Here is a 56,075-nt window from a genome sequence, read left to right as displayed (position 1 = left end):
GTTTCTAAAGGTTTCCTAAACGTTTAGATCGGCAGGGATTCGTGTTTAATGTCTGCCGCGTCCGAATTTCTAAATAAGTTGTTGATGATTATTAAAAACAGAACTTAAAAAGAAAGGCGCCGAAGGGCGCCTTTCTTTTGATTAATAATGAAAATTCATTCTATCCGTCATCGACTTCGGAAGTGGTGGAACTTTCGAGCGAGGGATGAAGAAGGTCGTAAGGTTAAAGAAATCTCCGAAGATCTTGTGTTTCGCTGTCGCATCGGCAAGATACTTGTGACCACTTGATCCGCCAGTGCCGATCTTCTGACCTAACATACGCATCGCCATCAAAGCATGGCGATAGCGCCACGTTGTCATAGTCTCATCGATATCCAAAAGGGCACGGATGATACGGAACGGAGTTTGAAGGGCCGGCTGATCGCGATAAATCTGAATTAACAAAGCCGCGTGCATACCTTTGTAGCTCAGGCGGAATTGGCCCTCTTTGCGCAGTTGTTCAAAGGCTTGTTCGTCAAAAAGAGCATCGAAACTTTTTAGAGTGGCCTGTAAACCTTCGATGTTTTTCTTTTTATCTTCATCGCTTAGGCGCGGATTGTTTTTCACAATGTCCATGTCTTCTTGGAACATGGTTGCCACGGCTTTTTTATATGAATCCCAGAAGTTAAAATCTTCACCTTGAAGGAAGGGCGTGCGCTCTAGCCACTTTTCGACAGAGTCGTAAAGAGACGGTTGCGAGATCACCTTTTGCATTTCGCCCTGCTGACTTCCGCTTAAGGACTTATAAAAAGGCGCTTGGTTGTAAGAAAGGCGATCGTCCATGCGCAAGCCCAATTTCGTTTCTAACAAACGCCACTGGAAGCTTTGAAAGCCGGAAGCCGGGTAAAGCATGTCGCGGAAATCTAAGAAATCAAGTGGGGTCATGGTTTCTAAAATATCGACGTGCCCGATGATCATTTTCAAAATCGCCACGGATCTTTCTAAGCGCGCACTCATCAAACCCATGTCGGTTTCAGCGACTTTGGGTTTTTTGAAAATTTCTAGAACCGAATCCAATTCAAAAAGAACTTGTTTAAACCACAACTCGTAAGCCTGGTGCGTGATGATGAAAAGCATCTCGTCGTGGGCCGGCTTTCCGTACTCTTCGCTTTTACGATGCTGAGAGTTCAGTAAAGGATCTAGGCCCAAGTAGCTGTGATAATGCACCGGAGGGTATTTCATTTTGCAAGCTCCTTTAAAAGTTCGGCAAAGCCATCAATGTCTTCTTTTTGTGTGTCCCAAGAGGTCATCCAACGGCATTCAAAAGTGTTTTCATCCCACACGTAAAAGAAATATTTTTCGCGCAGGGTTTTCACCCAGTGACTTGGGATCGTTGCAAAGACCGCATTACTTTGCGGAACCTCGCGCACGTTCACACCAGGAATATTACGAACAGCCTCGTGCAGATACAAGGCCATAGTGTAAGAATGATCGGCGATCTCTTTCCAAAGACCGTTCTCTAAATATGCTTGAAACTGACAGGCGATAAAACGAGTCTTGGAAGGAAGCTGCGTGCTCTGTTTGCGGATGTATTTAAAATCCTGCGCCAGGTCCTTGTTGAGGAACACAACAGCTTCACCCATCATCAGGCCATTTTTCGTGCCTCCGAATGACACGACATCGACGCCTAGATCTGTCGTGAATTCCCTGAAGGATTTTTTCAAATAAGCCGCGGCATTGGCGATGCGAGCTCCATCGATATGCACATAAAGTTTTTTACTTTTCGCCCAAGTGATCAGCGATTTAAGTTCTTCCAGGCTGTAGGTTGTACCTAGTTCGGTCGGTTGCGTGATACTAAGAACCTGTGCTTGAGAGTAGTGCTGATCTCCTCGCCGAATGAAAGCTTTTTCTAAGTCTTCGACTTTCATCTTTCCGTTTGTGGTCGGAATAGGAACGAGTTTACATCCCGCTAAGAGCTCCGGGGCGCCACACTCATCGACGTTGATGTGAGAGACGTCTCCACAAAGTACGGAATGGTAGGGACGAGTCAGGGCTCGCAAAGCCGTTACATTCGCCGCTGTGCCGTTAAAAACGAAAAAGACCTGAGCGTCTTTCCCGAAGTGCTGACGAAAGTTTTCATTCGCTTGTTCGGTCCACTCGTCCGTCCCATAAGAGGGCGCGTGTTCAATATTGGCTTTAGCAAGTGAATTTAGAATCTGCGGGTGAATGCCAGCATGATTGTCGCTGCCGAAACCGCGTTTCATGATTTAGGCCTTTTTTAAAGTGGCGAAGATGAAATTATGAATAAGAAGTGCTGCCAGTTTGCTGGTGCGGTTGTCTTGATCCAAAGGAGGAGAAACCTCGTAAATACCAATACCGCAAACATCGAATTCGCGAATCAGATAAAGAAAGCTTTCTAAAAATTCTTTTGTGAACAAACCCGTCGTCCAAGACTGACTGCAACCGGGAGCCTCATTCGAAGTAAAAGCATCGATATCAATGCTTAAGAAAACTTTTTTCTGTTCTTTGCCCTTCATGAAGTTTTTTAGAACCGGCATAAGGCCTTCGGCATTGATTTGATCCAATGTGAAGACGGAAGCTCCTTTGCTTTTTGCCCATTGGATATGGGCCTGGCTGTTACACTGATTCTGAATGCCGACTTCCGCGAAGTCTACGTGACCGGAAAACTCCGAAAGCACGCGGTGAAAAGGAGTGCCTGAATTAAAGCCCTTGTCAGTAGGACGGACATCCATGTGCGCATCGAAGTTGATCAATACGGCATTGTCCTTGTGAAGGTCTAAAAAGCCCGCGCCATCGCAGTAACCATAGTCATGACCTCCGCCAATGGAGATCCAAGGTTTCTTGGCTTGCGCCAAAGCCCGCGTTGTCTGGCGGGCTTTTTCGTGGCGATCTTCAAGCGGTTTTTCTTTATCAACCAGGTCACCCAAATCCAGGATTTTTGGCAAGCGGGTGCTTGCTAGGTGCGGAGTCATTTTATAAAGAAAAGTGCGAACTTGAGTGGGCGCATTTTGAGCGCCGGGACGACCGCCATTCAAAGCAATGCCTTCGTCATCAGGATAGCCAAGAAGAGCGAAATCAAAATCTAAAGAGGTCAGCTGTTGCAGATCGCCCTTAGGGAAAAGCTGGACGCATTCACCCAGACGCGGATCCTCTTTATCATTTTTGGTGAAAAGAAGATGTTTGTCGATGGGATGGAACCAGCTCATTATTTCAGATTGCCCCACTTAGAAAGGCGAAGAACTTTGATGATCTCTCCGTTTTCAGAATCGTAGATTCTCATCGTCGCGTTGTTCTTGTTGAACAAGATCGTCGCGAACACAGTGCTCGTACTGTCGGAAAGGAAAAGAACCCATTCTTTACCATCAGACGGCGTCACACTGTAACGGTAAGTGATCGGATCAATCTGCGTGAAGTCTTTCCCATTTTGGAAATCGTTCATGTTGATGGGATAGAAGCTCAAAGAATTATAATCACGAACGGTGATGATGCCCTCTTGGCTGTACCAGTAGCCTAGAAGTTTTTTAAGACCGACGTAATCAACACTTTCGATGATCGCCATGCAAGACTTAGAGTCGATAAGACCTGAAGCCGTAACGGTGTCACCGTTAGAAAGTTTGCGAACGCTTAAAGCGGCGTCTTCAGATTTTGTCTCGATAGTATAGAGCTTGCAGTTATCGTCTGAGTAAGCAGACAAATAAACGCCCTTCGAGTCTCTATAAACTGTTCCTTCAATAGGTTGAACAGCAAGAGCCATCGGAGTGGCAGCAAGGCTGAGGACGAAAAGCAAAAATCTCATGCCCCACCTTGTTTCATGGCTCGAAAATCAGGTCAATAGTATTCCTACTCCAGTGTTTGACCAAACGAGTCAACTGCTTATTCAAAGGGCACTTTTAAGGGATTTTAGGGGCCTGTAGCTTGCCCCTATGAGTTTGCGCACATAAGATATTCTTAATGTCCAAAGAAACGGCTTCCGAGAACCTCTATTTTCCGATGAATGGTGAAGTGCCTAGTGCTGAAGTTTTAATCATTCGCGATGTGGATGTGGTGGGTGTCGGCGCCGTTCGTCGCCATCAGTTGGAAGAGCTGCAGAAAACAAAAAAGTTTGTTTTGCAAACTTACGAAGAGCACATCCCACGATCCGTTCACTCGATTTATCAAGCTGAACTTTTAAGAACTCTGCAATGGCTTCGCCCGGTAAAGACCGAAGAGGGGCAAGGCTTTGATTTTCTCAAAGAGCAAGAATCCGTGTTTTCGCGAATATTCCCCCTGACGCAGCAGCGTTTGGGATTAGCCGCAAAGCGTGTGCGCGACACCTATCTGGAAGAGATGGAATGGAGCAGCTGGCTTTTGCAAGATCACTGGCGTTATTTCGTCGGATTCTTAAAACAAAAATTCCCTGATAACAAAGAGCTGGGCGAGCTTTCGCACTGGGAGTGGGTGAAGGCGTGGATCGAAATTCAGCCCTTTGATTTAGGAACGACGGAAGCGGGCCTTGTCTTTGTGAACCCCAGCTTGCAGATCGTTTCTTTGTCTCAGGCGAATTCAGTTCTAAATCGAGACAAAGGTGTTTATGCCTTTGTCTTTAGCGATAAAAACCACACCGTGACAGAAAAGGCACTGGATCTTTATGAAGCACGGCTTATCGACTTATTACAAGAAGATAGAAAGTTCACAAAAGAGCAACTGATCCAGATGGCTTTAATCGACGAAGCTGTTCCGATGATTGGGGCGGAAGAATGGGAAAAAAAGTTTTCTCATTTAGTCGGTAGCGATATCATAAAAATATAAAAGTATTATTAGCAAAGGAGTGCCAGATGAAGTTTCATTTATTCTCTTTCGTTGTACTTTTCGCGACAGCCCTCGGTTCATTGGCTGAAGCACGCTCGTCCAGCGGAGTTTTATTAACCGCGAACGCCTTCATGTATAATTCGACGGTCGAAGACGATTCAACCTCCAGTGATAGTAAAACAGCCATCTATGATATCAAGCTGGGTTACTTGCAAGGGAACGGTTTTTATTTAGGTGGCATCTATACGAAGCGGGATCAGTCTGGAAGCTCGGATGCAGATGGCAGTGCGATGGGTGCTTCCATAGGATACTTCGGCGCGAGCGGTTTCTTTCTAAAAGGTCACTATCTCGTGTCAGCTGAAAACGGCAACCTCAAAGAGGGTTCTGGATTTCAAGGTGACTTTGGTTATATATCCGAGGTTTCAAGCTCTGTGATCGTAGGTGTGGAATTGACCTATCGTTCGATTGAATACAAAGAAACTAATGGGGCTGACTCTAAAACAAAAGTCTCTGAGTTGTTTCCGATGCTGACTGTGGGTTTTGTGTTCTAAAATCCCGGATGGGTATTTCTTGTCAGAATAAAGCTTACTGCCTCCGGCAGTAAGCTTATTGTCTAAACTCCGCGCAGAATATCATTCAACATCTGTAAATGCTGAAGCGGGTGCTTGCCGACGTGATCAATCATTAGTTTTTTAGCCGCTTCCGTTTTTGGAACACCTTCGAAGGTGATCAGACGGTCCATGGCATTCGCCGATGAGACGATGACTGAGAGAGGATCCATCTCTTTTTCGCGCATGCCTTTGGGGCCTGCGCCGTTAATTGTTTCTTCGTGTTGCGCAATGATATTAATCACAGTTTGATCGAAGTGTTTTTTATCGTGAACCTTTTGGGCGCCGTCGCGGGGATGTTGATTCCACATTTTTTTGTCTTCGGGGCTCATTTTATCTAAGGGCTGGTTTAAATTTAATGGCGAGTTGTGATGACCATAATCATGAAGAAGAGCACCTAAAGTTAGAAGCTGTGTCTTCTTTGGATCGTTGATTCCCAGTTTTTGCGCCAATGCGATCGAAAGAGTGGAGACAGTGACACCGTGATGGGCGATGTTTTTATCCGTGTTTTCCATGTTCATGATCGTTTGTGTCGCTTGCGCATTGCTCATGATGAAGTTCACGTACTTGCCGGCGGCGTCTTTACAGTAGTTGTAGGATTCGACGTTGTCTGGGTTTTCAAACACCTCTTCGGTATTGCTTTGTTGAGAACCTTGAATGATTTCCGCGCGCGTCTGAATATCTTTGTTGGATGAGTTGTCGTAAGCCATCTCGATATTCTTTTGTAGGTAGCTACGGTAGGTGTTTTCTTCGTCCGTCAAAATGTACATTTTGCGCAGCTTTTTGTCCTTAAGACGTTGCAGGCGCTCACCTTCGAAACTATCACCGCGACGAAGGTAGAGGATCATCTTGTCGTTGATTTTAACGTAAGCGTTGAAGTCGATCTTTTGATCTCCGCGCAGGGTGCTTACGCGAATAGAAACATAATCCATTGCCTCTGTATCCTTCGATTGTTATCGTGAGTTGATGTCGATTGATAAAGAAATTGTAGAAGATTTTGTGGGCGAGTCAAAGACCTTGATTGAAGAGTTGATAGACCTTCTCGAAAGTATAGAAGGCGACTTCTCTCAAGTGACAAAACTGGCCGATTACGGAAACAATGTGGACCGCATCATGGGTGGAGCAAAAAGCTTAGCGATGATGGTGCCCGCAGATCATCCATTGCACATGATTTCTGACTATGCCGCGCTTTGCAAAGCTGTCGGATACAAAGCGTCTCAAATAACCGACAACGAACAGTTCTTCGACATTTGTGTCGCTCTTTTGTTGGATGCCACAGAGACATTGGAATCTTTGATCGATAATATCTTTGAAGAAGGTAAAACTCTTCGTGAAAAGATTCCGCAAGCCTTCATTGAAAGACTGCGCTGGGTTTCAAATCAGTTTAGCGAAGAATACTCTATGAGTGTGGGAACAGGAACCAAAGATAAAAAACTCAAACAATCTGAGATTGATGATCTCCTGAAAAAACTGGGGTTGTAATGGTGAAATGGGCGCTCGCTGTTCTTGTGTGGGGTTTATACCTTCCGCTCCAAGCGCAGGCGAGGGACATCACCGTCGGCTTTCCTGAAAATCAAGAACCTTACGTGATCTTTGAAGAGGGCCAGGGGCGCGGTATTGCCTTTGAAACCATGGACCGCGCATTCAAGAAGTGCCAGTGGAATGCGAAGTACCGTGCGATGCCCTCGGCACGTACCATCGAGCGCCTTAAAAGCGGCGCGATTGATGCCGGAGGTTTGATTCCGGCAGCGGCCCTTCCCGGATTTTTTGAAAGCGAGCGCTTCTTTCAGCCTGAAAACTGCCTTGTGACTTTGGCCGAAAATAATATTCATATTGGGAAATTGGAGCATCTGAAAGGACGAAGAGTGGTGTCCTTTAAAAACGCGCAATACATTTTGGATAAGCCCCAGTTGGATGAAATCAAGAGACTCTCGGACTATCAAGAAATGCAAGGCGTGGAAAAGCGATTGAAGCTCTTAGTGAATAAAAGAGTTGATGTGATGCTGACGGAAAGACAGATTCTTCTTTATCACAGTTTGCGTTTGGGCTTTGGCGACGCCAAAAAATACACATTTTCCTGTATCTTGAATTCAACAAAAATGGGGATTGTTTTTGCAAAAAAAGAAGATCGGGATGAATTTAATCAGTGTTTAAAGTAGCCAGCGTCCAGGCAGCCAGCTCTCCCAATTTTTCGTGTGTTAAAAGTTCGCTCACTTCATTTTTCAGATGGACCATTTTTCGGTTGGCCACTACGAGCAAGGCATTGCGTTTCAAACCGAACGAACCCGCTCGTGCTAAGGGCGTGCCTAAAAAATCCTTTGTCAGTTTTTTTCCCGAAGACGTCAGAATGTAGCGCAAGTCTTCGCTCAACTCATCCGCTTCTTGTGAGCTAAGCTGAAGGCTTTTTTCAATAGTTAATTGGCCTTTAAAAACTTTCTGATTCCAAGGACAGACGGTTTGGCACAAATCGCATCCGAAGAACCAGTCACCGATTTTTTTTCGCAAATCCACGTCGGGAATTTGCCGAGATTCTATAGTTAAATAAGAGATGCATTTTCGCGCATCCATTTTTTTCGGTTCGAGAAGTGCGTTGGTGGGACAGATATCAATGCAACGACGGCAGGTGCCGCAAAAATCAGGCAGGGGTTCAAATGTGGTATTTAAATCCAGCGACGTGTAGATTTCTCCGATGAAAAACAGGCTGCCTTTTTTGGGATGGATAAGGCAGGTGTTCTTTCCAACCCATCCTAAGCCGGCGCGTTTGGCGAGATCTCGTTCTAAAACAGGGCTGCTGTCAGTGAATGGCAGAAACTCTTCTTCTGGTAAAATTTCTTGCAACTTTTTACAGAGCTCGGCCATGCGAGCTTTGAACCAAAAGTGATAATCCATTCCTTGAGCATAAAGACTGACTCGGGCCTGTTTTAACGGAAAATCAGCTTTCTTTTCCGGGTGGGGGTAATAGGGGATAGCAAAGACCAGAGCGCTGCGGGCCCGAGGCCATTTGATTTGCGGCTCTTCTTTAATGGGGGCATGATCTTCGAGGTACTTCATGTCACCATGAAGGCCTTCGTTGAGCCACTCTTTATAATAATCAAAACTTAAAGGTTTGCTTAAAGACGTGAAGCCGAAATGGGAAAATCCCAATTCCTGCAAAGTTTCATCAATAAGAGAGGTCATCTCCTGTGGCGTCACGAACAAACTCTTTCTTTCAAGGCCTTCTTTAACTTACACTGTTTCCATGTCGCAAGTTCAGCATCTTTTGGAAACTCATCCTCATTGGCCCGCGGTGAATGCAATTTACCACAAATTGCAGGCGGCTGGCTACAAAGCCTTTTTGGCCGGAGGTTGTGTTCGGGATGCTCTTTTGGGTATTACCGCTAATGATTTGGATGTGGCAACAAATGCGACTCCCGATCAAATCGAAGCTCTGTTTGAAAAGACTGTCAACGTGGGAAAAGTCTTCGGGGTGATGAGAGTGATTATCGGCGACGCCGATATTGAGGTGGCGACGTTTAGAACCGATGGCGACTATAAAGATGGCCGTCGCCCTGACCATGTCGAATTTTCTTCACCTGAAGAAGATGCCAAACGCCGTGATTTTACAGTGAACGCCCTTTTCTATGATCTGGTGGCAAAAAAAGTTCTGGATTATGTCGACGGAGAGAAGGATCTGAAAATCAAGCTGATACGTACCGTCGGTGATGCCGAACGACGCTTTAAGGAAGATCATCTTCGCCTTCTTCGAGCGGCGCGTTTTGTGGCGCAATTGGATTTTTCTTTAGACTCGGCAACTCAGACCGCGATAGGTGCCATGGCAAGTCTTGTGAACACCGTCAGTGGTGAAAGACTGCGCGACGAGATGGGAAAGTTATTAAAGGCAAAAGCCGCCAGCAAGGGTTTAAGGGTTATGCAAGAGACCGGTCTATTAAAAGAACTCTTTGCCTTTCGCCTTTCAGACAACTCGTGGCAGCCCCGCGGTCCTACTAAAGAAACTTGGCACTTTCTTTCTTTGTTTATGCGCAAAGCCTCGCGCGAAGAATTGGAAAAGGCCGTGGCTCTTTTGCGTCTTTCAGTAAAAGAACAAAGAGCTATCTTAAAATCTTGGGAATTATGGCAAAACCCTTCCGCTTTTTTGCAAAAGCGAAGAGGTGAACAGTTGCAGGCATTGACGGATCCGGGAGTCTTGTTTGCACTGCAAGTTTTATTGTCGGAAGGAACGCAGTCCGCTTCTATTCAAAACATTCTCGATGATTGGGAATCCTGGGGGGCAGAGCTCCCGAAACCTTACCTTAATGGCGAAGACTTAAAGGGAAAGCTTTCGGGAAAAAGCATCGGTGTCTGTTTAGCCGAAGCTTTTAATGAACAACTTGAACGTCGCCTGGATTCGCGTGAAAAGGCTCTGGCGTGGTTGCAGGATTATTTGCAAAAGGAACAACATGGATAACGTTTATGTGCCAAGTACTTTCCGTCGTTTGATTGCTCAAGGCATAGACCAAGCCGTTCGCTTGATTTTTTATATTCCATTTCTAAAATCTTTTTTTCTTTTGATCTTTACGGACGACCCCGTGCCGGTTTCTTTTTACACTTTAGGGTTGATGTTTTTAATTCCGGCTATTTACGAGTTCATTTTCTTGGTAATGATGCAAGCAACGCCCGGGAAATGGTTTATGGGTTTAAAGGTGGTGCCGTTCTCTCATCCGAACGAAGCCTTGGATTGGCGTCAGTGTGTATTGCGCCCTTTGACAGAACGACTGACATTCTTCTTTTCGTGGGCTGTTTATGCTCTGGCTTTTTTCAGATACGATCGCACTCATTTGGCGGATTGGGTGGCAGAAACACGGGTTGTTCAGTTTAAGCCCCGTTCCAGCCGTGCGAATGTGCGTTGGGTGACGGGAAGTCTTTTAATTTTCCTTTACGTCTATGAGGGGTTGGTGTCTTCGGCGGCCGTCTTACGAGTGATGGATTGGCAGAATAAGCAAGTTGATCTGCGCGATATCGTGGCGACGGATTATATGGAAGATATGTCGGAGTATATGCCGGAGCCGGAAGAGTCTTTACGCTTTAAATTTTTTGAAGACCTGGGTGGTCATCAATAAATCCAGTTCACCATTGCCACTTAAAGCATTTTCTTTAAGCAGGGTCATGGCTTGAACAGGAGCTGTCGCTTGGCGGCCGTCTTGAAGAGCCGTCATTTCATGAAAACGATAGGCTAAGGCCATTAATTTACCGAACTCAGAAATGTCTTCTGCTTTCAGTTTTTTTGGAAAACCGGTACCGAGGTTGTTTTCACGGTGCTGTCCAATGGCGTCGGCGATCTCTTGAGGCAAGGGGACTTTTTTAGCCTTCACCATGTTGACCGAGCGCTCAGGATAAAAGTGGTACGCTTGGAGTTCTTCGGCAGAAAAGTCTTTCACCGACTTATCTCCCACCGTCGGGGGCATCTGTGAAAGCCCGATGTTGTGCAAGAGTCCTGCAATTGCGGCACTTTCGCGCTTCTCGGCACTCCAGCCTAGAAGCTGGGCGAAATATGCCGCGTAAGCTGAAAGACAGATGCAGTCATGATAAAGCGTGCGCGTGTTACCTGTAAAACGGAAGATCTCATCGAAGATAGCAGGAGCATCCATGTCTTTGGTAAGTTCAAAATCCGCGATGATGTTGCGGCATCTTTCCAAGATCATCTTACCTTCAGAGTAATCTGTGGCAGCTCCATTAAGAAATTGCGCCATGATTTCGTAAATGGCTTTTTTCGAGCGATGAAATTTTTCAGTCATCGAGACTGGCAACGGAATGTTGCGCAAGCTCATCACCGTGCGAGCGTACTCAAAGAAGGCTTTCATCTGCGTCTTCTTAATGTACATCTGTTGTTTTAAGGCTTTGAACTTATCCAGATGTTTTTCGTCAACCACGTCTCCCGCTTTTCGCATACACACGGAGCGATGATTGGCGGGGAGGTGAACATAGACATCAAAGTTGATGGTGACCTGCGCTTCCATATCGCGCAAATCCACGGGCATTAACGAGGTAATAGGAATATTATCGCCTTCCATTTCAATCGGTGCCAGCTGCAGAATAACGTCGGAAATAAACTCTCGGTCAAAATTGATGTGCATGATTTCATCCGCGCCATTTTTTTTCACGACGTTAAAATCAAGAGGAGCGGCTGAAGAGTGCAGAACAATCACATGACTGTCGGGATAATTCATTTTTGTGGACTGCACCCATTCATTGGTTTTTGCAGTGCCATCTTGACCATCGATAAGCGCTAAGACCGGAGTGAAAGTGTCAGAGGTGGTTTCTAAAGCTTCATCAACACTGCGAAAGTGTTTGAGCTGGTAGGGATAATACCCTTTCAGGACTACTTTGACTGTTTCCCAGAAGGAGTCCCGGGGACTCCCGATGAGAACATCAACAGTAGAACCTGAATTGGGTTTCATTATTGAACCGTTATCTCCACATAGAAAGTAGAGCCGTTGGTAAGATTAAAAGGAATAACCAGGGTAGCGCCTTTATCAGCGTGGCTGATTTTAAAGTCACCTGAGATCACTGTTGGAATTGCCATTTCGAAATTGTAACCCAATTGGTTCAATGTCGTTTTAGCAGATCCATAGATCATGTTCGTCATTTCGCCGACAGCATCAGACACTTCGCCATTAATCGTCGTGTACTTTTCGCCCAGCATGTTTTCCAAAATATGGAAGATACTGTCTTTGCCGTAAGAGATCAGAAGAGTTCCTTTAAGAGGAGGAGCCACCATGCCGACCATCCCTGCGATTTCACCTTTCAAAACGAACTGAGGTTCGATGAAGGGCTTGCCTGGAGATGCATCTGTTTGCGCCATGGTTTTTAAAGTTTTAATAACCCCGTCGACGAACGCATTGATAAGACGTTTGTCGAAAAGGGGATTGAGTGTTTCCACTTTTGGTGCAGCTGACATTTATAACTCCAGCTCTTAAGAAGCTTTAGCTTGTGAAGAAGGATTGTGTTTCGCCCAAACGCGCTCCATTTTTCCTTTAAGCGTCGCCGAATTGAAAGGTTTCACAACGTAATCAGATACGCCGGCTTTCGCAGCTTCAAGGATGTGCTTTTGTTCAGACTCTGCTGTTACAAGCATGAAAGGAGTAGACTTAAAGCGAGGATCGGCTTTGCAAGCCTTCAAAAGGTCGATACCTTGCATTCCTGGCATATTCCAGTCCGAGATGATAAAGCCGTAAGGCTGTCCTGCATCATTTGCAGCCTGGATCATTGGTAAGGCTGTTTTACCGTCGTCGGCTTCCTCGACGTTTGTGTAACCTAGCTCGTTTAGCACTTTTTTAATGATTTTTCGCATAGTTGCGAAGTCATCGACGACCAAAAACTTCGTATTTGTGGGAAACATAATATCTCCTGAAAAGGTGAAACCCTGTAAAATCACCATACATATCGGTCTAGTTTTTTAAAACTAGAGTCCAAACCTATTGCGAATTCTAAAAATTGTTGTCAGACTTTATTACAGGTGGTCGTGCTACTTTTTGGACATGAGTCCTGGGTGGCGTACAAGGTTTAGACGGATTTAAAAACAATTTAGCGGGAGGGAGCAAGGATGCTCAGAGATGTCCTCATTCAAAAAGGTCTTTCAAACAGAGAGGCAGAAGTTGCTGAACTTGTTTCAAAGGGCTTGTCCAACAAGGAAGTTGCGAATCAGCTTTTTGTTACTGAAAAAACAGTAAAATTTCACCTCACAAACATTTATAAAAAAATGAATGTTAAGTCTCGTGCACAGTTGATCGTATGGTGCTTACCTCACCTTGGTTTTGTTGAGAGCGAAGTTCGCGCTGAAAACAACAACCAAAGTGCAGCTGCAGCGACTGCATTCAATAACAACGCGACTCAAACGATCCCAGCAGGATCTGCGACAGTTGCGGGTGGTACTACAACTCTTCCAGGTGGCGGATTGAACCGTGGTGGTAATTCTGACATCGGTATGGGTGGAATCTAATCTTAATTGATTAGGATTTCTAAGAGCGCAGGCGGCGGTGACTTTGGTCTAAGCTATCCTGCGCTTTGTTTTTTTCTGAAGGGAACTCAACTTTGAAAAACGCCAAGCCTGTTTCCGCTTCTCAAGTCATCATGACTCAATTGGTTTTACCCTCTCATACGAATTCTTTAGGGACTATCTTTGGTGGAACGATCATGTCCTGGATCGATATCGCCGCCGCAATTGCAGCGCAAAGACATTCTAATAAAGAAGTTGTAACTGCGAGTATTGATCGTTTGGATTTCGTAGCTCCAGTCTATAAAGGCTGGGTGGTGAATCTGAAGGCGAGTGTGAATTACACTTCAAGAACTTCTATGGAAGTCGGCGTTCGTGTCGATGCGGAAAATCCTAAAACGGGCGAAACATTTCATACCGCTTCGGCTTATTGTACATTCGTGGCCCTGGGTTCTAACGGGAAGCCTACTGAAATTCCAGCTTTAACTGTAGAGACAGACGACGATCGTCGCCGTTTCGAAGCTGCGAAAACCCGTCGTGAACATCGTCTTAAACAGAAGCAAGGCTGATATTTAAATTATTTGCAAAGAACATCGATCCAGCGCAAGGCCTCTTGCGCTGTTTTTGTTCGTGGCGCTTCTTCGGGGCGTCCCATGCTGTCGCCGGTGATGATAAATTGTTTTTTTGATTCGCAGTCTTTGGGTGTCAGGGACTTTTTGTCTTTCAATTCAAAAACAGGCTCTAGAGTGCTTTCAAGTAAAGACACTTCTTTTTCTTCGCCCTTGGCTTCTTCGGGATTTTCTTTTTCGTATTCTTGCAAAGACGCTTTCAAGGATTTTTCCAAAGACTTTAGATGACTCTGTTTTTCCTGAAGTGTTTTTGCTGACTGTGCTTTTTGCAGTAGGGTTTCGGATTCGGTGTAAAAATCCTGAACAGTCTTGTTTTTAGCAAAAGCCGGAGTGTACAGAAAGCAGACAAGAAGGATTATTCGATACATGTATTTCCTTTCTTGTCGTCAGCGGAATATGGTTCTTCTTTTAAGTGTCCCAAAAGTTCTAACATCTTCTGTTCAGTCTGATTGACGTAGCCGCTGTTTTTAAGAATCTTAGTTCTTATATCCTGCGGGTTGGACTTGTTAGAAAGGCGGAAGTTTTTAATCATGGCTAATGATTGCGCTGGGCCGCCAGGGCCGTAAGCTACTAAGGTAAAATAGTTTACAAGGTCGCTGTTCTTAGCCATGTTAGGCGCGCGCTTCTCAATCGCTGGACGGATCACGTCGTCGCGCATATAGACATAATAACCTAAGGCATAGATTAAATTTCGACCGATACCTTCGCCAGGGCTAACCCACTTACAGTAATTTTTTGGAGAGCCGGGAAGGGGTGGAGCCTTTTCATCTTCATTTTTTAAAATCTCAGCAAACGGAGCACAAGCTGGGTTGGCGCTGTCTAAAACACCTTCAAGGACATGCTTAGCATTACCTTCATGGAAGGTTTTACCTTCCTTCCAGCCCGCGATTTCTTTCACGGGATTCGATGTCAGTTGTCCGATTCCGACGCCGCCGTTGTAGGCCAAGAAAAAGTTAAAGGCCGTTTCATTATTGATTTTTTTAAGAATGAAACGACTGTCGATAGGATCTCTTCCTGTCGACAGGCAGTTGATTGCTTTGTTAAGTGCGAACTGAATGAAGTTGACGACATTCTGGTTGAGGCAGGGAGCTGATGATCCTGCATTATCAAAGGCTTTTTTTGTTCCACCGGTGCAAGTGTAACCGGTGTTACCAACTTCGCGTTGAAGGGAGGCCTCAATGCAAGAGCGTTTGATTTTCTTTGTCTGTGTAACCTCTGCGACCACCTGTTGAAGATGATCGGTTAAGGCCTGAACTTGATTGGGTTTCGCAGTCGCGCAGCGGGCACAGTACCCGGGAGTTCGAGGCATGCCATTCGTGCTCAGTTGATAATCCAAAGTTAAAGGATCTCTCGAGCTTTCAAAGGATTTATTAATAGACTGGCTTTGAACGCCTTTAATGCCACCTTTATCATTAATGCAGGCGTGCTGAGCTCTTGCGGCGTCGGTCATTAAAATCGTAAAAAGAAATGCAAATAAGAATAGCCTCACCTTGGCCTTATCGGTGAGTGCTTCTGAACATTAAGGAAAAAGTGGGCATAGTTAAAGACCTAGGTCGGGCTTTAGGAAAGATTCTGCTCCAGAGTGTCCCAGGAGCAGACGTTCATTATTTTACGATATAGTCTTTCCAACGATTCAGCAGTGACGGAGTCAGTTGGGTGTAGCACACGGTTCCTTCAGTTGCTGTCTCTTTGCGAGTGATTTGCGCTTCTCGTCCCAAATCAAAGATTTTGTATTCTTCAGAACGTGGGAAGTAAAGCTGCACATCGGTTTGCATCTCGCTCACTGTTTGCGCCATCAGTTTTTTAAGCTGTTCAATACCTTGACCAGTTAAAGCGCTGACAAAAACACGTGGATAGTGTTTCACTCTAAATTGTCTTTCTAAAGGCGCGACATCACATTTGTTGTACACGTGGATGATTTTTTTATCCTGCCAGTTGAATTCTTTAATCAAGGCTTCAACAACTTCCACCTGGCGTTCCATATTAGGTGAAGAAAGATCAATAACATGCAAAAGGACATCGGCATCGGAAGATTCTTCCAGTGTTGCTTTAAAGGCCTCAATCAACTGTGTGGGAAGTTTGCGAATAAATCCCACCGTATCCGTGACAACGCCGGGAGGTCCGTCGGGTAAGAAGATTTTGCGTGTCGTCGGATCCAAAGTCGCAAACACTTGGTTCTTTGCCATGACTTGGGCCCCGGTGAGCCGATTGAGCAAAGAGCTTTTTCCAGAGTTCGTGTAGCCAATCAGGGCAAAGGAGGGGATCTCATGACGACGTCGGGATTGCCTGTGTTGCGCGCGGTTTTTGCGAACACCTTCAAGTTTTTTCTTAATAATCGCAACACGCTCACGGATGCGACGGCGGTCGTTTTCAAGGGCGGTTTCACCCGGACCACGAGTTCCGATACCACCACCTTGACGTGATAAAGATTCTAACCAAGCACCGACCATGCGGGGCATCTGATCCAGCAACTGTGCAAGTTCCACTTGAAGTTTTCCTTCAAAGGTCTGCGCACGTTGCGCGAAAATATCCAGAATCAATTGATTGCGGTCGATCACGCGGGCTTTCACCACTTGGGCTAAGTTACGTTGTTGAACGCCAGACAGCTGATGGTCCATCACGACGATGTTCGCGCGACTGTCGCGGACCATTTCGGCCACTTCCTCAACCTTTCCTGTGCCGATCAAGGTCGCAGGATTCCACTGAGGCAAAACTTGAATAATAGAACCCACGACTTCGCCGCCAGCGGCAGAGACGAGTTCTTCAAGTTCCAATAGATTTTCTTTAATTTCGGTGAGTGGCTCGGTCTTTAATCCGACGCCGATGACGATGACTCTATCCTGGGCAGATACATGGGCTTGATTAGTCAATTAAAACAATCCTCCCTGAAGTATGTCACTCCGATTCTTGGAGCTCCTAGACTTAAGAGTAGCACAACTGACAATGCCGACAAAGTTAAATTTTGCTGAAAAAATAGGATAAAGATCCGCCTAACAAAATCAAAACAGAGCTGGGAGTTTTTGTTTTTATCAGCGCTAAAAATGCGATAAGAGCAAGCCCACTCAGAAGTCCACTCGTAAAGACATCTCGACCTAAGACTATAAGAGTGTAGGTGAGAAGTCCCAGCGATCCGACAACCACGCCATTCAAAATCATCCGTACGGTGAAAGAAGACTCGAGTTTCGAGTAAAAAGGAATCGTCAGGGCTACGAATACAAAGGCGGGCAGGAAGATTCCGACCGTAGCAACGAGCGAACCCGCGAAGCCATCGGTTAAATATCCTAAGAAAGTCGCCGTCGTGAAAACGGGACCTGGAGTGAATTGTCCGACAAGAATTCCATCCAAGAGTTGGGTCTCTGTAATCCAGCTTCTTTTTTCAATCAACTCTGTCTTTAAAAAGCTCAGTAAGACGTATCCACTTCCAAACAGAAGGGATCCGATTTTTAAAAACACCCAAAATAAACTTCCTAGTTCTCGCGTGTGAAATGAAGGACTGCGAGAAATAAAAAGTGAAATCAAGCCACAGTTTAAAAGGATGACGATTTCAGAAACGTCTTTCGACTTCATGTACAGCGCTGCCAAAAAGATGAAGGTCAGAAGAATATTTTGTTTCTTTTTCCAGAAAGAGGAGGCAAAAAAATCCGGAGCCTTTTCAACTTCAAAACTGCTTTTTAAAAAACGCCACAGGGCCAGGGCGATAACAGAAATAACGACGGACTTCGCACCTAGAAGAAAGCTTTGAAGGTCAGGAAGACTTGCGTATCTTTGATAAAGAACCGCGACGCCTAAAACTAGAAAGTAGGCGGGCAGAATGAAGCAAAGACCGGCTAAAAAGAAACCTTTCCATCCTGCGCGTGTATAGCCAATATGCATGGCCATCTCGGTCGAATTCGGACCTGGAATAAGTTGAGTCAGTCCCAGAAGATGCAGAAATTTTTCGCGTGTCAGCCACTGACGGCGATGAACAAACTCTTCCTCCATCATGGCGATATGAGCAGCCGGGCCACCAAAAGAGGTGGCTCCCAGCCTGAGGAAGAGCCAAATAAGATTACTTACCACGTGACTTCAAAACTTCTTTGATAAACTGAGCTTCCAGTGCCGTGAACACCACGGAGTTCACGATGCCATCCACTGTCGTTGTTCTTTGAAGAACGTTTGCTGAACGTCTAACTCCCGTGAGGAAAGGTCCGATCACTTCGACTTTACCTACTTGTTGGATTAACTTGTAGGCGATGTTCGAAGCTTCCAGGTTCGGGAATACAAGAACATTGGCTCCACCTTTAAGATCTGAGAATGGGAAAAGTCTTTCCATGATCTCTGGATTTACGGCCGTGTCGGCTTGCATATCGCCATCCACCATGATGCCAGGGCGAAGCTTCTTAACGATCTCTGCGGCTTGTTTCATCTTGTTCGGTGTTCCGCTAGAGCCACTGAAATTTGAGTAGCTGAGCATCGCCACGCGCGGCTCAATACCGAAGTATTCAACAATCTTCGCCGCTTGAATAGCGATCTGAGCACATTGTTCTGCAGACGGATTAAAGTTCACTGTTGTATCAGCAAGAACCAAGAACTTGTCTTCAAGAAGAATAAAGTTCAAGCCCGCAGGAACGCCATTTTGATAAACGCCGATAGTTTGCAAAATTGGACGAACAGCATCAGCATAGTTGATGGATGCGCCACTCACCATACCGTCAGCATCACCCATGTGAACCATCATCGCCGCGAAGTAGTTTGGTTCAGCCATGAGGCGTTCTGCTTCACGCAAGTTGATGCCTTTACGCTGTCTTAAAGAATAAAGCTTTTCAACATAAGCGTAGTATTTCGGATAATTCGAAGGGTGAATCACCGGCACGTTCTTTAATGCCGGAATATCCAAGGCATTGATTTTTTCTTTTACGCGCTCGGGATAACCAAGAAGTATAGGCTGACAGATTTTTTCTTCAACCAAAACCGCCAAGGCCTTAAGGACTTTAGAACTTGTTCCTTCGGGAAATACGATTTTTGGAAGTTCACCGCCAGCGGCTGCGGAGTTTTGGTGAACGCGATTGATCGCAGAACGGATGAAGACTTTCGAAGGACCTTGCAAAGCTTCTAGAGAGTTGCGGTAAGCATCCCAATCTTCAATGTTTCTTGTGGCAACGCCAGTGTCCATCGCGGCTTTTGCTACTTGCGGAGCAACCCACAATAACACGCGCGTGTCGAAAGGTTTTGGAATTAAGTATTCACGGCCAAATTTAAAGCTCTTACCACCGTAGGTCGCAGAGACATTGTCTGGAACGTCTTCACGCGCCAACTTCGCCAAGGCTTGAACCGCCGCGAGTTTCATCTCTTCATTGATTTGTGTCGAACGTGTGTCCAGGGCACCACGGAAAATAGACGGGAAGCCAAGAACGTTGTTCACTTGGTTTGGATAGTCAGAGCGGCCTGTGGCAATGATGGCATCCGGACGAGCTGCACGGGCTTTGTCAGGAGTGATTTCGGGCTCAGGGTTTGCCATGGCAAAGATGATAGGATCTTTGGCCATATCTTTCAGCATTTCCGGCGTTAAAGCGCCCGCAACCGAAAGGCCGACGAAAACGTCCGCGCCTCTTAAGGCTTCACTGAGTGTGCGCGCTTCAGTTTCAGAAGCAAAGAACTCTTTGTATTTGTTCATGCCGTTTGTACGGCCTTTATAGATGACACCTTGAGAGTCACACATGATGATGTTTTCACGGCGAGCACCCAGCGCTATAAAGATCTTCGCACACGAATTTGCAGAAGCCCCTGCGCCGTTCACGACGATGCGGATGTCTTGCATTTTACGACCCGTGATTTCACAGGCATTCAGAAGAGCCGCACCGGAGACAATCGCCGTTCCATGTTGGTCGTCGTGGAAAACAGGGATTTTCATTTCTTTTTTCAAGCGCTCTTCAATCTCGAAACACTCTGGCGCTTTGATATCTTCCAAGTTGATACCGCCGAAGGTAGGCTCAAGCACGCGAATCGCATTACAGAATTCGTTCACATCTTTCGTCGCCACTTCGATATCGAAAACATCAATACCCGCAAACTGTTTAAAAAGAATCCCTTTACCTTCCATCACAGGTTTTCCTGCAAGAGGTCCGATATCTCCCAAGCCCAGAACGGCCGTACCATTTGAGATGACCGCGACAAGGTTTCCTTTGGCTGTGTAGTCGTAAACTTTAGCAGGGTCTTTAGCGATGACTTTACAAGGAGCCGCCACGCCTGGTGAGTACGCCAGCGACAGATCTTTTTCTGTCATGCAGGGTTTCGAAGAAATAACTTCGATTTTTCCTGGTTTGCCCATTTGGTGATAATGAAGGGCCTCTTGATCTAAGTTGCTGATGCCGGCTTTTGTTTCTGTTTTTGTATCCAAGGATACTCCCTTTCCTGCCAATGCTTAGCTGTTAAGCAGAACTTTCTTTTGGAGAATTTATCAACCCATTTCAAGGGGTTAGGAAAGTCCTGCGACAAGTGCCATTACTCTACAGAGAGGGGCAGAAAGGGTCAACGTATCGAGCCTTTGGCGCATGGGGCAAACCCCATGAATCTCCTATATTTCGTAGAAGGGGATTTCAATGATCGATCGGAAGCCGTGTCCCGCGGTGATGGCCGTGAGAAGTGTTCGTAAACTCGAGACGGTACGACCCTTAGCTCCAATGAGGTGCCCAATGCATTCTTTAGGGCAATCGATGTGATAGATCGTCGTTCTTTCTGCCTGGGTGTAATTGACACGGATGCTTCCAGGTTGGGGAACCAAAGCCTGCACGAGGCTTTCCAGAAGAGCGCGAACTTCTTCGCGGGTCAGGGGAGAACTGCGTCTGAGTACGACGGTATTTGAATTCACGATGCCTATCCTTGTGAGCGTTGAGGCCTCATTTTAGCAACGAGAATTCCGGGGAGTCTTTCGTAGATTGCAGATCTGTAGCGGATTTCGAGTACATTTGTCCCTGAAATTTCTTTGTGGTTCTAGAACTTGGGTACGTTAAACGTACCCGCTTATTGACAAGTGCTTGTACGCACGGTTGATTGCCCGCATGACTAATGATGTGAAGCAAAAGCAAGATTTCGTTGAATTTCTGCGGTTCACTTTTGACGCCAAGAAGAAGGTGAATCCTCGATATTCCCTTCGCTCTTTTGCTTTGTTTATTGATGTCGACAACTCGCGTTTATCTAAGATCTTGCGCAATGAACGCCCGGTGCATCCCGAGTTGGTAGAGCGTATCGGCAAAAAACTGCGACTGAGCGCCGAAGAAATTGATCGCTATAAAGTAGTAGAGGCAAATAAATATCGTCGTAAAGCTCTTCCGGTAACGCCGAAGAAAATTGTTCCTTACAAGCAGATCTCCGAAGATTCTTTCAAAATAATTTCAGACATCACTCATTACCAAGTTCTTGAGTTGATGAAGCTGAAGTCCTTTGAGCCGGATCTTAAATGGGTCGCAAAGACCGTGGGGATTAGTGAAAAACAAGCGGCCGAGTGTCGCGATCGACTGATGCGTGTGGGGCTTTTAGAGATCGACGAAAAGGGTCGCTGGTTCGACACTTCCGAGGGTTTCAGTACCGACATTTTAAGCGAAACTCGCGCGTCGGAAGCTCATCGAAAAATGCAATCCGAAATTTTAATTCGGGCGCATAGCGCCTTAGAAAAGTTCACTCTTGAAGAGAGAGATCAGTCATCGATGATGATGGCAACCAGTGCAAAAAAACTTCTTGAAGCCAAAAAAATGATCAAACAATTCCGTCGTAAACTGGGGCAATTTCTGGATGACTGCGACGAGAAAGATCAGATTTACCAACTGAGCATTTCACTTTACCCGCTCATTAACAAAACTTAGGGAGCTACTGATGAAAACTTTAGGTTTCTTTTTCATATTGATGTTTTCTTTCGTGGCCACGGCGGGGACTCTTGAAAATCGAGAAAGCAATGGCGGAAAGGGGATTGTCGTTGGTGAAAAAGCCTATCTTCTGGATCTGTTGGAGCGCTCGCCTTATGATGCCTCCCTACCTTCAAAAACAACTTTCGTATTAGGACTGAAAAAAGAAGCCGTCTTCCGTCTGTTTCCGGCGTCTTTTCCTCGCGAAAAGATTTATCGAAAACTCATCGACCTGAATCAGTTTTCTCCAGAAGTGATGATGCATTTATATAATACCGCTCGTCGCCTGCAGTGGGAATTGGTCGAGGGCCCCTTGGTGTTAACCACAGATGATAATTTCGTTGATGGTCATTGGAAGGGCTATCCGCTCGTGCAATTTGCCGAACGTCGGGTGAACGCGATTCGTATCGATCGCAAGATGTGGCATCGTCTGGATGACGTCAATAAAGTCGCCCTCGTCCTGCATGAGATCGTTTACTCTGCCATTGACCCGATTTCGACAGGTTTTCAAAGTGATCTGACTCGTTTTTTTGTATCTTCGATTTTTTCAAAAGAAGACTTCAGGGCCATGAACTACGAACACACACGTCTATTTTGGCAGAGTGTGTTTTTCTTAAAGCCCGTAATCCGCGATTAGCTGATTTGTTTTGTATAAAGCCTCGCGATTCCGATGAGGCTTCTTTAAAAAGGGTCTAGGTGACCCTTCCTCATTTCTAGAGTTCTGCTTCTATTTTTTAGGTTCTTCTTCAAGCTGGACAAGGCTTTCGCGTTCTTCAAGCTAAGGGGCGCGGTGCGTCAGGTCCAGATCTGCCTCATTTTGTTGCTATTTATATTTGGTGGAACAACCGAAAAGACATATGATTTTAATGGCTTATACCAATTAAGGAGAATTGCATGAAATCACCACGTGATGTGGTTCTTGTTGAAGGTGTTCGTACACCGTTCGCAAAAGCAGGGACAAAACTTAAGAAAGTTCATCCGGCAGAACTTGGAAAAACTGCCTTAAAACAACTCATCGCAAAAACTAATCTTGATGTGAACAGTGTTGACGAAGTGATTATCGGCAACACCGGAAATCCTCCTGATGCCGTAAACATTTCTCGCGTTGTTGCTTTGAATTCAGGCATTCCTTTAAAGACCTCCGCGTACACAGTGCATAGAAACTGTGCTTCCGCTTTAGAGTCTATCTCTAACGGTTACGAAAAAATTAAATCCGGAACGATGGATGTTGTTCTTGCCGGTGGTACGGAAAGCATGTCGCAAATGCCGACGCTTCTTCCTAAAAAATTCCAAGATATCTACGACGGTCTTTTTGCGGCAAAAGGTCCGAAGCAAGCTTTGCCTTTGTTGTGGAAGCTTTTCAAAGCAGACATGAATCAGATCAAAGCTTTGTTGCAAGGAAATATGCGTGACGAACACTTCCCGCAAATCTCTGTGATGTTGGGTCTAACAGATCCTTTCGTCGGCATCAACATGGGACAAACGGCCGAGATCTTAGCAAAAGAGTGGGGCTTATCTCGCGATATGCAAGATCAATTTGCTCTTCGCTCGCACTTAAGAGCGGCACAAGCGATGAAAGAGGGACGTATGAAGGAAGAGATCACTCCGGTGTATCTGTCTCCTGAATACAAAGAAGTTGTCTCTGACGACATCGGTCCTCGTGAATCTCAAACGATCGAAGCTTTGGCGAAATTGAAACCTTTCTTTGATAAAGCGACAGGTTCTATTACGGCGGGGAACTCATGCCCGATCACAGATGGCGCCGCGATGGTGTTGATGATGTCTCGTGAAAAAGCGGACTCTTTGGGTTACAAGCCACTGGCAACAATCCGTTCCTACGGCTTTGCCGGTCTGGAACCTGAGCGCATGGGATTAGGCCCTGCGTACTCTTCACCGTTGGCGTTGAAGCGCGCGGGTCTTTCAATGAAAGACATGGGACTTGTTGAGTTGAACGAAGCGTTTGCAGCCCAAGTCATGGCCTGCCAAAAAGCTATGGATTCTGACAAATTTGCCCAAGAAAAATTAGGCTTAACTTCCAAAGTCGGTGAAATCCGTGATGACATCTTGAATGTGAACGGCGGCGCGATTGCTTTCGGTCACCCCGTAGGAGCGACAGGAACTCGTATCGTTCTCACTTTGGCAAAAGAGATGAAACGCAGAAACGTTCAGTTTGGCTTGGCGACACTTTGTATTGGTGGAGGCCAAGGCGGATCGATGGTTCTTGAGAACGAGGGGTAGGTCGATCTCGGTGCTTTGCCGCGAGCTCTGTGCTGGCCTCTGTTCTCATTGGCTCGGACAGTCCTCGCGGACGTGCCCCTTTGGGGCTACTGCTGCGGAACTCGCCACTGAGTACAGAGGCCAGCACAGAGCTCGCGGCAAAGAACGTGTTCGTTTCTTCGTTTCAAGGGCTGGCATCGGTTTTTGTGGTTTTCTGGCCTTCGGCGGTTGGTTCTGGTGGATGCGATGGCCTGGGTTTTTGGGGCGTTTTAGTTTTGATTTTTTAAATTTTCTTTTTTTGTTTTTGCAACTTAGGAGTTTTCAGAATGTCTATTCAAGAGAGTATTAAGATCGTTCCTCAGGGTGAGATTGCGGTTGTTGTTTTTGATTTGGTTGGGGAGAAGGTTAATAAGTTTTCTACTCCGGTTATGATGAGACTTAAGGAAGTTCTTGAAGAGCTTAAGAAGTCTTCTTACAAAGCGGTCATCTTTAAGTCAGCGAAGCCTAAAATTTTTATTGCGGGTGCTGATATTGAAGAAATCAAAAGCATGACGACGAAAGATCAGTTTGAGGCGGCGGTGAAGGGTGGTCAGGACATCATGAATATGGTGGAAGATCTTCCAATGCCGACGATGGCGGCTATCCATGGTGCTTGCATGGGTGGAGGTTGTGAATTCATTCTTTCTTGTGATTATCGTATCGCTTCTGATGATTCCTCTACGAAAATTGGTCTTCCTGAAATTCAGTTGGGTATCTTGCCGGGGTTTGGTGGTACGCAACGTATGCCTCGCGTGATTGGTTTGCAGGCGGCTTTGGATATTATCTTAGCTGGTAAATCTGTGAACTCTAAAAAAGCTTTGAAGTCAGGTCTGGTTGATAAAGTCGTTCATCCCAATCTTTTGGATGAACAAGCTGTCAAATGGGCGAAAGAAATTATCTCTAACGGCGCGAAAAAACGTCGTAAGAAATTCCAGCCTCAAGGTGCGGTGAACAAAGTTCTTGAGGGCGCTTTGGGTCGCGGCATCGTTTTCAAAAAAGCTCGTGAGGGTGTTTTAAAGGCGACAAAGGGTCACTATCCAGCTCCTTTGAAGGCTTTGGAAGTGATTCAAAAAACTTACGGTATGAGTGACCGTGAAGCCGGTATGCGCATTGAGCGTGAAGGCTTCTGTGAATTGGGTATTACAGATATTTCTAAAAACTTGATCCACGTTTTCTATTTGACCGAAATGGTTAAAAAACAAAACGGTGTTCCAGGCGTCGATGTAAAACCACGCGAAGTGAAAGGCATGGGTATTCTTGGTGCCGGCACAATGGGTGGTGGTATCGCTTACGTCGCTGCAGATAAAGGTGTTCAAGTTCGTATGAAGGACTTAAATACCGATGCTTTGGGTAAAGGTCTTAAGCATGCTTCGGATCTTTGGATGAAGCTTCTTAAACGTAAATCCATTGATAAGTATCAGTACCAACAAAAAATGGACATGGTGTCTGTGACAACGGATTATTCTGGATTTAAAAATCTGGATGTTGTTGTCGAAGCTATTGTTGAAGACATGGGGATTAAACAAAAAGTGATCGGTGAGTGCGCGGGTCAAATGCGCCCGGATGCGATTATCGCGACGAATACAAGTTCGTTGTCAGTGACAGAGATGTCTAAGGGTCATCCTCGTCCCGAGTACTTTGCGGGTATGCACTTCTTCAATCCGGTGAACAAAATGCCTTTAGTAGAAGTTATTCGCGGTGAAAAAACTTCGGATGAAACTATTGCGACAATCTTTGAATTGACTAAGAAGATGGGAAAAATGCCGGTTGTGGTTAAAGACGGTCCCGGTTTTTTAGTGAATCGTCTTCTTCTTCCGTATATGGCTGAAGCGGCTTTCTTAATGCAAGAAGGTATGAGCATTGAAGTGGTTGATAAGGCTTACGTTAAAGAATTCGGTATGCCGATGGGACCGTTTGAGTTGATGGACGAAGTCGGTCTTGATGTGTGTATCAAGGTTCTTAAGATTTTCAAAAAAGCTTTTGGTGAGCGCATCGAGATGGCTCCTTGCATGGAAGCTCTTGAAAAATCCGGTCGTTTGGGTCGTAAGAATGGCAAAGGCTTCTATCACTATTCTGAAGACGGAAAACGTGGCGACGTCGACCAAAGCATCTATGCGGCTTTGGGATTGGGTCAGCCAACAAATCCATATGACTCAAAAGAGTGCATCGAGCGCGGCGTGTTTGCAATGGTGAACGAGTGTTCTTTGGCTTTGGTTGAAGACCGCATCGTTGAAACTCCTCACGAAGTCGACCTTGCGATGATCATGGGAACAGGCTTCCCTCCATTCCGCGGCGGTCTTCTGAAGTACACAGACACCGTAGGAACTCAATACGTCGCCGATCAATTAGCGATGTACGCATCCACTCGTAAAGCCGGCCGTTTGAAACCATCCGTTCCATTAACGAACATGGCAAAATCAAACCGCAAGTTCTATAACTAAGAAAAGTTTAGAAAACCAGAAAAGGCGCCAGGGGAGTATTTCCAACTGGCCCATGTAAGAAAAAGCCCAGCTAAAAACGCTGGGCTTTTTTTTGGAGTGCCTGCTTCTTTTTTGGGTCTACGCTGCATCAATTGATGCGCTGTAGACCCAAAAAAGAAGCAGGCACCTCTAGAAGCGGGAGATTGATAGATGGCTTGGGATTTCGGTTCCGTGCATGCCGGCCACGAGGGTTTTTGCGGCGTTGAAGCTTAGGCCCATGCCGTGGCCTGAGCAGCCGGCCATGATGTGGATGTTTTTGTTTTCTGGAAGGGCTCCTAGAATCATTTGGCCATCCGGAGAGAAGCCCATAATGCCGGACCATTGGTAGGCGATCTTCGCTTCTTTCCCGTATTTGAAGTGGCTCTTTACGAAATCAAAAAGAGCCGTCTGAATTAAAGATGTAGTTTCATCTGAATAAGTATTCTCTACATCAATGGCTAAATTTCTGAAGCCGCCAATCAGCAAGTGTCCCGTCGGCAGTTGACGGAAGTAACAGAGATGCTTCGTCAGATAACAAGGCCCTCGTACAAACGCTGGCAAGGGCTCAGTGACCAGAATTTGCCCACGACCGGGCTTAATCAAGGATTCAAAGTTCTTTAAAACTAAAGGCAAATAAGCGTTCAAGGTGAAGATCACTCGGGGAGCTTCAAAATCCCCATGGTCTGTGCGTAAGACTTGGGTTGTACCTTTGTCTTTTACCGAAAACACTTCCGTGCCTTCGTGAATATCGGCTTTGATTTTATTTCGAAGACGCTGCAGAAGTTTGACCGGATGAATGTATCCATCACCTGTATATTGAATGCCGCCTTCAAAACCGGTGACGCCGAAATCTTTTTCTAAATCAGTAGGCCCGATTTCATGAACATCAATGCCAGCGGACTGCATCAGTTTTGCTGTCATTCTGTATTTCAGCCAATGTTCTGAACTTGGAGCGACCGTGCAAGAACCCGTGTGACGGAAATCCAGTTCATCGGCTTTGTCTTCAATAATGTGCTCTAAAAGAAGTTTGCGATTGTCTTCAGAAAACTTCCAGATCTCTGTGGCTTTCTGTAAACCAAATTGTTCATTGAGTTTGATAAAGTGCTCGGTGGATCCGCAAGTCACAAATCCTGCGTTTCTTCCTGAAGCGCCAAATCCCAAGCGGTGTTTTTCAATGATCGCAATGCGAGCGGTGGGATTTTCTTTTTGCAGCCAATAGGCGGTAGAGAGTCCCGCAATGCCGGCGCCAACGATCACAAAGTCATAGACTTTTGCGGAAGGAGATGAAGAAGTTGCTGAATCAAGCCAATAAGAAATACTCATAAAGACCTACAGATATTTAATCATTTCTTCTGCCGTGCATCGGCAGGGTTTTCCGTCACGCACGCATTCATAGTCTACATCAATCCAATATTCAGGATGAGTCGCAACACTTTCAAAACCAAACTTAGTCAAATAGCGAATCGAAGAGTTGTTCGGGGATTCCTTCCAAGCGTGAGTAACAATGGCTTTTGTTCCAAGCTGTTTGAATTGTTGGATGGACGAATCTGATAATTTTGGTCCCCAACCTTCACCCTGAACTGCTTCCGACAAAAAGAGACTTTGAAAATATCCGACTTTTTCTAACGGCACTTTCCAAAGATCCGAACGCAGTTTTTTGCCTTTTCCTTTGCTCCAAGAGCCCGGAGGATAGGCTAATCGCAAACCAAATATTTCATCTTGTGAATTGGCTAAAACAAAAGAACACATCACGTCGCCAGAAAAAGATTTCTGATAACACTCTTCCAGCTCTTTTAAAGTGAAGTAGTTTAGACCGATGCTGGCATCGGTGAAGGCTTTAACAGCCGGCAAATCACGAAGTTCTAAAGGACGAATGTGCATAGACACATAAAGACATATTCAAAAAATCGGGTCAATTCGCATTTCATCGAAATCGCCGCCTTGTCCTACCATCAGTCTAAATCGATCACGATCTTCATCCCAAAACGCATGAATATCAATCGGGCGGCAACAAATCTCGCAATCCCAAATGAATTCCTGGTCTTCACCGTCCTCTCGAAAGACTTGAATAGAGAACTTTTCCCGGCAATAGGGGCATTGTATTTTGCATTCCATAAGGACCTCTTAAGTTACGTCTTTATTGTCTAAAGGGCCTCGAAAGGCCTCAAGGTCCGATGCTGAAATACAGCCAATGAGGTTAGGACGACCTCAATTGGCTTATAAGCGCTTTAGGACGGCGCAAACCTGTCAACCTTATCAACATTTCATACTTTTTTTCAGACATCTTTTGCCCTCGGGGTTTCTTTGGCATAAGTGTCTCTTGAATATTGGTTTTTGGGGGTTCCTACATGAATTCGAATCAGCGCATCGGGCTTCTCAGCATTGCACTTTCCTCTTTGTTACTATCAGCGTGTACTAAAGAAACTGTCGTTGAAAAACAGGCTCCCAACAACATGCTCGAGTCGTTTACGAGTAACACCGCTGACGTGTGTGCTAATAAGTCCTGCATCACGATCCAGAAGTCGTCTTTAGGGAAAGTCTTTCTTTTAATCTCTTCAGGCAAAACTTCAGGTTCCACGCCGCAATGGTATGACTTAAAACCACAGGTTGTCACATTTGACAAATCGGGCGGCCGCATTGCTTTGCTCGCCCAAAACTACAATAGCATCTACAAAGAAATCCAAACCGTGAACCTGATCCAGACTTTCGAGGTTGTTTCTGAAGATGCCGATGCGATTACTTTCGACTGGGGACAAGGTTTAAAAACCTTTGTTCAGCAACGTTCCTATGACACGGATATTCCTCGTGGAAATAGTGATGACCTGACGGAAAGTTCTTTGCCTTCTTTGGTGGTTGAAGACTCGTTCGTTCGCGGTATTAAGTTTGATGAAAAGAATATCGAGCTAGAACAAATCATCAAGATTCGTTCTGATTTAGTTAAATCGGGACCTGACCGCAATACTTCAACAGTGGAAAATCGTGAAGAGACGGTGGCGATGAATGTACAAATTCGCGCTTATAATCTGACTCCGGATTTCCGCCCGAAAGAGTATGACAAAAGCCGACGTGTCGGCTTCTTCGTGACGAAACTAGGTAAGAAAGAGCACAGCAAAGACATCATCAATTTGATCACAAAGTGGGATTTGTCTCCGAAAAAAGGCCCGATTGTCGTTCGTATTTCTGATGCGGTCCCCGCTCAATATTTGGAGGCCGTAAAAGAAGGCGCTCTTTATTGGAATAAAGTTTTTGGCCGCGACGTTATTGCGGTAAAAACAAATGTAGATCCTCAAGCGGGCCCCGAAGATCGCAGCATCATGGTGCGCTGGATTCCTTGGGAAGATTCAGGCGCGGCTTACGCTATTGGCCAATCGGATCCTCTGACGGGTGAAGTCTTAAGAGCTCAAGTATTTATGCCGTCCGTTTTCACGAAAGTCGGCTCTGGTGATTTAGTTCATCTCAATAATGACACTCCAGTCGCACCCGGCGCCGTTTCTTGTGACCTTACCCAAAATCTAGCTGCATTGGATGTGATCGCGAAAGAGGCCAATGACTCTCAAAGACTGCGCTTAGCTCAAGACAGCGTGCGCGCCACTGTGGCTCACGAACTAGGACATGCTTTGGGACTTCGTCATAACTTTGCGGGATCCTTCTCTGCGAAGGTGTCTACAAAAGATATTGAAGCTGCGGCGAAAAACTATCTTCAAGATCCAAACCACCAAGGTTTGGAAACGTCGACAAGTATCATGGATTATGTCAGCGGTATTGATGACGTCTTGATGGCAGCCAGAATCAAATATGCGCCTCTTTCCTATGATAAGATGGCGATGGATTGGGCTTACTCGGCGGACCATGCGGCATTAGACGAAAAGATCTCTCGCTACTGCACGGATGACGATATCGCTTTAGCTTCAAGCCAAGCTTTGCAGATTTATGGCTGCGAGCGCTTCGATGCCGGAAACAATCCGCTTCTTCGCAAGTACTTGGATACGAAATATGAAAAAGAACGTTTCATTAAAGTTCTTTTTGCCTCCATCATTGGCCGTCTGTACCCCGCAGATCAACCGACGGTCGTTAACGACATCGACGTGGTTCTTCAAGACACGGTGAAGTGGGGGAAGGTCAATCTTGATACATTGAAGTTTATTAATCAGGTTCTTTTAGATAAAACAGTCAACTCTGTCCCATCGCCACAGTTTGCTTCAATTGAAAACGTAAAGTCAGGTCAGATCCATTATTCCAAAGTGGGAATGGACGATGCTTTAGGTCGTGAGCGCACACGCTCTTTGGCAGAAGCCGGTGGATACGCGGCTGTGCTTAATGATCTTTGGAGAAACTCTGACGGCAGCATTGCTAAAGACTTTATTGAAAGACAAATCACTGAGCTTGCGAATAGTCCTTACTTTGCTCAAGGTAAAACATTGGGTGGACGTGAGTACACGCTGACGAGTTTTCAACAAAATCGCATTCTTTCTTTCTTCCACCAGCTTTCGTTGGTGAATAAAAAGGCATTGGCTTCGGGTCTTTCCGCTCTTCTGCCTAAAGTCGATGAAAGCGAAACCGACGCCAAAGGGGCTCTTACGATCGTCAGTCAGGTTCTTCCACGCAATATCATTAAAGAACAAGATGCCGATATCCTGGCAGCACTTTACTTGGATCTTACGGCTGTAGAAAACGGTGAGACGATTTTAAGAGTGGGACAAGGGCTTACTAAAGAAGTTAAAGTCGCGCGCAGTTATCTAACGGCGGAAGAGCGTACGAAATGGATGAACTTGGTTTCGTCTCGTGGTTTGCGCTTTGAAGTTGAAATGAAGAAAGCTCTGATTCGTAGCGAGCAGTACAACAAAGTGAATGCCGTTTTGAAAGAAGTGGATCCAAGCTTTGATTTGGCTTCTATAAAAAAGCCGGCGGAGCTACCGGCGCAGCTTCTGAATCAAGGCCTGGTCGATTCTGCGGGTTCTTTATGGCTGACAGCGGAAATCAATGTGCTCTTGGCCTTCGATAAATTACGTTAAAAGCGCTGTTCAAATATTAAACACCCGAGCACTTAAAACGTCCCTCGAAGGAGGGATGTTTCAGGGTGAGACGGGTTTTCCCTCTCAAATCCAATATATTGCATTTTTGATGGTCCGCCTCTTGCCTCTATGATTGGCATGGAGGCTTTTATGAAAACATCTTTCTTTAACAAATCAGTGATGGGAATCTTGGTCCTTGTGGCTTTGTCCTTATCAGCTTGTGCGAAGAAGGAATCCAGCGCGACACGCGTTGCGGGCCGCTCAAACACACCGGCGGTCACTCAGCCCAATGCGGTGAATAGCTGCGGGAATGCCTCCATGAATGTGGGTAAGATCTATGATTACTACAATTCAGGAAGTTTTGAATCCCAAGTAAAGAGTTTTATCTCTGCTACCTTGGATCCACAAACACTGGGCACTATCAGCGGCAATATCAATGATAAGACTGGTATTGATTTCTTCGGTGCATTTAAATTTGATTCTTCGGGAAATTTAGTGGCGGGTTCTTCAACTGTTCTTATCAAGATCTTTGATTCCTACGCGGGTCAGTCTTATAACGGCCAGGTGATCCAGCCTTACCAAGTTGAGTTTTCTGCGGCGGCTTCAGGAACTATTAATCGCAATACGCGTCAATTCACAGTGAAGTTTAGCGACTCTTACGGTGATATCGTGTTCCAAGGTCAATACGACGGCACTCTTGCTCAAGGGAATGTGACATATCAAAATCGTACGGCGGTAAACGGATATTCTCCTGCTTCGGGTACTCTGGGTCAGTTCAAAGCCTACACGTGTGCTTTGATCCAATAATAAGCGCTGCGTCTTGCTTCACCCCCTATCGAGTTTGAAGATAGGGGAATGCCTCAACGTTTCATCTTTGATTCTTCCATTCTGAACTCGGTTGTCGGTGGTCATTCTGCCATCGAAATTCCTAGGCTCAATATTCATTCTCTCGAGGCCGCGACGTCTTTCCTTTTAAGTTATGGATTCGATTTCACCAAAGAAAACGACTTAGAAAAACTTTGGTACTACCACCGTCGTGCCCTGGTTCTGATGTTAGAAAAGCTGGGCTTTGAAGATAAAGAACTTCCTGAAATTTTTAGAGACCGCCGCCAGCTTGGGGACATCCGCCAGTTATTAATTTACGCAAGTTCACAAGACCCCGAACAAGTTCAACTGCAACGCTGGGCCTGTGCGATTCTTCGCTGCATGCACGTTTTTGTTCATGCAGAAAATGATCTCTTCAGTTCTTTTTCTGAAGAAATCCAATCGCAAATTCTTTCGCCGTTTCAAGAGTGCATCCGCTATGACGGCACGACTCACCGGACTTTTTTGCAAAGTTCTACGGCTGGTGAGCACATCTTAGATCCTATTGAACTTCTAGGTTTTGAAGTAAAACCATTTAAAACTTCTTCCAGCACGGTGATTAAACTTTTGGCCAAACCCGATGCTTTGGCGATGAAGATCTTTGATAAGCTGGGTGTACGTTTTATCACGCGCAATCTTTTTGATACTTTCCAAGTCGTACGTTTTTTGGTGAAAGAAAATGTGATCAGTTTTCCGCACATCATGCCGGATCAAAGCTCTAACAATCTTTATCCGGTGAATGTATTCATGGAAGTGTGTGACGATCTTTCTCACCGGTTGGACACTTTGGATGAGCAAAGTATTCAAGCTGCTTTTGATCAAAAACTCTCCGAGATGGGTGATAACGTTCAGTATCTGCGAAAAGAAAATTTCTTTTCCGGTGCGGATTATAAGTTTATTAAATTCATTTCCCGTAAATTGATTCATATTAAACCCCAAGGGAGCCAAGAAGCTTTTAGTTTCTTTTATCCTTTTGAAGTGCAGATCATGGATCAATCGGCTCACGAAAGAATTTTATCAGGCCCCTCAGAGCATCAAGCGTACAAAGAAAGACAGAGAACAGCGGCGCGCAAACGTTTGTTTCCTGAGATGAGTTAATATGTTTTGGAAATTACTTTCATACCCTCGCTCCATTTTAGCACTTGTTTATTTTCCGATTCACACAATGTTGTGTTCGATCGCTCTTATCATTGTGAATCTGACAATGAAGAACCGCCCGCTCGAAGATCGCATTGTTGAAATTTGGACCCGCGGTGCTTGCCGCATGTTCGGCGTTGAAGTCATCGTGAAAGGCCTTGAGAATCAACCTCCTGGCGGATTTATTTACGTTTTCAACCACACAAGCTTCTTTGATATTTTCGCGATGAATGGATACTTGGGAAGTTTCCGTTTCGGTGCGAAGATCGAGCTTTTCCGCATTCCTGTTTTTGGCCCGGCTATGCGTCGAGCCGGAATTTTGCCGATTGCGCGCGACCGTCGCGAAGAGGTTTTTAAGGTTTATAAAGAGGCTGAAACTCGTATCAAAGCGGGGGAGCGTTTTGCTCTGGCGCCCGAAGGAACAAGGCAAGTGACGGAAAGGCTCGGGTCTTTCAAGTCAGGTCCTTTTATCTTTGCCATTAATGCGAAATCTCCGATTGTACCGGTTGTGGTCAAAGGGGCGGCGGCGATTCTTCCTAAAGGCCATATTGTTCCGAACTGGGGCGTGTGGAAGCGCACGGTGACCTTGTATGTGTTGCCACCGGTGGATGCCACTCAATATGCTTTAGAGTCGCGACCCCAGTTGCAAGAAAAGGTTCGTCACATGATGCAGCCTTATTTCCCTGAGGCTCAAGTATAGTTTTTCAGCGAGGTTTTTATGAAAAGCTTCGAAGAATTCTGGCCTTTTTATTTGCGCGAACATTCAGATCCGCGCAATCGTCGTCTGCATTTCGTCGGGACTTTTTTAGTTCACGCCGTGTTCATTTATGCCTTCATCACGAAGACTTGGACCGTTCTGTGGCTTTTACCGTTGATTGGTTATGGTTTTGCTTGGGTCGGGCACTTTATTGTTGAAAAGAATCGCCCAGCGACCTTCACGCATCCTCTGTGGTCCTTGCGCGGGGATTTCAAAATGTTTTATCTGATGTGCGCGGGAAAGCTCTGGAAGTAGGCTAGTTTTTAATCACATCCCAATGGAGATTTCCAATAGAGCTGCGAAGTTTTACTTTGCTGCTTCCTGTGTCGACATAGATTTGAACTTTGGAGTTGGGTAAAGGTTCAATTTGTGTCAGGCGCAAGATTTTCGGATTGCGGTGATAAGCCGCTTCAATAGCTTCGGCGATGTTGTCCCAGCGAATGAAAGGCTCAAAACTTTTTCCCTGATTCGTGCTTTTGAAAGATCCCACAAACCAAGTGCCATCCGGGTGAATGCTGACCGGGTAAGTCTGTTTTCCAAACTGAGGAATCAGGGTCCACGTCAGACCGTCTTCAGTGCGAAAAACACCTTCGGAAGACACCAAACCGCGCACGGAATTTTTATTTTCAAAGGCTATGGAATAGATTTCTCTTTTCATCAAAACGTCCGTGGAAACTGTTGTCTCTGAGGGCGTTCCTTTTTCTTCGACCAAAAGATTTTTTCTTTTCCACCAGACTTCGCCATGACCATCGAGCTTGCTGACGCCCCAGACATGAGCTTCCGGTTTAAGAATCTCTACGCGCGCACGAAGGGGAGGACCGTAAGACGAAGACTCGGGACGGATGACAACTCCGCGATGGCTGTTTGTCACGTACCCTAAGATTTCTTTCAACGGAACCGTTTCGCCTTTTTGGGTGATGAGTACATCGTTATTGCGATACAGGGCGGCCATCCAGTTTTTCTTGGGGTGATAAGCGAGATTTGCGTAATCTGCACGTGATACAAAGTGAGTCACGTCGACGTAGCCGATGTTTTGCGCGTATTGAATTTTCAGAAAGCTCTTTGTGATCTCTAAAGGAATCACTCTTTGCAGGCGGGGAAGAGTCGTTATTACGCGTCCGTTTGAGCTAGGCTCTTTGCGCACATAGGTGTCCATGATGTTCACGTAAACCCCTACATCGTCGTGGCGGGCTTGCAAAAGGTGCAAAGGCAAATAGCCTTGTGTGCTGCTTGCTCTTTCTTTCACGCGAGCCCAGTAATCATCTGTCGCCAAGATCTCTAAAGCCGCCTTGGCTGGAAGAGTTTTCACAGCCGGAGCATCGCTGCGATCGACACTCAGAAGAACCGCTGTTGTCTTGGTGTCGGCATAACGAGACACGTGAATGTCGCGCAAAATTTGCGATGCTTGCATCACGTATTCTTTTTTGTCCCAGGAGGTGCGGTAAGCGATCTCGGTTTCTGTTCGTAAAAGCTTATTATCCAGAGTATTTCGACTCACCTGGCCAGAGGGAAACAGGCTGTTTTTGCTGCGATAAAAAGAGACAGCGGCGCTAGCATCTGTCGCCAGAGCGGCCCACGAATTCGAGGAAAGAAAGAGAAACGCCAATGTCTTTGATACTACGGACCGCATCTCTCTATTTTGAGGCTTTAGGCTCTGCGCTCAAGACCAGAACTTTTGACCTCCAGACCAAAGTGAAGTACTGGTAAACAGTTCGATTTTCAACAGTATTTTAACGCGGAGTGGTAAATGAATATCAAATCGATCGGCGTCGTCGGCGCTGGGCAAATGGGTAACGGCATCGCACAAGTAGCGGCAAACTTTGGCTTCAACGTCATCATGATGGACGTCAACGGCGCTGCTTTGGAAAAAGGGATCGCAACGATCGCTGGTTCTTGTGACCGCATTATCAAAAAAGGCGGCATGAGCGAAGCGGACAAAGCGATATTGTTGGGTCGTATTAAAACCGCTCAAGAAGCTTCCGCTCTTAAAGACTGCGACATCGTGATTGAAGCTGCGACAGAGAACATCGATTTGAAATTGAAAATCTTTAAAGACCTAGACGCAGCCGTGAAGCCAGAGGCTTTGCTTGTTTCTAATACCTCTTCAATCTCTATTACAAAGATCGCGGCAGTGACGAAGCGTCCAACTCAAGTCGCAGGCATGCACTTTATGAATCCGGTTCCTTTGATGAAACTTGTTGAAGGTATTCGTGGTCTGCAAACTTCTGATGAGACTTTCGCGACAGTAAAAGCTTTGGCAGAAAAAATGGATAAGGTTTTTGTTGAGTCTGTGAAAGACATGCCAGGCTTTATCGTGAACCGCATCTTGATGCCGATGATTAACGAAGCGGTTTACACTCTTCATGAAGGCATTGCTTCTGTTGAGTCTATCGATTCCGCGATGAAATTGGGAACAAACCAACCGATGGGTCCTTTGACTTTGGCAGACTTTATCGGTCTTGATACGTGCCTTGCGATCATGAACGTGCTTCATGATGGTTTGGGAGATTCTAAATACCGTCCATGTCCATTGCTCGTGAAGTATGTTGAAGCAGGATGGTTGGGACGTAAAACAGGTCGTGGTTTCTACGACTATTCAGCGAAATAGGTTTTAAAAATGGGCAGTTTTACTTACAAGACAATTTTAGTTGAACAAAAACCAAACGGCGTTTGGGTGATGACGGTGAACCGTCCTGAAGCTCTTAACGCATTGAACTCTATGGTGCTAAACGAGATGGGCGAAGCTCTTCGTCAAATCGGTGAAATGCACTACGAAGATGCGCGCGCTCTTATTATCACAGGCAGTGGCGAAAAGGCTTTCGTGGCTGGCGCGGATATCAAAGAAATCCATGAACTCGATGAAGAAAAAGCGTTGAGTTTTGCTCAACGTGGTCAAAGTATTTTCCACGAGCTGACTCTTCTAAAAATTCCAGTCATCGCGGCGGTGAACGGTTTTGCTTTGGGCGGCGGCTGTGAGTTGGCTTTGGGTTGTGATTTTATCTATGCTTCTGAAAATGCAAAGTTCGGTCTTCCCGAAGTGAGTCTGGGATTGATCCCAGGATTTGGCGGGACAGTTCGCATGGCTCGCGCTATCGGTCAACGTCGCGCGCGTGAATTAACTTACACAGGCGGTATGATCACTGCGGCAGAAGCGCACACAATGGGTCTTGTGAATAAAGTCGTTCCGCAAGCAGAGCTTATGAACACTGTGATGAAAACTGTGGAAGCTATTTTAGCAAAAGCTCCGATTGCAGTGGGTTCTGCGAAAAAATCCATCAACCAAGCTTGGGATATGGATGTGGAAGAGGCGCAAAGAAATGAAGCGAAGATCTTTGCAGATCTTTTCGACTCTGAAGACGTGAAAGAGGGCACTTCCGCTTTCATCGAAAAACGTAAGGCGAACTTTAAAGGTCAATAGTCCAAATGGCATATACACTTAAGAATCCTATTCGTATCGTAACGGCCGCCGCACTTTTCGACGGCCATGACGCCAGCATCAATATCATGCGCCGTATTCTTCAAGATATGGGAGCCGAGGTCATTCACTTAGGTCACAACCGCTCGGTCAGTGATGTGGTGAAAGCCGTTTTGCAAGAAGGTGCTCAAGGCGTCTGCATCAGCTCTTACCAGGGCGGTCACATGGAGTACTTCAAGTACATGAAGGATCTTCTAGACGAAGCGGGCGCAGGTTACGTGCGTATTTACGGAGGCGGTGGCGGTGTGATCGTTCACGAAGAAAAACGTGAACTGGAAGCTTACGGTATCGCCCAGATCTTCCACCCGGAAGATGGTCGTAAATTGGGTCTTGAGGGAATGATTGAACAAGTCATTCGTGGCTGTGACTTTGATGTCTTAGAAAAACAAAAAGAATTTAAAACGAAAAAGAATATCTTTGCGGGCGACACCATTCCTTCAGTGGAATTGGGCGTGGCTTTAACGGCGATTGAAAACGGTCACAAAGACTATTCACTAGAAAACTTTGGCTTGCAGAACTTCAAAGCGAAAAATGGCGAGCCTTTGGTTTTAGGTATCACCGGCACAGGTGGCGCAGGTAAGTCCTCTTTGATCGACGAACTTGTGCAAAGATTCTTGAATGCCTATCCCAATAAAAAAATCGGTGTGGTCTGTGTAGACCCTTCGAAGCGTAAAACGGGTGGCTCGTTGTTGGGCGACCGTATTCGTATGAACTCGTTGTCTCGCAACCACGTGTTCATGCGTTCCGTCGCTTCACGTGGATCAGGTCGTGAGATCGCGTCTTCTTTGCCTGAAATTTTGAAGTTCATTCGTCAGTTGGATTTTGATTTCGTTATCGCGGAAACTTCGGGGATCGGTCAGGGCAATATGGCGATCACGGAAGTCAGTGATATGTCCATGTACGTGATGACCTCGGATTTCGGTGCGCAGTCGCAGCTTGAAAAGATCGATATGATCGATTTTGCGGACTTGATTGCGGTAAATAAAGCCGACCGCCGCGGAGCTTTAGACGCTCTTCGTGACGTGACAAAACAATACAAACGCTCTCGCAAGATCTTTGATGAAAAAGTGCAAGTTCCTGTGTTCTTGACTCAGGCTTCACAATTCAACGACGGCGGCGTGAATAAATTATTCTTCCAACTTGCTGATCTTTTAGAGTCTCGTCAGGGAGCTAAATGGCAGGTGGATCCTAAATTCAAAGCGAATATTCTTTCAGCAGAAGAACACGTGATCATCCCAGCCGATCGCCAAAACTATTTGGCTGAAATCGTTGGCACTGTTCACAAGTATAAAAAGCGCACGGAAACATTGGCGGAAAAAGCTTCTCAATTGGGTGGCCTTAAGAAAGTGGCTCCTCTTTTGGGAACAAGCCCTGAAACCGTTAAAAAGGTCGAAGCAGAACTTTCTTCAGACTTCACTCAAGAAGAGATTGATCAACTTCAAGGTTATGAAAAGTTGATTGAAACTTATTCCGGTGATGAGTTGGTGTTTAAAGTCCGTGACAAAGAAATCCGCCAACCTTTGGTGCGCGAGTCATTATCGGGCACGAAAATCCGTCGCGTGGTTGTCCCTAAGTTTAAAGACTGGGGCGATCGCTTTAGATATTTAAAACTTGAAAACGTTCCGGGTGAATTCCCTTACACGGCAGGTGTGTTCCAGTTAAAACGCGCGGATGAAGATCCAAAGCGTATGTTTGCGGGCGAAGGAACGCCAGAAAGAACAAACCGTCGTTTCCATTATCTCACTAAGGGTGAAACGGCTCATCGTCTTTCGACGGCTTTTGACTCTGTCACACTGTATGGACAAGACCCTGATCAGCGTCCCGACATCTTCGGAAAAGTGGGCGAGTCGGGCGTTAGTATCTGTACTTTGGCGGATATGAAAAAGCTTTATGCAGGCTTTGATCTTATCAATCCAAATACCTCTGTGAGTATGACGATCAACGGTCCGGCACCGATGATTCTGGCTTTTTATTTCAACACGGCGATTGATCAACAGGTTGAAAAGAAAGAAAGCGAGTTAGGTCGTAAGCTGACTCCCGAAGAGTGGAGTGATGTTGCCAACTGGACTTTGCAACAAGTGCGCGGCACGGTTCAAGCCGATATCTTAAAGGAAGACCAGGGGCAGAATACTTGCATCTTCTCTATCAACTTCGCTCTGAAGATGATGGGTGATATTCAAGAATACTTTGTAAACAGCAAAGTCAGAAATTTCTATTCAGTCAGTATTTCGGGTTACCACATTGCCGAGGCGGGTGCGAATCCGATTTCCCAATTGGCGTTCACACTTTCAAATGGTTTCACATTCGTTGAGTACTATTTGGCTCGTGGATTGAAAGTCGATGACTTTGCTCCGAACTTAAGTTTCTTCTTCAGTAACGGTCTAGATCCTGAGTATTCAGTCTTGGGACGCGTGGCCCGCCGTATTTGGGCGGTAGCGATGCGGGACCTTTACAAAGGAAACGATCGTTCACAAAAATTGAAGTACCACATTCAAACGTCAGGTCGTTCCTTGCACGCGCAAGAAATCGACTTCAACGATATTCGTACGACATTGCAGGCGTTGATTGCTCTTTACGACAACTGTAACAGCTTGCACACGAATGCGTATGACGAAGCTATTACGACGCCAACAGAAGAATCTGTTCGTCGTGCCATGGCAATTCAGCTAATCATCAACCGTGAGTTCGGTATGACGAAGAATGAAAACCCAATGCAGGGTTCGTACTTCATCGAAGAATTGACAGATCTAGTTGAAGAAGCGGTCTTAAACGAATTTAAAAAGATCAACGAACGCGGCGGCGTTTTGGGTGCAATGGAGACTCAATACCAACGTTCCAAAATCCAGGAAGAGTCGTTGTATTATGAAAGACTTAAACACGACGGCACTTTGCCCATCATTGGTGTAAACACATTCATCGATCCAAAAACGATGGCGGCGGATTACGTGCCACCAAAGATCGAACTCGCTCGCGCTTCTTACGAAGAGAAAAACGCGCAGTTAAGCAATGTGCAGAAATACCAAAAGGACCATCAAACCGAAGGCGAACGTCAGTTGCAGAATTTGAAAGACACAGTTCTGAACGGCGGAAACATCTTCACAGCGTTGATGACAGCAGCAAGACACTGCAGCTTGTACCAAATGACTCAAGCTCTGTACGAAGTGGGCGGCCAATACAGAAGAAATCTGTAGGGGATTACGAATTCATTTTAGTTGAAAAAGGCACCTCGAAAGGGTGCCTTTTTTTTGTGGTTGAGGGGATAGGAAGTGTCGATAATTTCTCTAAGCTTGCTGTAACATAAGACTTTAGCTTCGTCTTCCCATCAAAAGCCGCGCAATCAGCAAAACAATCATCGCACCGACAACCGAAGCAAGAAACCCGGCTTCTTCACCCACTTCATACCACCCCAGAGCGCTTCCAATATAGGTCCCAACAACGGCACCAATGATCCCCAGAATAGTAGTTAAGATGAAACCCATCTTATCCTTACCAGGCATCAAAAACCGCGCAATCAAACCCACAATAAATCCGATAACAATAGTGCCAATAATACCCATATCAAAAGCTCCTTAGTAAAAAGCCGCACAGATATACATTTTCAAAAACAAACCCCACGGAATCATCAAAGATCAGAACCAACTGTGGAAATGCAAAAGACAAAAAAAGACCGGAATCTGAATCAAATAAGGGCACAAAAGAATTTGAAGGGAAAGTAGCAGAGTTTAATTTTGCTACAAAGTTATCGAGTCTATTCTTCAAAAGAAATATTCCCGAAGTTCAAAAAAACTATAGGATTTCACCACAGATTTACTTCCACCGTGGACGCAAGAAGAACACCAACTCAAAAAGCTAAAAATTAAATCCAAAATTTCACTGCCACGGTGGCAGTAAGCACTTGCGTTAAGCAAACAAGAAGTTGGGCAGGGAGTCTGCACTTTCTAAAGGAAGTTAAACAAACTGATTGAAGGTATCGAAAACCCAGAATTCTACCGCCACCGTGGCGGCAAGCATATGCGTCAGAAATGCAGGCAATTAAGGATCATCATCGAGCAACGCCCTGTAGAACGAAGGACACTTATCAGCCAAAAACTTTGAAATCCCGCTCTCAAAATCCGTGACTTTGTGTTCAGCAAAGTTTGGGTTGGAGGGAGGTTTGGGGTGCGTCCGAAGAGAGGGCCTTCGGTACCGAGGCGAAGCCTCGGCACCGACTGAGCCTGGACGGCGTGCCCGAACGAAGTGACGAACCCCAAACCTCCCTCCAACCCAAACCCTCGCTCGAAGCACAACGAGAGAGGGGAAGAAAAAAAACGGCCCTGCCTTGGGGAGCAGAGCCGAAACCAACAAACCCAGGAGGTCGCCGATTTTTAATTAAAATGTTTTATTCACAATAAACTGCACGCGGTTCGACAAGTACTGCGCACTTTCGCGACGAACCACAAGGTCCATGTAAAGTTTCGTGCTAGAAGACGGATTTAATCCAATCTCTTTCAATGCAATACCCAGGCTGCCATCGGCACGTTGAATCGCATCGCGCGCGAAGTTCTTTTCGCCCAACCATTCAATCTTGCCGCTAGAAAGTTTTTTCCAAACTACAAGTTTGTAAGTCGATTGAACTTCTTCGATATGAGGAGTGTTATCGCGAATTGCAACCACGCGATCTGCTCCAGCGCTTTCAATTCCAACAATAGCCACTTGTTTTGAATCGCTCAAAAGACTGATTTCTTCTTCGGCAAGGCCTTTCTTTTCGTACTCCGCGTTTTGTTCAAATTGGATCAATCCGCCAGCGACGTTTTGCCCTTTGCGTTCGACACGCAAAGTGATCGCGTACTTACCTTCACGAGCGAGACCCGGAGTTGCGATCTCAACAATTTTTGCCGCCGAATTTTCTAAACGATTTTCAAAAACCAAAGACTGGCTTTGTGAATCACGTACTTCAATCGCGTAAGTCGAAGTCAAACGTGAACCGGCCACCGTTTCTTGGAAAGAGATCTTGCCTTGGCCTTTCGTAAACGCAAGTTTCAATCCTTTGACTGAAGTCGTACCCGCATTTTCAACAGACCATTTAGGCGCAACCGCAAGAACGAATACTTTTTCGCGTCCATCCTGACGAGTTTCTGCCACGGTGTAAGTAAAGATATCTGATTTCACAGTGACGGTAACAATCGGAGCGGCCTCTGTTCCTGTAAGAACAAACTTCACAGATTCAGTTTCATTCGCCAAAAGTTCAGATCCAGCAGGGAAGATTACCGAAGCCGGTTGCGTGAACTGATGATCAAAGACATCTCTATAGCGAGTCACGCAGCAACGTGTTTCTTCACGGTATTTCGTCACTGTACGAGTGCGCTCTTCTTGGCGATATTTAGTCACCTTGCGTGTGCGAAGTTCCTTGCGGTACTTAGTCACTGTGCGGGTGCGCTGTTCTTGACGATAACGAGTTTCTTCGCGGTAACGTGTGACCGGGCGAGTTTTGCGAACACGCTCATATCCACATTCGCGATCTGAATAGGGGACTTGGCGGCATTGACGTAAGTCACGACATTCACGAGGACCATCTTCACACACTTTGCGTGTCTTGCAGATGCGTTGTCCGTGGGCGTTCGTGCCGCATTCTTCAACCTGACGACACACATTGCGGCCCGGTTCGCAGACGCGTTCGTTAGAACACTCCTCTCGGTATTTTGTTACGTTTCGACAAACATAATCGTTGTCGTAATATTCTTCATAGTCCGTGTAGGCGACACGTTCTGTGTAAGGAACGTTTTCCCAGTAAGTTTCTTGCTCATAATAAGGAACGTCTTCGTAATAGGTTTCAGTGGTTTCATAGGGAATGTCGACGTAGTAGGTTTCTTCAGCTTGATAAGGAACTTGCTCAGTGTAAGTGTCCTGGTAAGGCTCTGAGCGCGTAACATTTAAAGAAAGCTCTGAGCGAACAGTTTGTCCGCTCGCCGCGGTTCTAGTGACAACATCTTGTTTTTTCTCCTGGGGAGTTGTCGCAAACGAGTGCGCACCCAAGAAAAGAGTCAGAATGACTCCGATAAGTGGTTTTGTAGACATGTTTTCTCCTCCAAAAGATACATCGGGGAGAAATTGCAAGGTCTAGGCCAAAAATTGTCGGTGGGAAAATGAGACCACCTAAAGTTGTTCAATAATTTTTTCTGCGATGCGTATACCATCACATGCGGCCGAAGTGATTCCGCCCGCGTAGCCCGCACCTTCACCGGCAGGATACAAACCTTTGTGCGATATACTTTCTAAGCTGTCGTTATCGCGGGTCACACGAACAGGGCAGCTCGTACGCGATTCAATGCCGTACACTTGCGCATCTTCAGTTAAGAACCCTTTCATGCTGCCTTGGAATTTTTCAAAACCTTCGCGCAAACGATCACGCATGTTTTTAGGAAGTAGCTCGTCCAGACGAATATTGATAGCACCTGAAGGAGAAGAACCCGCACGCAAAGCACGAGGCCCTGTTTTAGAATTTGTTCCATACAAGAAGTCTAAAAGATTCTGCGCTGGCAACTCGCGACTGCCCCCAGCATCTAGCACTGATTGATACGCGCGTGTCTCTAAATCGCGACGCATCTTCATGCCGCCAAAGACGTCTTTGCCGAAATTCTTTTCATGATCAATACTGACGACGATCGCCGCGTTCGCAAACGGCGAGTTGCGATTATAGTTACTCATCCCGTTGCAAACGATACCGTCGGCTTCCGTTCCTGAAGAAAGCACATAGCCACCCGGACACATGCAGAAAGAATAAACACCGATGCCTGTTTTATCATTGTGGTGAGCCAGTTTATAATTTGCCGCTCCTAATTTAGGATGCTCTGAAAACTGACGATACTGGATCTTGTTAATAGAAGCTTGAGAATGCTCCACGCGAAGGCCCATCGCAAAAGACTTTCCGTCCAAGTGCACACCAATATCACGCAAATGATTGATCATGTCTTCGGCAGAGTGACCCGTAGCTAAAACAACGTGCGGAGACTTAAATTCAGTCCCATGCTCAGTGCGCACACCCACGACTTGCGAACCCTCAAGAAGGATTTCTGTCACTTGGGTGTTGAAATGAATTTCGCAGCCACTGGCTTTCAAGAATTCACGCATTTTGGGAATCACACGACGAATGCGATCCGAACCCACGTGAGGATTTGAAAGCCATTGAATTTCTTCCGGAGCTCCAAATTTCACCAAACGATTCATCACATAAGGAATGTGCGGAGATTTAATACGCGTGATCAGTTTACCATCCGAATAAAGACCCGCGCCGCCTTCACCAAAGCACACGTTGTTGCGCGGATCGAGCTTTCCGTAACGCCAGTACTGATTAATACCCTTGATGCGCTCGCCGCTGTCAGAACCGCGCTCAAAAAGCACGCAAGGAACGCCTCTTTCGACAAAACGTAAGGCAGCAAAAAGACCTGCTGGACCTGTACCGACAATCAATGGTTTTTCTTTGGCGTGAGAGATTTTCTCTAATTCGAATTGAGGAATCTGAAGAGTTTCACCTTTTTCCGCAACCTCAATTGAATAAACAAAATGCGGGGAGTGAGAGCGTCTCGCATCAACGCTTTGGCGAAGAATACGGTAAGGACCGTGGTCGGGCATCAACCATTGCAACTTTTCATCTAAATCAGCATCAATAGGAATTTCGATATTCTGAAATATCTTAGACACGGTTCTTGGCTCCTGGGATGCCTGTTAAGCATCAAAAAGGTTTCAAGCATCCTAGCTGATAGCTCTTCAGGTGACAAATGGCTGTGAGTCAGATATAAATATTTTATGTCTGCAATTACCAGAGTTCTGCCAAAACGAGTTTTAAGCCGCTGGGTCGGTCATCTTATGCACTGGGAAGGCCCTGAGTGGCTTATGCACCTGAGTATCAGAACCTTTGCCCGTTTTTATAACATTAATTTGGAAGAGGCGGAGATGCCTTACACCTCTTACAAATCCATCGGGGACTTCTTTGTTCGCCGCTTAAAACCAAGCCTGCGCCCCGTCGGCTCGTCTTGGGCTGTTCATCCAGCAGACAGCCGTATCACGCAAGCTTATCCGATTGATGGTGGCACCCTGATTCAGGCAAAAGGTCTTTCTTATAAATTGGATGAGTTCACCCAAGATCCCGAGTGCCAGAAAAAGTGGGCCGGGGGCTTTTTCCTGACATACTATCTTTGCCCGACGGACTACCATCGTGTGCATTCACCGGTGGATGGAGTGATCACGAACGTTCGTTACATGCCCGGTGAATTATGGCCGGTGAACGAGTGGAGCACGACAAATATTCCGAATCTTTTCTCGGTGAACGAGCGCGTGCTTGTTGAGATTGAAACAGATATGGGTCCTGTCGGCGTGGTCTTCGTTGGTGCCACGAATGTAGGGCACATCGTCTTGAGTTTTGATGATAAAGTGCGTGGCAACCAAAAGGGCCCGCATATTTTCACACACAAAAACTACAGCCCAGAGATCCCGGTTCACAAAGGATCTGAATTAGGTATGTTCCGCATGGGCTCTACTGTGGTGATGTTATATCCACCGAACTTCCGTCAGAAGTTTGAAAAACATCTGGATACGGGACCTGCTGTTAAGGTCAATGCCCCTTTGATCGTCTAACGACAGACACTAAAGTTACGACAGACTTGGGAAGAGCGATCTAAAACCTCTTCCTGAGTTAAAAGCCTTTCGCGATTTTTAATGTGATAGTTCACGGTTTTTTCTAAAATCCCCCGACGAAACTGAAAAAAGTAAGTCATCGGAGTTGGGTAACTGCGGGCATCCCAGACAAGTCTTTCAAAAACATTTCCCGGATCTTGTTCCCAAGACATATAAACGGGCAATTTCGCTTTTTGTGAAAGCATTTGGGCCTGCCATTGAAACATTCTTTCCGGATCCCAGAAATCTAAAATGATGTGCTTTTCTGAGGGCTGGGCCCACCAGCGGTCTTTACCACGCATATAGCCGATAGCACCGATGCGCGCACTTCTTTCTTGAGTCGAAAGAATTTCCAAGGGAACGTAAAGTCTTCTTTTCCAATACTCATCAAGTTCAGACGGGAACAGATCTAAAATCTGCAAGAAGCTCACCGCAAAGGCCGCACAGCCGGCGCCTTCTCCCTGTAAGGGTAAAGATCGCAATCCACCGTAAATATTTTGTAACCCCAAGTTCTCATACAGCGAAAGATATCGTTCTGCGCGAGAGCACTGAGATTCATTCAAAAGAACTTTAAGGCTTCGAACATAACCTTGAGCTTTTAAAGTCGGAAGCCAGGTACGTATTTCTTTTTCTGTGTAGAACCGACCTTTGACGTTGATTAAAAAAGTGTCTAACGCCTTGCCCTCAATGACAAAATCCCAGGCATAAGAAAAATTAGATTTCTTGGAGGTCATGCCTCGATAGAGCGAAGTTTTCTTCCCGCATTGCAACCGCACATTGACGTGAGAGATGCTGTGGGGATAAGGCCGATCACCGATTTTAAATTTTAAATTCTTAAAGGTGCTTCTTACTAAATTACCTGGCGTCGACCAATTCAGGGGAGCAGGGGCGCGGTAAAAAATCAGCTCCAGCTCATTCCCCAAAGAGGGAACTGCCAGAAGCAAAGTTATGATGGCACAAAAACTCTTTAAAAATCCCCGCATGAGCCCGAGTATTTATGAGGGCAGTCGGAGGCGCCAGTCGTTCTGTTAAAGATCAGGCGCAGGTTGCAGGCTTTTAAGCGGGATAAGAACACTCCGTGAACGGAGTCTCTAGAATAGAAACACGCGTTAACATCGGCAGGGCGGGGAGTGCGCGGTCATAAACCCATTTTGCCAAAAGTTCTGACGTGGGATTTTCCAAGCCATCAACTTCGTTTAAAACGCGGTGATCGATTTTTTCTAATAGCGGCTTCATCTTGGCTTGAATGTCATTATAGTCAATCACCCAACCAATTTTGGGATCTAGATTTCCCACTAAAGTCAGGATGATCTTAAAGCTATGCCCATGCATACGAGAACAAGGGTGCTCTTTCGGTAAGTGCGGCAAGAAACGGGCTGATTCAATTTGAAAATGCTGCTTCAGTTCGAATTTCATGTTATTCATATAAGCACTTTGAGGTGACTATGTCCACGACCACATTGCATTTGGCTAAGCAGAATTTCAAATTTTCCGCGGCTCACTTCCTGATCTTTGATGAAACCCATGCCGAGCGTCTGCATGGACACAACTATCAGGTGCGTGTGGACATTAAGACTCCGGTAGAGTCAGATCTTCATGCGGATGGTTACTTTATGGACTTTAACGTTTTTAAGAAATTCATCAAGGCGCGCCTGGATCAATGGGACGAGATTGTTCTTTTGCCAAAGCAGCATCCCGACATGAAGTTTAAAGAAACCGCCAAAGGCTTAGAGGTTACGTTTCGTGACCGTTTTTATGTTTTTCCGCTCAGTGAGGTTTTGCTATTGCCGGTGACAAACACCAGTGTGGAACAACTTTCAAGATTGTTGGCTGAAGAATTCTATAAAGAATTTGAACAATATGGGGTCAGACAAGTGCGAGTCTACGTCGCAGAAACCCAAGGGCAGGGGGCTTCCACCGTCGTTCCCTCTAAGGCTTAAGTTTCCCGCGGCGAACTTCATCCAGAGTAAGTTCACGTACGATGCGGTAGCGCCAGAAACAGATGCGACCGCCTTCGTTTAATTTTAGCATCAGTCTTTCCTCGGTAAGATCGGGACTGCCGTCGCAGTCGATGTGGGCAAAGTCGGCAAAAGCATCGACACGGTTCACAGACCATGAGTAGGGCGCTTTGTTCTTATTGTAAAAGGCACGATTAAAGCCACCCGATCCCAACTCGATGCCGGCCACCAAAATCTTTTCTAAGGCAGGATTTTGAATCTGCTCTCGAGCTGTTTTGATCTGAGCCTCATCTTCAAAACCGACAACAAAAGCTTCGTCGGCCTGCGCATCTTTCGTTGAAACTAAGAAGTAAGTTTTCTTCGTTGAAGGGTCCAGGTGGGCAGGTTCCAAAGTCACGGCTGGACTTGGCTTTTCCACGCCATTGGCATCAAAGAACAACAGTGAATGAACGCGCTCTAAGCCTTGCACTTCAATGCGCGCGACATTTTGTTGAAAACTCCATTTAAAGCTTTCCGTATCATAATAGCTCTGAAGTGAAATCGACTTTTCTGCGATCAAAGATCCTAGTTTGTTAAAGGCTCTCAATTGAACAGAGTTCGACTTTAAGAAAAGGTTTAACAAATGCATCTTCACGGATTTCGTGTTGGCTGGCAGGTAATGAGAAGCCGAAGGGCCTACATTCGAAGTTAAAGGAGTACTTGCACTTTCTTCGCAGGCAACACTGACTTGTAGACTCTTCGAGAAGTACTTGAAGGAGGCGGCCATCCTTGTGGGCAGAAATTCAGTTCCACGAATTTTAATCTGAGATTTTGCTTCAACATCATAGTGAAGCTCTTGGATTTCCTGATCAAAGCGCGTTTGAGTCCAGATGCGCTCTGGCTCAGCAGACTTGTTATTTACAAAGACAGTTAAGTGTTCGGGAGCACAGTAAGCCGGAAGATAGACCACTTCCGAAGCTTGTGCAGAGAGGCTCAAAGTCAGGATCGCGGCGCTCATACTCAAAGAAGTCTTAATACTAAAATCCATATAGACTTCAGATCGGTCTTGGTCTGTGAAACTTAACCTTTGGTCTTAAAAACAAGACCATGGTGGGGCTCATATTTATACCGGTTTACGAGGGGAAATTGATGTTGGTTCTCATTTTGTTTTCAATTGGTCCGCAGGGGGTTAAAGAACTTCCTTTTGTGGGGGCATGCTTTTAACTAAGAGGCTCATTGATCCCAAGGGAAACTCTATGAACTTACTGGATAAATCATTAAAGCCAGGCCAGAAGGTCGAAATCACCGGATTCGCCGCAGACAATGTGTTCCGTGAGCGTTTACATGAAATGGGCTTAAGAGTCGGCATGTTGATCACGATTTTAGGTCGTGCTCCTTTTGGCGGGCCTCTTCTGATCCGTTTTAACACGAGTTTTCTAGCTTTGCGAAATGAGGAAGCGGCATGCGCACGAGTGAAACTGAACTAGCTGTTGAGCAACTTTCTATCGCGCTGGTCGGCGCGCCGAACTCTGGAAAAACCACTCTCTATAACTGGCTGACGGGTTCTCGTTTTAAAACTGTGAACTATCCGGGCGCGACGGTGGAGTTTTCTTTAGGCCATTTAGCGTCTCATCTGGGGGAGTCCAATATGATGGTCATGGACACTCCGGGCACTTACAGCCTGCACCCCAAAAGTGCGGATGAGTGGGTGACCTTAAAATCCATTTACGAAAATCCGAAAGTTAAAAAGATTGATGGCATCATCGTTGTTGTCGATGGGACTCAGATCTCTCGTCATCTGCAACTCGTGATGCAACTTCGTGAAACAGGCTTTCCTTTGATGGTGGTTATCACGATGTCGGATCTTCTTCGTAAAGAAGGTATTGAAATTGACATTCCTTATTTGCAAAAAACTTTGGGCTGTCCGGTTCTTCAATTTGATGGCTTATTAGCGGGCGGTCTTAAAGAGATCGTTGCTGAAGCTAAAAAACTTCATTGGACGAAAGAACCTTCCCGTCCGGTGCCTTGGTCTTTCGAGATTCAGGAAACCAAACTCAATCAGTGCGAACAGATTGCCAAAGAGGCTTTATCTCATAAAACAGATCATGCTCAAGAGCGTCTCAACCGCATCGTGGCGACGACTGAAAAGTTGGATCGGGTACTGCTGCATCCTTTCCTCGGTTTTGCTTTATTCATCGTTATCATGAGTGCCTTGTTTTCAAGCGTTTATTGGATGGCGACTCCATTTATGGATATGATTGATGGTTGGTTCAGCGTTGCCAATGAATGGGTGGCTGGGCTCGGGCCGGGTACTTTGTGGGCCGACTTCTTAGCTAACGGCGTGATCACGAGCTTTGCAGCTTTCATGGTGTTTGTTCCGCAGATCTTTATCTTGTTCTTGGGAATTGGAATTCTTGAAAGCACGGGTTATCTGGCGCGTGCGGCAACTTTGATTGATCGTCCGTTTTCAGCCTTGGGAATGAGCGGTCGTTCATTCGTGCCACTTCTTTCTGGTTTTGCCTGTGCGGTCCCAGCGATTATTGCGACTCGTAACATTCCATCGACAAAAGATCGCATGATCACGAATTTCGTGATTCCCTTGATGAGCTGCTCGGCGCGCTTGCCGGTCTATGCTCTTTGTATCGCGTTTCTTTTCCATGGCGAGTCGGCATGGAAGGCGGGATTGGCACTGGCGGCTCTTTACATCGGATCTATGTTCTTAGGAGCTTTGGCCGCAGGCATAGTGAGCAAATTCATCCCTCGTCAGGAGCCTTCATTGTTCATGATGGAGCTTCCGATTTATCGCCGCCCTAAGTTCCGTGTTTTAGTTCGCCATGCGTGGACAAGAACTCTGTCTTACGTGAAACGCGCAGGTCCCATCATCTTTACCTTTGCCGTCGTTATTTGGGCGGGATCGACATTCCCGAATTACCAAACAGAAGATGCTCACCAAAAGCTTGAAGAAAGCTACGTGGGTCAATTGGGTAAAGTGATTGAGCCTGTGGTTGCACCCATGGGGGTGGACTGGCGTGTGGGAGTCGGTTTAATTTCGGCCTTTGCCGCTCGCGAAGTCTTTGTTTCGTCGTTGGCCGTCACTTTCAATATCACGGATGGAGATGAAGACTCTCAGCAAGAGGCTCTTTTAACGCAGATGAGTACGGCCACCAATGCTCAAGGTGAAAAAATCTTTACCGTGAGTTCAGTGATTGGACTTATGGTCTTCTTCCTTATCGCTTTGCAGTGTATGTCCACGGTCGGTGTGCAGATCCGTGAAAGTGGCTCTTGGAAGTTCGCGGTAACGCAACTTGTTGCCTTTAATCTCTTCGCCTATGTTCTTGTAGTCTTGATAGTTCAAGGCTTAAGATTCATAGGCGTTCCATGAGAATATATTTTGATGTCAGCACCTTGAATCCGCAAAAAGTGACCGGAGTTGGAGTTTATATGCTTCAGCTCCTTGAGCACTTTTCTCAAGAAAAGGATTTAGAGGTTCATCCCGCCGTAAAGATTTCTCGCTATAAAAATAAGAAAAACATCGAATCCATTTTACCAGGTCGCAAAGCCGAAAGTTTTCTTCCTTTAAAGTGGTCCTCAGACGGTCTTTACCACGGTCCGGATTTCAAATTGAACGTGAAGGGTTTCTTGCCCCGAATCGTCACGATTCACGATATGATTGTCTTTGAAGAAAAGTACAATCGTCCCGAGTTCTTCCTGAAAGGCATTCGCGATATGACGAATGTTTTAAATTCTTCGGTGGATGCGGTCATCGTGAATTCCCTATTTACGAAAAGCCAGGTTCTAAAATACTTTCCTCAATTGGAAGATCGCCTGCATTTGACTTATCTGGGGTGCAATCGTTCGCGCATGGCGGGCCAAGGTCCTTCGCTGGGTTTGCCGGAAAAGTATATTTTATTTTTAGCGACGTTAGAAAAACGTAAAAATGTTCTGGGCGTGATTCGCGCTTTTGAGGCTTTGAAGGTTCAGGGATTTGAAGAAAAACTGGTGTTGGCGGGCGCTTGGGGATTTGGTGCTGAAGAAATCCAACGGGCTTTGGAAAGTTCTCCGTTTAAAAATGACATCATTCACTTAAACTATGTGCCAACGGAAAAGCTTTCTGAACTTTACCAGCGTGCCCGTGTTTTCTTTTTTCCGTCCTGGTATGAAGGTTTCGGAATTCCCGTTTTAGAAGCCATGTCTTTAGGAACGCCTGTTGTGACAAGTGCCGGAGGCGTCTTAGAAGAAATCAGTGGAGATGCTGCAAGTCTTGTAGATCCGGGAAGTCCGACAGAGATGGCGGCCGCCTTAAGTAGAGTATTAACGGATCAGGCTTACCGTGAAGCTTTGATTCAAAAAGGGCTGAAACAAGCCCCGCGTTTCACTTGGGAAAAGTGTGCGCAGGACACGGTCGAAGTGTATAAGAAAGTATTGGGGAGATCATGATTTACGATTGTTTTGCATTTTTTAACGAAATGGACCTATTAGAAATTCGTTTGAATACTTTAAACGAAGTCGTTGATCGTTTCGTTCTGGTTGAAGCCACTCGTACTTTCCAAAAGAAAGACAAGCCTCTTTTCTTCGAGCAAAACAAAGAAAGATTTAAGCCATTTTTGCACAAGATTGAGCATGTGGTGGTGGATCAATATCCCAACTTTTTTTCTAAATGGCGTGTTCCGAAAACCTGGGACTATGATGACCATCAAAAAGAACAAATTCTCCAAGGCTTAAAAAATGCGAAACCCGATGACGTGATTATCGTTTCGGATGTGGATGAAATACCTCGTCCTGAGTTGGTGAAGCAGTATGCGCATCAGCCAGGTATTAAGGTTTTTCAGCAAAAGCTTTACTACTATTATCTGAACTGCTTTGTAAAAAAATACCCCGAGCCTATTCCCTTAGTGAATGGCTATATGCCCTGGTACGGTACGGTGATGTTAAATTATAAAGATATCAAAACGATCAAAAAAACACGTCTGTATCGTGAAACTCGTCAAAGCACGAATGAGATCACCGTGATTCCGAATGGGGGCTGGCATTTCAGTTATCTCGGGGGCGCAAAAAAAGTGATTGAAAAAATTGAAGCTTATGCGCACAAGGAGCACAATAAAGACACTTTCAAAGATCCTAAAAAAGTGGAAGAAATCATCCGCAAAGGCGGAAGTCTTTACGGGCAAGAGATTGAATCTGAATTTGTGGCAGTGGATTCAGAATTTCCACGCTATGTGCAGACCCATCAAGCTCAGTTGGCGGACCTGATTTTAAATCCTGAAGGTTAAAGCGATTTATAGAGGCTTAAAAAAGCCTCTTGAGTGACAGGCCAATTGTGTTGGCTTATTGACCATTGCTGGGCCTTGTGACCTTGAATCTGGATGTCTTCGGGACGTTTTAAATAGTGGCGGAAAGCTTGCGATAGAGACTCGGCATCCTTAGGTTCGGCTAAAACGCCACGTTCGTTATGCAATCCCACCTGTTCAGGAGTCCCTCCGGCGTTCGTACCAATCACGGGTTTTGCCATCATCATGGCGTCTAGTACACTTAAAGAATAAGTTTCGTTGTAGGATGCCAGGGCAAAGACGTCTAAGGCATCAATGTAAGAGACATAATCTTTCTGAAAAGGGATACGGACGATGTGATCTTTGTAGCGCGGATTTTCCATGCGCTCGGCAATCCAACGACTTAATTCTTCGGACGGGCCTTCAAAAATAGGAGTGCCGTCCGAATTTTTTCCGATGATCGTGGGGTCGCCGACAATCCAAAGCTGTGTCTTCTCTAGCTCGTGGTCGTTCAAATATTCCAGGGCCTGAACAAGCTCGCGAACTCCCTTGCCCGGATCAATACGACAAAGAGTTCCGAAAACAATTTGTTCTACTCGCGCTCCATATTTATCGCGCAGCTCTTGGCGTTTTAGACCGTCGTGCTTGAAGCTCTCTGTCTTGCGACCATAACGAATGAGGTGCAGTTTTTCAGGAGCGATAGGGAAGTTCTTTTTCACATCTTCTAAAATATTTTCTGAAGAGCTGCACAAAGCATCCACTTTAGAAAAGAGCCACTTATGAACAAAATCCCTTTTCGGTGTCGCGTTCATGTAAAGGTTGTAGATGTGTTTAATCGTGGGAAGATTCCACTTCGCTAAAGCACAAGCCCACATATCCAAACGGGTGTGAGAGTGCAGGTGAGTGATGCCGTGTTCCTGGATGATGTTTTTAATCAGGCGAGCCGTTTTAAGTTTCGAAAGTTTTTTCTCTGGAAAAGGTAAAACTTCAATGCCTGATTTTTTCAGTTCTTCGGTCACACGCGAGTGCGCGGAACATAATACTTTTTGGAGAAGGCCTTTTTCCGCCAGCTTCTGAATCAGCTCGACGGTGTAAATTTCTAGGCCTCCCCAGGACAGAGAGTGAATACAGTGAAGGACTTTTACTTCGTCCATAAGGCTTTGTAGTGATTGATGGTGCGAAGAAGACCTTCCTCTTCAAACTTCACTGTAGGGTTCCAGTTTAATTCTTTTTGCGCTTTTGAGAAGTTAATCGCATAGCGGAAATCGTGACCCTTACGGTCTTGCACGAAGCTTAAAAGCGATTCGGATTTTCCCAAGTGTTTTAAGATGAGCTTTGCAACATCCAGATTCTGTCTTTCTGAATTTCCGCCTAAGTTATAAACTTCCCCGGCGCGCCCCGAGGTGAAGACTTTCCATACGCCCTCATTGTGGTCATCAACATAAATCCAGTCGCGGATATTCATGCCGGTCCCATAGATCGGAAGGGGTTGATTCGCCAGGGCCCGTTTGATCATCAAAGGAATGAATTTTTCTTCGACCTGTAATGGACCGTAGTTGTTAGAACAGCGAGTGATCATCACTGGCAGCTTGTATGTTTCAAAGAAAGAGCGGCACAAAAGATCGGCGCTGGCCTTTGAAGCACTATAAGGGCTGTTCGGTGAAATCGGCGTATTTTCTGTGAAAGCGGGATCGGACATCTGTAAGGTGCCGTAAACTTCATCCGTGCTGATTTGCAGATAGCGGAAGTTCGGATTTTTTTCAAAAAGCGCTAAGCTTTCTTTTAAAAGATTCAAAGTTCCCAGAACATTTGTTTCTACAAAGATGTTAGGGCTTTCGATAGAGCGATCCACGTGAGATTCAGCCGCGAAATTGATCACACCGCTGAATTGATACTTCTTAAAAAGCTCATCCATTTTGTGAGAGTCGCGGATGTCCAGGTGATAAAATTTCAAGTGGGGATTTGTATCCAGTTCTTTTTGAATATTCGCAAGATTACCTGCGTAAGTCAGAGCATCGACGATCACGAAGTCGTACTGCACTTTGATTTCATCGCGGCAAGCGACCGTTCTTACGAAGTTAGATCCAATAAAGCCAGCACAGCCGGTCAGTAAAACCGTTTGTTTCATAGTTCCTCAGAGATGATTTTTTCTAAATAGGAGCGATAAGAGCACTTAGGAAGTTCCGAAGTGATTTTTTGTAATTGCTCAAGATTAATAAATTTCATGCGATAAGCGATTTCTTCAAGGCAGGCCACTTTCATGCCCTGGCGTTCTTCGATGGCACCAATAAAAGCAGCGGCATCTAGAAGGGATCGGGGAGTGCCCGTGTCGAGCCAAGCAAGACCACGATACATCATTTCAACTCCCAGTTTACCTTCGTTGTGGTAAGA

At 45.8% G+C, this 56,075-nt stretch carries 54 protein-coding genes (1 of these 54 running past the window's edge); 26 read left to right on the top strand and 28 right to left on the bottom strand.

Features of this window, described 5'->3' with window-relative positions; translation table 11 throughout:
• Window positions 1-141 precede the first annotated feature (141 nt).
• From AZI87_RS12835 to AZI87_RS12820, 4 genes are read right to left on the bottom strand one after another with little or no spacing between them, the layout of a single operon-like run.
• Window positions 142-1,221 carry a tryptophan 2,3-dioxygenase family protein gene (locus tag AZI87_RS12835; protein ID WP_063207726.1) on the bottom strand — a complete coding sequence of 360 codons (1,080 nt, stop codon included), beginning with the start codon at window positions 1,219-1,221 and terminating at the stop codon, window positions 142-144.
• Window positions 1,218-2,243 carry a threonine aldolase family protein gene (locus AZI87_RS12830; RefSeq protein WP_063207723.1) on the bottom strand — a complete coding sequence of 342 codons (1,026 nt, stop codon included), beginning with the start codon at window positions 2,241-2,243 and terminating at the stop codon, window positions 1,218-1,220. Before AZI87_RS12830 ends, AZI87_RS12835 begins: the two co-directional genes overlap by 4 nt.
• A 3-nt stretch (window positions 2,244-2,246) precedes the next feature.
• The gene (locus AZI87_RS12825; protein WP_063207720.1) at window positions 2,247-3,206 is read right to left on the bottom strand and encodes a formimidoylglutamase; all 960 of its coding nucleotides are present in this window, start codon (window positions 3,204-3,206) and stop codon (window positions 2,247-2,249) included.
• Window positions 3,206-3,796, bottom strand: coding sequence for a hypothetical protein (locus AZI87_RS12820; RefSeq protein WP_155722564.1), 591 nt, complete (start codon window positions 3,794-3,796; stop codon window positions 3,206-3,208). Before AZI87_RS12820 ends, AZI87_RS12825 begins: the two co-directional genes overlap by 1 nt.
• A gap of 155 nt (window positions 3,797-3,951) precedes the next feature.
• Here AZI87_RS12820 and AZI87_RS12815 point away from each other — a divergent pair, with 155 nt between their 5' ends.
• Both AZI87_RS12815 and AZI87_RS12810 read left to right on the top strand, forming a co-directional pair.
• A complete protein-coding gene (locus tag AZI87_RS12815; RefSeq protein WP_253696793.1) occupies window positions 3,952-4,788 on the top strand; it encodes a hypothetical protein in 837 nt (278 codons plus the stop codon).
• Between the two features lie 26 nt (window positions 4,789-4,814).
• Window positions 4,815-5,339: a hypothetical protein gene (locus AZI87_RS12810; RefSeq protein WP_063207717.1), complete on the top strand. Its 525-nt coding sequence runs from the start codon at window positions 4,815-4,817 to the stop codon at window positions 5,337-5,339.
• Between the two features lie 62 nt (window positions 5,340-5,401).
• Here the strand turns inward: AZI87_RS12810 and AZI87_RS12805 are convergent, their stop codons facing one another.
• Window positions 5,402-6,328 carry an HD-GYP domain-containing protein gene (locus AZI87_RS12805; RefSeq protein WP_063207714.1) on the bottom strand — a complete coding sequence of 309 codons (927 nt, stop codon included), beginning with the start codon at window positions 6,326-6,328 and terminating at the stop codon, window positions 5,402-5,404.
• A 34-nt stretch (window positions 6,329-6,362) separates the two neighbouring features.
• Here AZI87_RS12805 and AZI87_RS12800 point away from each other — a divergent pair, with 34 nt between their 5' ends.
• On the top strand, window positions 6,363-6,878 hold the full coding sequence (locus tag AZI87_RS12800; RefSeq protein ID WP_063207711.1) for a hypothetical protein: 516 nt from the start codon (window positions 6,363-6,365) through the stop codon (window positions 6,876-6,878).
• Window positions 6,878-7,555 (top strand): substrate-binding periplasmic protein, encoded by a 678-nt coding sequence (locus AZI87_RS12795; RefSeq protein ID WP_063207708.1) that lies wholly within the window; start codon window positions 6,878-6,880, stop codon window positions 7,553-7,555. Before AZI87_RS12800 ends, AZI87_RS12795 begins: the two co-directional genes overlap by 1 nt.
• Here the strand turns inward: AZI87_RS12795 and queG are convergent.
• Window positions 7,536-8,588, bottom strand: a complete 1,053-nt coding sequence (gene queG / locus AZI87_RS12790; protein ID WP_063207967.1) for a tRNA epoxyqueuosine(34) reductase QueG — start codon at window positions 8,586-8,588, stop codon at window positions 7,536-7,538. The two genes, AZI87_RS12795 and queG, sit on opposite strands and share 20 nt — an antisense overlap.
• A 46-nt stretch (window positions 8,589-8,634) precedes the next feature.
• On the opposite strand from queG, the gene AZI87_RS12785 reads away from it, so the two are divergent.
• Both AZI87_RS12785 and AZI87_RS12780 read left to right on the top strand, forming a co-directional pair.
• A complete protein-coding gene (locus AZI87_RS12785) occupies window positions 8,635-9,840 on the top strand; it encodes a CCA tRNA nucleotidyltransferase (RefSeq protein ID WP_063207705.1) in 1,206 nt (401 codons plus the stop codon).
• Window positions 9,833-10,492, top strand: a complete 660-nt coding sequence (locus AZI87_RS12780; protein ID WP_081112221.1) for an RDD family protein — start codon at window positions 9,833-9,835, stop codon at window positions 10,490-10,492. Before AZI87_RS12785 ends, AZI87_RS12780 begins: the two co-directional genes overlap by 8 nt.
• Here AZI87_RS12780 and AZI87_RS12775 read toward each other — a convergent pair.
• From AZI87_RS12775 to AZI87_RS12765, 3 genes are read right to left on the bottom strand one after another with little or no spacing between them, the layout of a single operon-like run.
• The gene (locus AZI87_RS12775) at window positions 10,451-11,830 is read right to left on the bottom strand and encodes an HD-GYP domain-containing protein (RefSeq protein WP_063207702.1); all 1,380 of its coding nucleotides are present in this window, start codon (window positions 11,828-11,830) and stop codon (window positions 10,451-10,453) included. The genes AZI87_RS12780 and AZI87_RS12775 overlap by 42 nt on opposite strands.
• Window positions 11,830-12,330, bottom strand: coding sequence for a chemotaxis protein CheX (locus AZI87_RS12770; protein WP_063207699.1), 501 nt, complete (start codon window positions 12,328-12,330; stop codon window positions 11,830-11,832). The genes AZI87_RS12775 and AZI87_RS12770 overlap by 1 nt, the downstream gene beginning before the upstream one ends.
• Before the next feature lie 15 nt (window positions 12,331-12,345).
• A complete protein-coding gene (locus AZI87_RS12765; protein ID WP_041873964.1) occupies window positions 12,346-12,771 on the bottom strand; it encodes a response regulator in 426 nt (141 codons plus the stop codon).
• 204 nt (window positions 12,772-12,975) lie between these two features.
• Here AZI87_RS12765 and AZI87_RS12760 point away from each other — a divergent pair, with 204 nt between their 5' ends.
• Window positions 12,976-13,371 (top strand): helix-turn-helix domain-containing protein, encoded by a 396-nt coding sequence (locus AZI87_RS12760; protein ID WP_063207696.1) that lies wholly within the window; start codon window positions 12,976-12,978, stop codon window positions 13,369-13,371.
• Window positions 13,372-13,502: 131 nt separating this feature from the next.
• Window positions 13,503-13,934, top strand: a complete 432-nt coding sequence (locus AZI87_RS12755) for an acyl-CoA thioesterase (protein ID WP_063207960.1) — start codon at window positions 13,503-13,505, stop codon at window positions 13,932-13,934.
• An 8-nt stretch (window positions 13,935-13,942) separates the two neighbouring features.
• Here AZI87_RS12755 and AZI87_RS12750 read toward each other — a convergent pair whose 3' ends face one another.
• From AZI87_RS12750 to AZI87_RS18030, 6 genes are all read right to left on the bottom strand, one after another.
• Window positions 13,943-14,362 (bottom strand): hypothetical protein, encoded by a 420-nt coding sequence (locus AZI87_RS12750; protein ID WP_253696787.1) that lies wholly within the window; start codon window positions 14,360-14,362, stop codon window positions 13,943-13,945.
• On the bottom strand, window positions 14,350-15,444 hold the full coding sequence (locus tag AZI87_RS12745) for a hypothetical protein (protein WP_253696786.1): 1,095 nt from the start codon (window positions 15,442-15,444) through the stop codon (window positions 14,350-14,352). Before AZI87_RS12745 ends, AZI87_RS12750 begins: the two co-directional genes overlap by 13 nt.
• 154 nt (window positions 15,445-15,598) lie before the next feature.
• On the bottom strand, window positions 15,599-16,864 hold the full coding sequence (hflX, locus tag AZI87_RS12740; RefSeq protein WP_063207693.1) for a GTPase HflX: 1,266 nt from the start codon (window positions 16,862-16,864) through the stop codon (window positions 15,599-15,601).
• Between the two features lie 85 nt (window positions 16,865-16,949).
• Window positions 16,950-18,053, bottom strand: a complete 1,104-nt coding sequence (chrA, locus tag AZI87_RS12735) for a chromate efflux transporter (RefSeq protein ID WP_063207690.1) — start codon at window positions 18,051-18,053, stop codon at window positions 16,950-16,952.
• Window positions 18,043-20,301, bottom strand: a complete 2,259-nt coding sequence (locus AZI87_RS18370; RefSeq protein ID WP_063207951.1) for an NADP-dependent malic enzyme — start codon at window positions 20,299-20,301, stop codon at window positions 18,043-18,045. Before AZI87_RS18370 ends, chrA begins: the two co-directional genes overlap by 11 nt.
• A gap of 246 nt (window positions 20,302-20,547) precedes the next feature.
• Window positions 20,548-20,841 carry a KH domain-containing protein gene (locus AZI87_RS18030; RefSeq protein WP_301335617.1) on the bottom strand — a complete coding sequence of 98 codons (294 nt, stop codon included), beginning with the start codon at window positions 20,839-20,841 and terminating at the stop codon, window positions 20,548-20,550.
• A 202-nt stretch (window positions 20,842-21,043) separates the two neighbouring features.
• On the opposite strand from AZI87_RS18030, the gene AZI87_RS12725 reads away from it, so the two are divergent.
• From AZI87_RS12725 to AZI87_RS12705, 4 genes are all read left to right on the top strand, one after another.
• Entirely contained in the window at window positions 21,044-21,832 is a 789-nt protein-coding gene (locus tag AZI87_RS12725) for a DUF4423 domain-containing protein (protein WP_172795524.1), read from the top strand.
• A 10-nt stretch (window positions 21,833-21,842) separates the two neighbouring features.
• A complete protein-coding gene (locus AZI87_RS12720) occupies window positions 21,843-22,508 on the top strand; it encodes a hypothetical protein (protein ID WP_063207684.1) in 666 nt (221 codons plus the stop codon).
• Between the two features lie 257 nt (window positions 22,509-22,765).
• Window positions 22,766-24,109 carry a thiolase family protein gene (locus AZI87_RS12715; RefSeq protein WP_063207681.1) on the top strand — a complete coding sequence of 448 codons (1,344 nt, stop codon included), beginning with the start codon at window positions 22,766-22,768 and terminating at the stop codon, window positions 24,107-24,109.
• Window positions 24,110-24,414: 305 nt separating this feature from the next.
• Window positions 24,415-26,568: a 3-hydroxyacyl-CoA dehydrogenase NAD-binding domain-containing protein gene (locus tag AZI87_RS12705; protein ID WP_063207675.1), complete on the top strand. Its 2,154-nt coding sequence runs from the start codon at window positions 24,415-24,417 to the stop codon at window positions 26,566-26,568.
• Between the two features lie 168 nt (window positions 26,569-26,736).
• Here the strand turns inward: AZI87_RS12705 and AZI87_RS12700 are convergent, their stop codons facing one another.
• Genes AZI87_RS12700 through AZI87_RS12690 form a run of 3 tightly spaced genes read right to left on the bottom strand, consistent with a single transcriptional unit; the run spans window position 26,737 to window position 28,701 of the window.
• Complete coding sequence (locus AZI87_RS12700; protein WP_063207672.1) at window positions 26,737-27,909, bottom strand: NAD(P)/FAD-dependent oxidoreductase; 1,173 nt, start codon at window positions 27,907-27,909, stop codon at window positions 26,737-26,739.
• A 6-nt stretch (window positions 27,910-27,915) separates the two neighbouring features.
• A complete protein-coding gene (locus tag AZI87_RS12695) occupies window positions 27,916-28,467 on the bottom strand; it encodes a GNAT family N-acetyltransferase (RefSeq protein ID WP_063207669.1) in 552 nt (183 codons plus the stop codon).
• 18 nt (window positions 28,468-28,485) lie between these two features.
• Window positions 28,486-28,701, bottom strand: coding sequence for a CPXCG motif-containing cysteine-rich protein (locus tag AZI87_RS12690; protein WP_063207665.1), 216 nt, complete (start codon window positions 28,699-28,701; stop codon window positions 28,486-28,488).
• 233 nt (window positions 28,702-28,934) lie between these two features.
• On the opposite strand from AZI87_RS12690, the gene AZI87_RS12685 reads away from it, so the two are divergent.
• From AZI87_RS12685 to AZI87_RS12665, 5 genes are all read left to right on the top strand, one after another.
• Window positions 28,935-31,598 carry a zinc-dependent metalloprotease gene (locus tag AZI87_RS12685; RefSeq protein WP_063207662.1) on the top strand — a complete coding sequence of 888 codons (2,664 nt, stop codon included), beginning with the start codon at window positions 28,935-28,937 and terminating at the stop codon, window positions 31,596-31,598.
• Window positions 31,599-31,748: 150 nt separating this feature from the next.
• Complete coding sequence (locus AZI87_RS12680) at window positions 31,749-32,405, top strand: hypothetical protein (protein WP_063207659.1); 657 nt, start codon at window positions 31,749-31,751, stop codon at window positions 32,403-32,405.
• A gap of 48 nt (window positions 32,406-32,453) precedes the next feature.
• Window positions 32,454-33,560: a TIGR04552 family protein gene (locus AZI87_RS12675; protein ID WP_063207656.1), complete on the top strand. Its 1,107-nt coding sequence runs from the start codon at window positions 32,454-32,456 to the stop codon at window positions 33,558-33,560.
• Window position 33,561: 1 nt separating this feature from the next.
• Window positions 33,562-34,299, top strand: a complete 738-nt coding sequence (locus AZI87_RS12670; RefSeq protein WP_063207653.1) for a lysophospholipid acyltransferase family protein — start codon at window positions 33,562-33,564, stop codon at window positions 34,297-34,299.
• Window positions 34,300-34,317: 18 nt separating this feature from the next.
• A complete protein-coding gene (locus AZI87_RS12665; protein WP_063207649.1) occupies window positions 34,318-34,611 on the top strand; it encodes a DUF962 domain-containing protein in 294 nt (97 codons plus the stop codon).
• 1 nt (window position 34,612) lies between these two features.
• Here the strand turns inward: AZI87_RS12665 and AZI87_RS12660 are convergent, their stop codons facing one another.
• Window positions 34,613-35,986 carry an SH3 domain-containing protein gene (locus AZI87_RS12660; protein WP_253696785.1) on the bottom strand — a complete coding sequence of 458 codons (1,374 nt, stop codon included), beginning with the start codon at window positions 35,984-35,986 and terminating at the stop codon, window positions 34,613-34,615.
• A 117-nt stretch (window positions 35,987-36,103) separates the two neighbouring features.
• On the opposite strand from AZI87_RS12660, the gene AZI87_RS12655 reads away from it, so the two are divergent.
• From AZI87_RS12655 to icmF, 3 genes are read left to right on the top strand one after another with little or no spacing between them, the layout of a single operon-like run.
• On the top strand, window positions 36,104-36,964 hold the full coding sequence (locus AZI87_RS12655) for a 3-hydroxybutyryl-CoA dehydrogenase (protein WP_063207645.1): 861 nt from the start codon (window positions 36,104-36,106) through the stop codon (window positions 36,962-36,964).
• Window positions 36,965-36,973: 9 nt separating this feature from the next.
• The gene (locus tag AZI87_RS12650; RefSeq protein ID WP_063207642.1) at window positions 36,974-37,774 is read left to right on the top strand and encodes an enoyl-CoA hydratase/isomerase family protein; all 801 of its coding nucleotides are present in this window, start codon (window positions 36,974-36,976) and stop codon (window positions 37,772-37,774) included.
• Window positions 37,775-37,779: 5 nt separating this feature from the next.
• Window positions 37,780-41,022, top strand: coding sequence for a fused isobutyryl-CoA mutase/GTPase IcmF (gene icmF / locus AZI87_RS12645; RefSeq protein ID WP_063207640.1), 3,243 nt, complete (start codon window positions 37,780-37,782; stop codon window positions 41,020-41,022).
• Window positions 41,023-41,136: 114 nt separating this feature from the next.
• On the opposite strand, the gene AZI87_RS12640 is transcribed toward icmF, so the two are convergent.
• The 3 genes from AZI87_RS12640 to AZI87_RS12630 all read right to left on the bottom strand — a co-directional run bounded on the left by AZI87_RS12640 (window position 41,137) and on the right by AZI87_RS12630 (window position 45,508).
• Entirely contained in the window at window positions 41,137-41,388 is a 252-nt protein-coding gene (locus AZI87_RS12640) for a GlsB/YeaQ/YmgE family stress response membrane protein (protein ID WP_063207637.1), read from the bottom strand.
• Between the two features lie 811 nt (window positions 41,389-42,199).
• On the bottom strand, window positions 42,200-43,885 hold the full coding sequence (locus AZI87_RS12635) for a hypothetical protein (protein ID WP_063207634.1): 1,686 nt from the start codon (window positions 43,883-43,885) through the stop codon (window positions 42,200-42,202).
• Between the two features lie 78 nt (window positions 43,886-43,963).
• The gene (locus AZI87_RS12630) at window positions 43,964-45,508 is read right to left on the bottom strand and encodes an NAD(P)/FAD-dependent oxidoreductase (protein ID WP_063207631.1); all 1,545 of its coding nucleotides are present in this window, start codon (window positions 45,506-45,508) and stop codon (window positions 43,964-43,966) included.
• 105 nt (window positions 45,509-45,613) lie between these two features.
• Between AZI87_RS12630 and asd the strand changes: the two genes are divergently transcribed.
• On the top strand, window positions 45,614-46,441 hold the full coding sequence (gene asd / locus AZI87_RS12625; protein WP_063207628.1) for an archaetidylserine decarboxylase: 828 nt from the start codon (window positions 45,614-45,616) through the stop codon (window positions 46,439-46,441).
• Here asd and AZI87_RS12620 read toward each other — a convergent pair.
• Together AZI87_RS12620 and AZI87_RS12615 are read right to left on the bottom strand one after the other, a co-directional pair.
• A complete protein-coding gene (locus tag AZI87_RS12620) occupies window positions 46,438-47,463 on the bottom strand; it encodes a hypothetical protein (protein ID WP_063207625.1) in 1,026 nt (341 codons plus the stop codon). The genes asd and AZI87_RS12620 overlap by 4 nt on opposite strands.
• 73 nt (window positions 47,464-47,536) lie before the next feature.
• Window positions 47,537-47,905, bottom strand: a complete 369-nt coding sequence (locus AZI87_RS12615) for a 6-pyruvoyl trahydropterin synthase family protein (protein WP_253696784.1) — start codon at window positions 47,903-47,905, stop codon at window positions 47,537-47,539.
• A 20-nt stretch (window positions 47,906-47,925) separates the two neighbouring features.
• On the opposite strand from AZI87_RS12615, the gene AZI87_RS12610 reads away from it, so the two are divergent.
• On the top strand, window positions 47,926-48,420 hold the full coding sequence (locus AZI87_RS12610) for a 6-pyruvoyl trahydropterin synthase family protein (protein WP_063207622.1): 495 nt from the start codon (window positions 47,926-47,928) through the stop codon (window positions 48,418-48,420).
• Here AZI87_RS12610 and AZI87_RS12605 read toward each other — a convergent pair.
• On the bottom strand, window positions 48,410-49,465 hold the full coding sequence (locus AZI87_RS12605) for a BP74-related protein (RefSeq protein ID WP_063207619.1): 1,056 nt from the start codon (window positions 49,463-49,465) through the stop codon (window positions 48,410-48,412). The two genes, AZI87_RS12610 and AZI87_RS12605, sit on opposite strands and share 11 nt — an antisense overlap.
• A 208-nt stretch (window positions 49,466-49,673) precedes the next feature.
• Between AZI87_RS12605 and AZI87_RS12600 the strand changes: the two genes are divergently transcribed.
• The 4 genes from AZI87_RS12600 to AZI87_RS12585 are packed head-to-tail and all read left to right on the top strand — an operon-like array spanning window position 49,674 to window position 53,687.
• Window positions 49,674-49,904, top strand: a complete 231-nt coding sequence (locus tag AZI87_RS12600) for a FeoA family protein (protein WP_063207616.1) — start codon at window positions 49,674-49,676, stop codon at window positions 49,902-49,904.
• Complete coding sequence (gene feoB / locus AZI87_RS12595; protein WP_063207613.1) at window positions 49,880-51,799, top strand: ferrous iron transporter B; 1,920 nt, start codon at window positions 49,880-49,882, stop codon at window positions 51,797-51,799. Before AZI87_RS12600 ends, feoB begins: the two co-directional genes overlap by 25 nt.
• Window positions 51,796-52,854: a glycosyltransferase family 4 protein gene (locus tag AZI87_RS12590; protein WP_063207610.1), complete on the top strand. Its 1,059-nt coding sequence runs from the start codon at window positions 51,796-51,798 to the stop codon at window positions 52,852-52,854. Before feoB ends, AZI87_RS12590 begins: the two co-directional genes overlap by 4 nt.
• Window positions 52,851-53,687 (top strand): hypothetical protein, encoded by an 837-nt coding sequence (locus AZI87_RS12585; RefSeq protein WP_063207607.1) that lies wholly within the window; start codon window positions 52,851-52,853, stop codon window positions 53,685-53,687. The genes AZI87_RS12590 and AZI87_RS12585 overlap by 4 nt, the downstream gene beginning before the upstream one ends.
• On the opposite strand, the gene AZI87_RS12580 is transcribed toward AZI87_RS12585, so the two are convergent.
• The 3 genes in view from AZI87_RS12580 to rfbA are tightly spaced (each overlapping or abutting the next) and all read right to left on the bottom strand, a layout consistent with a single transcriptional unit that may run on beyond the window.
• Window positions 53,684-54,838, bottom strand: a complete 1,155-nt coding sequence (locus AZI87_RS12580) for a glycosyltransferase family 4 protein (protein WP_063207604.1) — start codon at window positions 54,836-54,838, stop codon at window positions 53,684-53,686. The genes AZI87_RS12585 and AZI87_RS12580 overlap by 4 nt on opposite strands.
• A complete protein-coding gene (gene rfbB / locus AZI87_RS12575) occupies window positions 54,826-55,812 on the bottom strand; it encodes a dTDP-glucose 4,6-dehydratase (RefSeq protein WP_063207601.1) in 987 nt (328 codons plus the stop codon). The genes AZI87_RS12580 and rfbB overlap by 13 nt, the downstream gene beginning before the upstream one ends.
• A protein-coding gene (rfbA, locus tag AZI87_RS12570; RefSeq protein WP_063207598.1) for a glucose-1-phosphate thymidylyltransferase RfbA crosses the window boundary here: on the bottom strand, window positions 55,809-56,075 show its end. Its footprint extends 621 nt past the window's final position; 267 of the gene's 888 nt are visible here — the last part of the coding sequence; the start codon falls outside the window, past its right edge — the gene reads right to left on this strand; it ends in the stop codon at window positions 55,809-55,811. The genes rfbB and rfbA overlap by 4 nt, the downstream gene beginning before the upstream one ends.

Source organism: Bdellovibrio bacteriovorus (genome assembly GCF_001592745.1).
Classification (GTDB): Bacteria; Bdellovibrionota; Bdellovibrionia; order Bdellovibrionales; family Bdellovibrionaceae; genus Bdellovibrio; species Bdellovibrio bacteriovorus_B.
This window is presented reverse-complemented; position numbering and strand designations above follow the sequence as displayed.

What these genes read in the sequence shown, in the direction of transcription:
- AZI87_RS12600 (WP_063207616.1), top strand. Translation starts at nt 49,674, where the DNA reads ATGAACTTACTGGATAAATCATTAAAGCCAGGCCAGAAGGTCGAAATC.
- AZI87_RS12665 (WP_063207649.1), top strand. Translation starts at nt 34,318, where the DNA reads ATGAAAAGCTTCGAAGAATTCTGGCCTTTTTATTTGCGCGAACATTCA.
- AZI87_RS12590 (WP_063207610.1), top strand. Translation starts at nt 51,796, where the DNA reads ATGAGAATATATTTTGATGTCAGCACCTTGAATCCGCAAAAAGTGACC.
- AZI87_RS12580 (WP_063207604.1), bottom strand. Translation starts at nt 54,838, where the DNA reads ATGGACGAAGTAAAAGTCCTTCACTGTATTCACTCTCTGTCCTGGGGA.
- AZI87_RS12620 (WP_063207625.1), bottom strand. Translation starts at nt 47,463, where the DNA reads ATGCGGGGATTTTTAAAGAGTTTTTGTGCCATCATAACTTTGCTTCTG.
- AZI87_RS12815 (WP_253696793.1), top strand. Translation starts at nt 3,952, where the DNA reads ATGTCCAAAGAAACGGCTTCCGAGAACCTCTATTTTCCGATGAATGGT.
- AZI87_RS12695 (WP_063207669.1), bottom strand. Translation starts at nt 28,467, where the DNA reads ATGCACATTCGTCCTTTAGAACTTCGTGATTTGCCGGCTGTTAAAGCC.
- AZI87_RS12670 (WP_063207653.1), top strand. Translation starts at nt 33,562, where the DNA reads ATGTTTTGGAAATTACTTTCATACCCTCGCTCCATTTTAGCACTTGTT.
- AZI87_RS12770 (WP_063207699.1), bottom strand. Translation starts at nt 12,330, where the DNA reads ATGTCAGCTGCACCAAAAGTGGAAACACTCAATCCCCTTTTCGACAAA.
- AZI87_RS12760 (WP_063207696.1), top strand. Translation starts at nt 12,976, where the DNA reads ATGCTCAGAGATGTCCTCATTCAAAAAGGTCTTTCAAACAGAGAGGCA.
- icmF (WP_063207640.1), top strand. Translation starts at nt 37,780, where the DNA reads ATGGCATATACACTTAAGAATCCTATTCGTATCGTAACGGCCGCCGCA.
- AZI87_RS12680 (WP_063207659.1), top strand. Translation starts at nt 31,749, where the DNA reads ATGAAAACATCTTTCTTTAACAAATCAGTGATGGGAATCTTGGTCCTT.
- AZI87_RS12825 (WP_063207720.1), bottom strand. Translation starts at nt 3,206, where the DNA reads ATGAGCTGGTTCCATCCCATCGACAAACATCTTCTTTTCACCAAAAAT.
- AZI87_RS12655 (WP_063207645.1), top strand. Translation starts at nt 36,104, where the DNA reads ATGAATATCAAATCGATCGGCGTCGTCGGCGCTGGGCAAATGGGTAAC.
- asd (WP_063207628.1), top strand. Translation starts at nt 45,614, where the DNA reads ATGTCTGCAATTACCAGAGTTCTGCCAAAACGAGTTTTAAGCCGCTGG.
- AZI87_RS12635 (WP_063207634.1), bottom strand. Translation starts at nt 43,885, where the DNA reads ATGTCTACAAAACCACTTATCGGAGTCATTCTGACTCTTTTCTTGGGT.
- AZI87_RS12810 (WP_063207717.1), top strand. Translation starts at nt 4,815, where the DNA reads ATGAAGTTTCATTTATTCTCTTTCGTTGTACTTTTCGCGACAGCCCTC.
- AZI87_RS12835 (WP_063207726.1), bottom strand. Translation starts at nt 1,221, where the DNA reads ATGAAATACCCTCCGGTGCATTATCACAGCTACTTGGGCCTAGATCCT.
- AZI87_RS12765 (WP_041873964.1), bottom strand. Translation starts at nt 12,771, where the DNA reads ATGTTTCCCACAAATACGAAGTTTTTGGTCGTCGATGACTTCGCAACT.
- AZI87_RS12650 (WP_063207642.1), top strand. Translation starts at nt 36,974, where the DNA reads ATGGGCAGTTTTACTTACAAGACAATTTTAGTTGAACAAAAACCAAAC.
- AZI87_RS12800 (WP_063207711.1), top strand. Translation starts at nt 6,363, where the DNA reads ATGTCGATTGATAAAGAAATTGTAGAAGATTTTGTGGGCGAGTCAAAG.
- AZI87_RS12785 (WP_063207705.1), top strand. Translation starts at nt 8,635, where the DNA reads ATGTCGCAAGTTCAGCATCTTTTGGAAACTCATCCTCATTGGCCCGCG.
- AZI87_RS12605 (WP_063207619.1), bottom strand. Translation starts at nt 49,465, where the DNA reads ATGGATTTTAGTATTAAGACTTCTTTGAGTATGAGCGCCGCGATCCTG.
- AZI87_RS12700 (WP_063207672.1), bottom strand. Translation starts at nt 27,909, where the DNA reads ATGAGTATTTCTTATTGGCTTGATTCAGCAACTTCTTCATCTCCTTCC.
- feoB (WP_063207613.1), top strand. Translation starts at nt 49,880, where the DNA reads ATGCGCACGAGTGAAACTGAACTAGCTGTTGAGCAACTTTCTATCGCG.
- rfbB (WP_063207601.1), bottom strand. Translation starts at nt 55,812, where the DNA reads ATGAAACAAACGGTTTTACTGACCGGCTGTGCTGGCTTTATTGGATCT.
- AZI87_RS12610 (WP_063207622.1), top strand. Translation starts at nt 47,926, where the DNA reads ATGTCCACGACCACATTGCATTTGGCTAAGCAGAATTTCAAATTTTCC.
- AZI87_RS12705 (WP_063207675.1), top strand. Translation starts at nt 24,415, where the DNA reads ATGTCTATTCAAGAGAGTATTAAGATCGTTCCTCAGGGTGAGATTGCG.
- AZI87_RS12820 (WP_155722564.1), bottom strand. Translation starts at nt 3,796, where the DNA reads ATGAGATTTTTGCTTTTCGTCCTCAGCCTTGCTGCCACTCCGATGGCT.
- AZI87_RS12715 (WP_063207681.1), top strand. Translation starts at nt 22,766, where the DNA reads ATGAAATCACCACGTGATGTGGTTCTTGTTGAAGGTGTTCGTACACCG.
- AZI87_RS12690 (WP_063207665.1), bottom strand. Translation starts at nt 28,701, where the DNA reads ATGGAATGCAAAATACAATGCCCCTATTGCCGGGAAAAGTTCTCTATT.
- AZI87_RS12660 (WP_253696785.1), bottom strand. Translation starts at nt 35,986, where the DNA reads ATGCGGTCCGTAGTATCAAAGACATTGGCGTTTCTCTTTCTTTCCTCG.
- AZI87_RS12615 (WP_253696784.1), bottom strand. Translation starts at nt 47,905, where the DNA reads ATGAATAACATGAAATTCGAACTGAAGCAGCATTTTCAAATTGAATCA.
- AZI87_RS12675 (WP_063207656.1), top strand. Translation starts at nt 32,454, where the DNA reads ATGCCTCAACGTTTCATCTTTGATTCTTCCATTCTGAACTCGGTTGTC.
- AZI87_RS12720 (WP_063207684.1), top strand. Translation starts at nt 21,843, where the DNA reads ATGAAAACTTTAGGTTTCTTTTTCATATTGATGTTTTCTTTCGTGGCC.
- AZI87_RS12775 (WP_063207702.1), bottom strand. Translation starts at nt 11,830, where the DNA reads ATGAAACCCAATTCAGGTTCTACTGTTGATGTTCTCATCGGGAGTCCC.
- AZI87_RS12755 (WP_063207960.1), top strand. Translation starts at nt 13,503, where the DNA reads ATGACTCAATTGGTTTTACCCTCTCATACGAATTCTTTAGGGACTATC.
- AZI87_RS18370 (WP_063207951.1), bottom strand. Translation starts at nt 20,301, where the DNA reads ATGGGCAAACCAGGAAAAATCGAAGTTATTTCTTCGAAACCCTGCATG.
- AZI87_RS12640 (WP_063207637.1), bottom strand. Translation starts at nt 41,388, where the DNA reads ATGGGTATTATTGGCACTATTGTTATCGGATTTATTGTGGGTTTGATT.
- AZI87_RS12585 (WP_063207607.1), top strand. Translation starts at nt 52,851, where the DNA reads ATGATTTACGATTGTTTTGCATTTTTTAACGAAATGGACCTATTAGAA.
- AZI87_RS12745 (WP_253696786.1), bottom strand. Translation starts at nt 15,444, where the DNA reads ATGACCGACGCCGCAAGAGCTCAGCACGCCTGCATTAATGATAAAGGT.
- AZI87_RS12830 (WP_063207723.1), bottom strand. Translation starts at nt 2,243, where the DNA reads ATGAAACGCGGTTTCGGCAGCGACAATCATGCTGGCATTCACCCGCAG.
- AZI87_RS12795 (WP_063207708.1), top strand. Translation starts at nt 6,878, where the DNA reads ATGGTGAAATGGGCGCTCGCTGTTCTTGTGTGGGGTTTATACCTTCCG.
- AZI87_RS12685 (WP_063207662.1), top strand. Translation starts at nt 28,935, where the DNA reads ATGAATTCGAATCAGCGCATCGGGCTTCTCAGCATTGCACTTTCCTCT.
- AZI87_RS12750 (WP_253696787.1), bottom strand. Translation starts at nt 14,362, where the DNA reads ATGTATCGAATAATCCTTCTTGTCTGCTTTCTGTACACTCCGGCTTTT.
- AZI87_RS12805 (WP_063207714.1), bottom strand. Translation starts at nt 6,328, where the DNA reads ATGGATTATGTTTCTATTCGCGTAAGCACCCTGCGCGGAGATCAAAAG.
- AZI87_RS12780 (WP_081112221.1), top strand. Translation starts at nt 9,833, where the DNA reads ATGGATAACGTTTATGTGCCAAGTACTTTCCGTCGTTTGATTGCTCAA.